Source organism: Halalkalibacter nanhaiisediminis (assembly GCF_007830185.1).
Lineage (GTDB): Bacteria > Bacillota > Bacilli > Bacillales > Bacillaceae_D > Halalkalibacter > Halalkalibacter nanhaiisediminis.
In genome coordinates this window covers 461,370-519,040 of the sequence record NZ_VLKZ01000001.1, presented here as the reverse complement: position 1 = coordinate 519,040, position 57,671 = coordinate 461,370, and the positions used below count along the sequence as shown (strand labels likewise).

62 protein-coding genes, 1 other RNA gene and 1 pseudogene (1 of these 64 only partly in view) are annotated in these 57,671 nt (G+C 38.5%); 11 read left to right on the top strand and 53 right to left on the bottom strand.

Translation table 11 applies throughout. The features are described 5' to 3' along the window. Both IQ10_RS02355 and katA read left to right on the top strand, forming a co-directional pair. Positions 1-216, top strand: partial view of a secondary thiamine-phosphate synthase enzyme YjbQ gene (locus IQ10_RS02355; protein WP_144448866.1) — the 3' portion only. 183 nt of this gene lie to the left of the window's left edge; the window shows 216 of its 399 coding nt (coding positions 184-399); its start codon lies off the left edge, out of view; its stop codon occupies positions 214-216. 474 nt (positions 217-690) lie between these two features. After that, positions 691-2,145, top strand: a complete 1,455-nt coding sequence (gene katA / locus IQ10_RS02350; RefSeq protein WP_144448865.1) for a catalase KatA — start codon at positions 691-693, stop codon at positions 2,143-2,145. 179 nt (positions 2,146-2,324) lie between these two features. Here katA and IQ10_RS02345 read toward each other — a convergent pair whose 3' ends face one another. The 3 genes and pseudogenes from IQ10_RS02345 to IQ10_RS02335 form a co-directional block, all read right to left on the bottom strand. Further along, positions 2,325-3,419 (bottom strand): BC_2427 family protein, encoded by a 1,095-nt coding sequence (locus IQ10_RS02345; protein ID WP_144448864.1) that lies wholly within the window; start codon positions 3,417-3,419, stop codon positions 2,325-2,327. Positions 3,420-3,717: 298 nt separating this feature from the next. Next, positions 3,718-4,440 (bottom strand): annotated as a pseudogene (locus IQ10_RS02340) (CsxC family protein); the annotation flags it as partial. 169 nt (positions 4,441-4,609) lie between these two features. Next, on the bottom strand, positions 4,610-4,873 hold the full coding sequence (locus tag IQ10_RS02335; protein WP_144448863.1) for a hypothetical protein: 264 nt from the start codon (positions 4,871-4,873) through the stop codon (positions 4,610-4,612). A 220-nt stretch (positions 4,874-5,093) separates the two neighbouring features. Between IQ10_RS02335 and IQ10_RS02330 the strand changes: the two genes are divergently transcribed. Both IQ10_RS02330 and IQ10_RS02325 read left to right on the top strand, forming a co-directional pair. Continuing rightward, positions 5,094-5,825 (top strand): DUF421 domain-containing protein, encoded by a 732-nt coding sequence (locus tag IQ10_RS02330; RefSeq protein ID WP_199757368.1) that lies wholly within the window; start codon positions 5,094-5,096, stop codon positions 5,823-5,825. Between the two features lie 14 nt (positions 5,826-5,839). Further along, positions 5,840-6,211, top strand: a complete 372-nt coding sequence (locus IQ10_RS02325) for a DUF4363 family protein (protein WP_144448862.1) — start codon at positions 5,840-5,842, stop codon at positions 6,209-6,211. Between the two features lie 50 nt (positions 6,212-6,261). Here IQ10_RS02325 and IQ10_RS02320 read toward each other — a convergent pair whose 3' ends face one another. The 12 genes from IQ10_RS02320 to IQ10_RS02265 all read right to left on the bottom strand — a co-directional run bounded on the left by IQ10_RS02320 (position 6,262) and on the right by IQ10_RS02265 (position 17,140). Further along, a complete protein-coding gene (locus IQ10_RS02320) occupies positions 6,262-7,080 on the bottom strand; it encodes an STAS domain-containing protein (protein WP_144448861.1) in 819 nt (272 codons plus the stop codon). A 168-nt stretch (positions 7,081-7,248) separates the two neighbouring features. Beyond that, complete coding sequence (locus IQ10_RS02315; protein WP_144448860.1) at positions 7,249-8,361, bottom strand: RNA-guided endonuclease TnpB family protein; 1,113 nt, start codon at positions 8,359-8,361, stop codon at positions 7,249-7,251. An 11-nt stretch (positions 8,362-8,372) separates the two neighbouring features. Further along, positions 8,373-8,771 carry an IS200/IS605 family transposase gene (tnpA, locus tag IQ10_RS02310; RefSeq protein WP_144448859.1) on the bottom strand — a complete coding sequence of 133 codons (399 nt, stop codon included), beginning with the start codon at positions 8,769-8,771 and terminating at the stop codon, positions 8,373-8,375. A gap of 406 nt (positions 8,772-9,177) precedes the next feature. Beyond that, positions 9,178-9,675 carry a GNAT family N-acetyltransferase gene (locus IQ10_RS02305; protein WP_242009663.1) on the bottom strand — a complete coding sequence of 166 codons (498 nt, stop codon included), beginning with the start codon at positions 9,673-9,675 and terminating at the stop codon, positions 9,178-9,180. A gap of 83 nt (positions 9,676-9,758) precedes the next feature. Next, positions 9,759-11,531 (bottom strand): arsenical pump-driving ATPase, encoded by a 1,773-nt coding sequence (arsA, locus tag IQ10_RS02300; RefSeq protein ID WP_199757367.1) that lies wholly within the window; start codon positions 11,529-11,531, stop codon positions 9,759-9,761. 14 nt (positions 11,532-11,545) lie between these two features. Then, entirely contained in the window at positions 11,546-11,905 is a 360-nt protein-coding gene (gene arsD, locus IQ10_RS02295; RefSeq protein WP_144448858.1) for an arsenite efflux transporter metallochaperone ArsD, read from the bottom strand. A 92-nt stretch (positions 11,906-11,997) separates the two neighbouring features. Then, a complete protein-coding gene (arsC, locus tag IQ10_RS02290) occupies positions 11,998-12,417 on the bottom strand; it encodes an arsenate reductase (thioredoxin) (RefSeq protein WP_144448857.1) in 420 nt (139 codons plus the stop codon). Positions 12,418-12,450: 33 nt separating this feature from the next. Continuing rightward, entirely contained in the window at positions 12,451-13,746 is a 1,296-nt protein-coding gene (locus IQ10_RS02285) for an arsenic transporter (protein ID WP_144448856.1), read from the bottom strand. Between the two features lie 12 nt (positions 13,747-13,758). Continuing rightward, a complete protein-coding gene (locus IQ10_RS02280) occupies positions 13,759-14,109 on the bottom strand; it encodes an ArsR/SmtB family transcription factor (RefSeq protein ID WP_144448855.1) in 351 nt (116 codons plus the stop codon). Positions 14,110-14,663: 554 nt separating this feature from the next. Then, a complete protein-coding gene (locus tag IQ10_RS02275; RefSeq protein WP_144448854.1) occupies positions 14,664-15,128 on the bottom strand; it encodes a helix-hairpin-helix domain-containing protein in 465 nt (154 codons plus the stop codon). Positions 15,129-15,487: 359 nt separating this feature from the next. Next, positions 15,488-16,405: a cupin domain-containing protein gene (locus tag IQ10_RS02270; RefSeq protein WP_144448853.1), complete on the bottom strand. Its 918-nt coding sequence runs from the start codon at positions 16,403-16,405 to the stop codon at positions 15,488-15,490. 327 nt (positions 16,406-16,732) lie between these two features. After that, positions 16,733-17,140 carry a carboxymuconolactone decarboxylase family protein gene (locus tag IQ10_RS02265; protein ID WP_144448852.1) on the bottom strand — a complete coding sequence of 136 codons (408 nt, stop codon included), beginning with the start codon at positions 17,138-17,140 and terminating at the stop codon, positions 16,733-16,735. Positions 17,141-17,263: 123 nt separating this feature from the next. Here IQ10_RS02265 and IQ10_RS02260 point away from each other — a divergent pair, with 123 nt between their 5' ends. Continuing rightward, positions 17,264-17,713: an Lrp/AsnC family transcriptional regulator gene (locus tag IQ10_RS02260; protein WP_144448851.1), complete on the top strand. Its 450-nt coding sequence runs from the start codon at positions 17,264-17,266 to the stop codon at positions 17,711-17,713. Positions 17,714-17,971: 258 nt separating this feature from the next. On the opposite strand, the gene IQ10_RS02255 is transcribed toward IQ10_RS02260, so the two are convergent. Beyond that, on the bottom strand, positions 17,972-18,973 hold the full coding sequence (locus IQ10_RS02255) for a tRNA dihydrouridine synthase (protein ID WP_144448850.1): 1,002 nt from the start codon (positions 18,971-18,973) through the stop codon (positions 17,972-17,974). 431 nt (positions 18,974-19,404) lie between these two features. Here IQ10_RS02255 and rpsN point away from each other — a divergent pair, with 431 nt between their 5' ends. Both rpsN and IQ10_RS02245 read left to right on the top strand, forming a co-directional pair. Next, on the top strand, positions 19,405-19,674 hold the full coding sequence (gene rpsN, locus IQ10_RS02250) for a 30S ribosomal protein S14 (RefSeq protein ID WP_144448849.1): 270 nt from the start codon (positions 19,405-19,407) through the stop codon (positions 19,672-19,674). A 27-nt stretch (positions 19,675-19,701) separates the two neighbouring features. Further along, on the top strand, positions 19,702-20,727 hold the full coding sequence (locus IQ10_RS02245; protein ID WP_144448848.1) for a GTP-binding protein: 1,026 nt from the start codon (positions 19,702-19,704) through the stop codon (positions 20,725-20,727). Here the strand turns inward: IQ10_RS02245 and IQ10_RS18680 are convergent. From IQ10_RS18680 to IQ10_RS02235, 3 genes are all read right to left on the bottom strand, one after another. Then, positions 20,724-20,882, bottom strand: coding sequence for a TIGR03943 family putative permease subunit (locus tag IQ10_RS18680; RefSeq protein ID WP_367613646.1), 159 nt, complete (start codon positions 20,880-20,882; stop codon positions 20,724-20,726). The two genes, IQ10_RS02245 and IQ10_RS18680, sit on opposite strands and share 4 nt — an antisense overlap. A gap of 68 nt (positions 20,883-20,950) precedes the next feature. Beyond that, on the bottom strand, positions 20,951-21,580 hold the full coding sequence (locus tag IQ10_RS02240) for a hypothetical protein (protein WP_144448847.1): 630 nt from the start codon (positions 21,578-21,580) through the stop codon (positions 20,951-20,953). Between the two features lie 1,219 nt (positions 21,581-22,799). Further along, on the bottom strand, positions 22,800-23,222 hold the full coding sequence (locus IQ10_RS02235; protein ID WP_158639965.1) for a winged helix-turn-helix domain-containing protein: 423 nt from the start codon (positions 23,220-23,222) through the stop codon (positions 22,800-22,802). A gap of 123 nt (positions 23,223-23,345) precedes the next feature. Here IQ10_RS02235 and IQ10_RS02230 point away from each other — a divergent pair, with 123 nt between their 5' ends. Together IQ10_RS02230 and IQ10_RS02225 are read left to right on the top strand one after the other, a co-directional pair. Then, positions 23,346-23,549, top strand: coding sequence for a hypothetical protein (locus IQ10_RS02230; protein WP_144448845.1), 204 nt, complete (start codon positions 23,346-23,348; stop codon positions 23,547-23,549). Then, positions 23,550-23,966, top strand: a complete 417-nt coding sequence (locus IQ10_RS02225) for an EamA family transporter (protein WP_144448844.1) — start codon at positions 23,550-23,552, stop codon at positions 23,964-23,966. It begins immediately after the preceding gene. 231 nt (positions 23,967-24,197) lie between these two features. On the opposite strand, the gene ssrA is transcribed toward IQ10_RS02225, so the two are convergent. The 14 genes from ssrA to rpoN form a co-directional block, all read right to left on the bottom strand. After that, positions 24,198-24,558, bottom strand: a transfer-messenger RNA (tmRNA) gene (ssrA, locus tag IQ10_RS02220). 121 nt (positions 24,559-24,679) lie between these two features. Further along, the gene (gene smpB, locus IQ10_RS02215; RefSeq protein ID WP_144448843.1) at positions 24,680-25,147 is read right to left on the bottom strand and encodes an SsrA-binding protein SmpB; all 468 of its coding nucleotides are present in this window, start codon (positions 25,145-25,147) and stop codon (positions 24,680-24,682) included. Positions 25,148-25,214: 67 nt separating this feature from the next. Beyond that, positions 25,215-27,536, bottom strand: coding sequence for a ribonuclease R (gene rnr / locus IQ10_RS02210; protein ID WP_144448842.1), 2,322 nt, complete (start codon positions 27,534-27,536; stop codon positions 25,215-25,217). A 51-nt stretch (positions 27,537-27,587) separates the two neighbouring features. Next, positions 27,588-28,334, bottom strand: a complete 747-nt coding sequence (locus IQ10_RS02205) for an alpha/beta hydrolase (RefSeq protein WP_144448841.1) — start codon at positions 28,332-28,334, stop codon at positions 27,588-27,590. Positions 28,335-28,484: 150 nt separating this feature from the next. After that, positions 28,485-29,207 (bottom strand): alpha/beta hydrolase, encoded by a 723-nt coding sequence (locus IQ10_RS02200; RefSeq protein WP_144448840.1) that lies wholly within the window; start codon positions 29,205-29,207, stop codon positions 28,485-28,487. A 223-nt stretch (positions 29,208-29,430) separates the two neighbouring features. Further along, positions 29,431-29,661, bottom strand: a complete 231-nt coding sequence (gene secG / locus IQ10_RS02195) for a preprotein translocase subunit SecG (RefSeq protein WP_144448839.1) — start codon at positions 29,659-29,661, stop codon at positions 29,431-29,433. A 127-nt stretch (positions 29,662-29,788) separates the two neighbouring features. Further along, positions 29,789-31,078, bottom strand: a complete 1,290-nt coding sequence (eno, locus tag IQ10_RS02190; protein WP_144448838.1) for a phosphopyruvate hydratase — start codon at positions 31,076-31,078, stop codon at positions 29,789-29,791. 59 nt (positions 31,079-31,137) lie between these two features. Continuing rightward, on the bottom strand, positions 31,138-32,667 hold the full coding sequence (gene gpmI / locus IQ10_RS02185) for a 2,3-bisphosphoglycerate-independent phosphoglycerate mutase (RefSeq protein WP_144448837.1): 1,530 nt from the start codon (positions 32,665-32,667) through the stop codon (positions 31,138-31,140). Then, entirely contained in the window at positions 32,664-33,419 is a 756-nt protein-coding gene (gene tpiA, locus IQ10_RS02180; RefSeq protein ID WP_144448836.1) for a triose-phosphate isomerase, read from the bottom strand. Before tpiA ends, gpmI begins: the two co-directional genes overlap by 4 nt. 45 nt (positions 33,420-33,464) lie before the next feature. Beyond that, positions 33,465-34,649, bottom strand: a complete 1,185-nt coding sequence (locus IQ10_RS02175; protein WP_144448835.1) for a phosphoglycerate kinase — start codon at positions 34,647-34,649, stop codon at positions 33,465-33,467. Positions 34,650-34,742: 93 nt separating this feature from the next. Further along, a complete protein-coding gene (gene gap / locus IQ10_RS02170) occupies positions 34,743-35,750 on the bottom strand; it encodes a type I glyceraldehyde-3-phosphate dehydrogenase (protein ID WP_144448834.1) in 1,008 nt (335 codons plus the stop codon). A 56-nt stretch (positions 35,751-35,806) separates the two neighbouring features. Then, positions 35,807-36,829 (bottom strand): sugar-binding transcriptional regulator, encoded by a 1,023-nt coding sequence (locus IQ10_RS02165; protein WP_144448833.1) that lies wholly within the window; start codon positions 36,827-36,829, stop codon positions 35,807-35,809. 124 nt (positions 36,830-36,953) lie between these two features. Then, positions 36,954-37,202: a glutaredoxin family protein gene (locus IQ10_RS02160; protein WP_437177653.1), complete on the bottom strand. Its 249-nt coding sequence runs from the start codon at positions 37,200-37,202 to the stop codon at positions 36,954-36,956. 31 nt (positions 37,203-37,233) lie between these two features. After that, complete coding sequence (rpoN, locus tag IQ10_RS02155; protein WP_144448832.1) at positions 37,234-38,580, bottom strand: RNA polymerase factor sigma-54; 1,347 nt, start codon at positions 38,578-38,580, stop codon at positions 37,234-37,236. Between the two features lie 324 nt (positions 38,581-38,904). On the opposite strand from rpoN, the gene clpP reads away from it, so the two are divergent. Beyond that, positions 38,905-39,489 (top strand): ATP-dependent Clp endopeptidase proteolytic subunit ClpP, encoded by a 585-nt coding sequence (gene clpP, locus IQ10_RS02150; RefSeq protein ID WP_144448831.1) that lies wholly within the window; start codon positions 38,905-38,907, stop codon positions 39,487-39,489. A 72-nt stretch (positions 39,490-39,561) separates the two neighbouring features. Here the strand turns inward: clpP and IQ10_RS02145 are convergent, their stop codons facing one another. From IQ10_RS02145 to IQ10_RS02075, 15 genes are all read right to left on the bottom strand, one after another. Further along, positions 39,562-39,816: an HPr family phosphocarrier protein gene (locus tag IQ10_RS02145; protein WP_144448830.1), complete on the bottom strand. Its 255-nt coding sequence runs from the start codon at positions 39,814-39,816 to the stop codon at positions 39,562-39,564. Between the two features lie 44 nt (positions 39,817-39,860). Continuing rightward, a complete protein-coding gene (gene whiA / locus IQ10_RS02140) occupies positions 39,861-40,811 on the bottom strand; it encodes a DNA-binding protein WhiA (protein WP_144448829.1) in 951 nt (316 codons plus the stop codon). Between the two features lie 77 nt (positions 40,812-40,888). Then, positions 40,889-41,836 carry a gluconeogenesis factor YvcK family protein gene (locus tag IQ10_RS02135; protein WP_144448828.1) on the bottom strand — a complete coding sequence of 316 codons (948 nt, stop codon included), beginning with the start codon at positions 41,834-41,836 and terminating at the stop codon, positions 40,889-40,891. Continuing rightward, positions 41,833-42,729 (bottom strand): RNase adapter RapZ, encoded by an 897-nt coding sequence (gene rapZ / locus IQ10_RS02130; protein WP_144448827.1) that lies wholly within the window; start codon positions 42,727-42,729, stop codon positions 41,833-41,835. Before rapZ ends, IQ10_RS02135 begins: the two co-directional genes overlap by 4 nt. A gap of 21 nt (positions 42,730-42,750) precedes the next feature. Continuing rightward, positions 42,751-43,224, bottom strand: coding sequence for an 8-oxo-dGTP diphosphatase (locus IQ10_RS02125; RefSeq protein WP_367613645.1), 474 nt, complete (start codon positions 43,222-43,224; stop codon positions 42,751-42,753). 312 nt (positions 43,225-43,536) lie between these two features. Further along, positions 43,537-44,481, bottom strand: coding sequence for a thioredoxin-disulfide reductase (gene trxB / locus IQ10_RS02120; protein ID WP_144448826.1), 945 nt, complete (start codon positions 44,479-44,481; stop codon positions 43,537-43,539). A gap of 125 nt (positions 44,482-44,606) precedes the next feature. Further along, positions 44,607-45,659, bottom strand: a complete 1,053-nt coding sequence (locus IQ10_RS02115; RefSeq protein ID WP_144448825.1) for a tetratricopeptide repeat protein — start codon at positions 45,657-45,659, stop codon at positions 44,607-44,609. A 230-nt stretch (positions 45,660-45,889) separates the two neighbouring features. After that, complete coding sequence (hisIE, locus tag IQ10_RS02110) at positions 45,890-46,516, bottom strand: bifunctional phosphoribosyl-AMP cyclohydrolase/phosphoribosyl-ATP diphosphatase HisIE (protein ID WP_144448824.1); 627 nt, start codon at positions 46,514-46,516, stop codon at positions 45,890-45,892. Continuing rightward, the gene (gene hisF / locus IQ10_RS02105; RefSeq protein WP_144448823.1) at positions 46,513-47,271 is read right to left on the bottom strand and encodes an imidazole glycerol phosphate synthase subunit HisF; all 759 of its coding nucleotides are present in this window, start codon (positions 47,269-47,271) and stop codon (positions 46,513-46,515) included. Before hisF ends, hisIE begins: the two co-directional genes overlap by 4 nt. A gap of 1 nt (position 47,272) precedes the next feature. Further along, positions 47,273-48,010 (bottom strand): 1-(5-phosphoribosyl)-5-[(5-phosphoribosylamino)methylideneamino]imidazole-4-carboxamide isomerase, encoded by a 738-nt coding sequence (hisA, locus tag IQ10_RS02100; RefSeq protein ID WP_144448822.1) that lies wholly within the window; start codon positions 48,008-48,010, stop codon positions 47,273-47,275. Beyond that, complete coding sequence (hisH, locus tag IQ10_RS02095) at positions 48,003-48,647, bottom strand: imidazole glycerol phosphate synthase subunit HisH (RefSeq protein WP_144448821.1); 645 nt, start codon at positions 48,645-48,647, stop codon at positions 48,003-48,005. Before hisH ends, hisA begins: the two co-directional genes overlap by 8 nt. Further along, positions 48,648-49,238, bottom strand: a complete 591-nt coding sequence (gene hisB / locus IQ10_RS02090; protein WP_144448820.1) for an imidazoleglycerol-phosphate dehydratase HisB — start codon at positions 49,236-49,238, stop codon at positions 48,648-48,650. Beyond that, complete coding sequence (gene hisD / locus IQ10_RS02085; protein ID WP_144448819.1) at positions 49,235-50,509, bottom strand: histidinol dehydrogenase; 1,275 nt, start codon at positions 50,507-50,509, stop codon at positions 49,235-49,237. The genes hisB and hisD overlap by 4 nt, the downstream gene beginning before the upstream one ends. Then, entirely contained in the window at positions 50,509-51,144 is a 636-nt protein-coding gene (hisG, locus tag IQ10_RS02080) for an ATP phosphoribosyltransferase (RefSeq protein ID WP_144448818.1), read from the bottom strand. Before hisG ends, hisD begins: the two co-directional genes overlap by 1 nt. A 1-nt stretch (position 51,145) precedes the next feature. Beyond that, complete coding sequence (locus IQ10_RS02075; RefSeq protein WP_144448817.1) at positions 51,146-52,327, bottom strand: ATP phosphoribosyltransferase regulatory subunit; 1,182 nt, start codon at positions 52,325-52,327, stop codon at positions 51,146-51,148. Between the two features lie 510 nt (positions 52,328-52,837). Between IQ10_RS02075 and IQ10_RS02070 the strand changes: the two genes are divergently transcribed. Continuing rightward, on the top strand, positions 52,838-53,074 hold the full coding sequence (locus IQ10_RS02070; protein WP_144448816.1) for a hypothetical protein: 237 nt from the start codon (positions 52,838-52,840) through the stop codon (positions 53,072-53,074). A 229-nt stretch (positions 53,075-53,303) separates the two neighbouring features. On the opposite strand, the gene IQ10_RS02065 is transcribed toward IQ10_RS02070, so the two are convergent. The 5 genes from IQ10_RS02065 to IQ10_RS17930 form a co-directional block, all read right to left on the bottom strand. Further along, on the bottom strand, positions 53,304-54,167 hold the full coding sequence (locus IQ10_RS02065; RefSeq protein ID WP_144448815.1) for an alpha/beta fold hydrolase: 864 nt from the start codon (positions 54,165-54,167) through the stop codon (positions 53,304-53,306). 4 nt (positions 54,168-54,171) lie between these two features. Further along, positions 54,172-54,570: an SCP2 sterol-binding domain-containing protein gene (locus tag IQ10_RS02060; RefSeq protein WP_144448814.1), complete on the bottom strand. Its 399-nt coding sequence runs from the start codon at positions 54,568-54,570 to the stop codon at positions 54,172-54,174. 183 nt (positions 54,571-54,753) lie between these two features. Next, positions 54,754-56,601, bottom strand: a complete 1,848-nt coding sequence (locus IQ10_RS02055) for a sigma-54-dependent Fis family transcriptional regulator (RefSeq protein ID WP_158639964.1) — start codon at positions 56,599-56,601, stop codon at positions 54,754-54,756. 196 nt (positions 56,602-56,797) lie between these two features. Next, positions 56,798-57,103: a putative quinol monooxygenase gene (locus IQ10_RS02050; protein WP_144448812.1), complete on the bottom strand. Its 306-nt coding sequence runs from the start codon at positions 57,101-57,103 to the stop codon at positions 56,798-56,800. 186 nt (positions 57,104-57,289) lie between these two features. Beyond that, entirely contained in the window at positions 57,290-57,466 is a 177-nt protein-coding gene (locus IQ10_RS17930; RefSeq protein ID WP_158639963.1) for a hypothetical protein, read from the bottom strand. Between the last annotated feature and the right edge of the window lie 205 nt (positions 57,467-57,671).

Sequence of the window (57,671 nt, the reverse complement as noted above, 5' to 3'; positions counted from 1 at the left end):
CTGATGCGACTAGATGAGGTTTACCCTTGGGCACATCCCAAGGACCGTCATGCTGAGGGAAACACTGCTGCTCATTTAAAAACGAGCACAGTTGGTCATTCCCAGACACTGATCATTTCAAATGGAAGACTCGTTTTAGGAACATGGCAAGGTGTTTATTTTTGCGAGTTTGACGGACCACGAAACCGAAAATTCGTCGTAGCTGTCCATGCCTAGATGTTTATATTTAAGCAAATCAAGACTCACCAAAAGAGTCTTGATTTTTTTATTCCAAATAGGAGGACATATAGACTTCTTTACGAGTTAAACATCCTTTCATACTCCCTACCTTTATCAATAAAACACATGATTTTCTCATTATCATTTCATTTCGTAAATCTAATCGATAATACCTTATATTCCTCCAACATTCATTTATTCTTCATAAACTTAAAATATTATTACTTATTCAAAAAGTGTCGAATAAGCATTAACCGTTGATCTATAAGGTATAAATAAGAACTAATCATATGACAAATTTCAATTCAAAACTAAGTTTACTAGCGGTTCTCCTTACACTTTGCTAGTCAATTACAATTAAATATATTCCCTCTTTATAATAATTATAAAAAAGTATTGATTTCTTCATGATAAGTGTTATCATTATAAACATAGTAAGCTTTACAAACTACTTAAGAGGTGATTCTATTTATGACAAAGAACAATCTTACTACTAGTTGGGGTGCTCCTGTTGGAGATAATCAAAACTCCATGACAGCTGGTTCACGTGGCCCAACATTAATCCAAGATGTTCACCTTCTAGAAAAACTAGCACATTTTAATAGAGAACGTATTCCAGAGCGTGTTGTTCATGCGAAAGGTGCTGGAGCACACGGATATTTTGAAGTAACAAATGATGTAACGAAATATACAAAGGCAGCATTTTTATCAGAAGTTGGTAAGCGCACACCTATGTTCGCTCGCTTCTCTACAGTAGCTGGTGAAGCTGGTTCTGCAGATACTGTACGTGACCCGCGTGGATTTGCTTTGAAATTCTACACAGAAGAAGGCAACTATGATTTAGTTGGTAACAACACGCCGATCTTCTTCATACGTGATGCGATTAAATTCCCTGACTTTATTCACACACAAAAGCGTCATCCACAAACTCACTTGAAAAATCCTAACGCAGTGTGGGATTTCTGGTCATTATCACCTGAATCATTGCATCAAGTAACCTATCTAATGGGGGACCGTGGTATTCCTGCAACACTTCGTCACATGCATGGTTTCGGAAGCCATACATTCAAATGGACAAATGCTGAAGGGGATGGCGTATGGATTAAGTATCACTTTAAGACAGAACAAGGCATCAAGAATCTTACACAAGAAGTTGCTGACAAGATCGCAGGTGAAAACCCTGATTATCATACAGAAGATCTTTTCAATGCTATTGAAAATGGTGACTTCCCTGCTTGGAAAATGTATGTACAAATCATGCCACTAGAGGATGCAAACACATATCGTTTCGATCCATTCGATGTAACAAAAACATGGTCGCAAAAAGACTATCCGTTAATCGAAGTAGGTCGCATGGTATTAGATCGTAATCCAGAAAACTACTTTGCAGAAGTAGAGCAAGCAACATTCTCTCCTGGAACATTAGTACCTGGTGTTGATGTTTCTCCAGATAAAATGCTTCAAGGTCGTTTATTTGCCTACCATGATGCACATCGTTACCGTGTAGGTGCAAACCACCAAGCACTACCGATCAACCGTGCACGTAATGAAGTGAAAAACTATCAACGGGATGGCGCCATGCGCTTTGATGATAACGGCGGATCTTCTGTTTACTACGAGCCAAACAGCTATGGTGGCCCAACAGAATCACCAGAAAATAAGCAAGCTGCTTATCCTGTTTCTGGGGTAGCTGACAGCGTCGCTTATGATCATAACGATCACTACACTCAACCTGGTGATTTATATCGCTTGCAAAGTGAAGAAGAGCGTGAACGCCTTGTTCAAACGTTCGTTAATGCAATGAAGCCAGTGGAAAAAGACGAAATTAAGCTTCGTCAAATTGGTCACTTATATAAAGCAGATCCAGAGTTTGGTACACGCGTTGCAGAGGGTCTTGGCTTACAAGTACCAGAAGAAGTGAAGTAATCAACAATAAGTTTTTAAGTATCGTTAATCTCAACATCTATTCTCAATTACGTCTCATTTTGTAGGTATCCGTTATCAGGATACCTCCTTTTTTCTGAAAATGATCCCCTCACCCTCTTTAGATAGTCTATTCACAAATCTTGATCTCTCTTTAAAAGTCTTTAAACTTGATAATTAATTCAAATCTTTTGTATCTGCAGTAACTGAATGATTAGTTCTAAAACCGTTTTTTGATGGAGGCGTTTGTCCTCCTCTTTTAGTGTGGATTCATATGTAGCAACATACTCAATTATCTGTTCGATATAGCCATCAAGAAACAATTTCCCCTTTAATGCTGAACGGAATCCCATCTCTGAGTGATCTGTGAATTTGGTTGGTACAAATTGTCCACTTATAAGGGTAACCTCTTTGGAGATGTTTTTCACAATATCAATATCCTCTTTTAGCCCAATCTCTTCCTCCAAACAAAGTTCAATTTTGTATTCTCCTGCTACAACCGGCACTTTCAGATTGAGCCAATTAGTAAATCTTTCGCTTGATTTAGGTTCAGGTATTGGAGTGAGAACAGCTGGCTCAATTCCTTTTTTCATTCTAATATTCATAGCATAAGGATCTTTTGTTTTCGTCATATATAGAATATCGTGTGAAGAAAAGCTAACTAAGTGACAATATGGACCTTCATGATAACACGCAATTGTGTGAAATAATTTGGTATCAAATGCTGGGATTTGTTTATTGTTTGGATCAATAAATTCAAAAGTATCTTGAGAGGAACTTCCAAAGATAAGTGGATGTAAAAAGTGATCGACTTCAACAAAAGTTGAGAAGGGTATTTTCCCCTTCCATAAATGGATTTGTGCTATTTCGTTAGGCTTCTCGGAGTTCTCAATGACTGTTAATTGGTCTAAACCATCATTACCATCACTTTCTACGAATTTACTTTCCGATAATTCCTCATAGTGTAAATAATTATCATCATTAAAAGAATGATCGGTTTCAAGGCTTTCATCATAATCGTCGTCAATACCCTCATGGATGATATCTAATTTTTCTAAAACTGTATCTTTCACTGTATGATCACTTTCTATTACATTTATAACCTCCACCAATTCAACGGGTTCTTCTTCTAGCTCTAGCTCAATTGTTCTCTTTATACTCTCTTCCTCTTTCATGTTATCGTTTGTTTCTTTCTGAGCTTGAGACCGCTTATAAACACTTTTTTGTTCAGAATTTATTTCCCACATATTATCATAATTGATCCATGGAGTATTCATTTCTTTTCACCCCTTACTAAGGCTCATTATTACTTTATTTATGTATGGGATATGTTTATTTATGCTTATTTTTCACTTTCTTATCATTAAAAAATCCCCTTTCCGACCATTAGTCAGATAAGGGGAATTAAAACATTTATTGCTTCTATCACCAAAGAATGAAGAAATGATTCATCAATCGTTGATACTTTATATTTTACTTTTAGTCATTCTTGTATCCGTCATGCTTTTTATCGTCATTCTTGTAGCCGTCATGCTTGTAGTCATCATGCTTGTGATGATGGAAGCCTAGTGCATCAACTTTTACTTGTCTTAGTTGTAATACTTTCACAGTAAGATCGAGAACAATTTTTTCTCTTAGCTTTTTAAACGGTTCATTCGGCTCTACAGGAGATGGAGAGAAATCCAATTCAAAGAAGTCAGCTTCGACTAATTCACAATACGGCTGTTCATTATAGAAAACACTATTTTCAAAGAAATATTTATCTAAACGAGGGATATCACTGTTTTTCGGATTAATAAAACGAGCATTTCGCTCTTTTGTTTCACCTAAAATAGGGTTTAAGAAAAAGTCCTCATCTTTTAGATCTGCAAACCCTGAAAAATGTACATTGGCAATTCGATCATGGATTACTCCGTTACAATCAGCAGCAGCATATTCAATATTTTTACGGATAAAGCCTTCTACGAATAATTTCGCTCTTTTTACTTCTCGAACGCCATAATGATCGCCATATTTGTCATTAAACTTAACAGGTACAAGTTTACATTGTGTTAAAAATACATCTTTTAATACTCGCTTAATTTCAACAGCTGGCGGATTAAGAGGGATATCAGCTTCTACTACAATTTGAATTTTTGGTTCTGCTAAAAGAGCCGGAACTTTAATAATCGGTTTTTCATGCTTTTTAACAAGAATTGGTTTTGTTTTTTCATCCTTAAATGGGATTTGTGTCTCTGCATCTACTTTACATGGAATGTTGATCTCAGTACCTTTTCCATCGTGTTGTTTCTCACTCATAAAAAATTCCTCCATTCAGTAATTTGCGAATTGTGTTATCAAATCACATTACTACTGTATTCAGTTCGCAAATTAATGTATGGGCTTATACTATTAGTGAAATATATCATTTTTTCCATTTTATAAATTCATTTAAGCAGTTAGAATAGATAAACATTTTTTATGGTTATTAATGATACAATCGCCTTATTTTATCTAAATCACTTATGAAATCATTTATTTCCTTTTGGCTTAAAAGCACAGGCATTTGATCATACAAAGTAAGCACTTGTCCATTACCTTCAAGTTTGTGTTTATTCAAGTAATCGTAAATAGTGTTTAATTGATTTTCATTAAGTATTGATTCAGTGGAAAAATGCTTAACTTGTTGCAAGACAAATTCGTTTTTTTGCTCATCAAATTCTCCAGAGATCATGCTTCCTTCTAGCTTCATGCTTTCACCCTTATATGTTTATACGGTTGAATTTCTTAAATAGTTACTATCATTCTTCCTTCTCCTTGTTTCTATCCTGTTTAAAAATTTTTTTCTGCGCCTCGCTCAAAATACTAGCCAGTCTTTCCACACTTACATAAAATTCATTTCTCTTCTTATACTATATATGCTTAATCTTAATATCTTGGACACTTAGTGAGCATGAAGGAGACAGCACACGATGATGGATGAATCACTCGTTGTTATTGTACGTGCCTTAATTTCTTTTTTCACATTACTACTTTACACACGCCTTTTAGGAAAACAACAAATGGGTAATTTAACTTATTTTGATTATATTAACGGAATTACGATTGGATCAATGGCAGGTACCTTGGCAACTGACCTTTCTTCTAAAGCATGGATTCATTGGCTCGGTCTGACAGTTTATGTTGTCATCGTATTTGGGATTCAGTTTACAGATTTAAAAAATCGTTACTTTTCTAAAATCATTGACGGAGAGCCTGCAATTGTTATGCAAAACGCAAAATTTTTAGAGAAAAATTTAAAAAAATCAAAGCTAACAAAAGACGAACTGATGATGCTGCTCAGGGAAAAAAATATTTTTGATCCAACCCAAGTCGAATTTGCCATTATGGAGCCAAATGGCGTTCTTTCCGTCCTCCCCAAATCTGAATACCAACCAGCCACTCCAAAAGATTTACATATTCCAGTTCAGCCTGCTGGACTTACAACAGAACTTATCATTGACGGGGTTTTATTAGAGAAAAATTTAACACAACGACAAAAAGATAGACAGTGGCTTGACCTTCAGCTAAAAGCGAAAGGTATTAAGAATATAAAAGAGATTTCCTTTTCAGCTATATTACCGAATGGACAGTTATATGTAGATACGTTTGAAGATCATATTGGTAAAGAATCAGATATAAATGATTACGATAACCAATTTTAAATGAGGTGAATAACTTGAACATAAGAAAATGGCTCATTTATGTAATTCCTATCGCCTTTCTTCTATTAAGTGTTGGAATGATGACAAGTGGAGGTTGGTTAAAACAATCGTTTGGCGAGGATGATCGTTTATTAACATCGATAAACAATTTAGAAATGGACATTCAACATAAACATTGGGAAGCAGCTAAAGAAGAGATCACGTATGCACATACAGCATGGAACAAGATTGTCGATCGTATTCAATTTAGTGTCGAACGAGATTACATAATTGATATCAGTGGAGCATTGGCTCGAATAAAAGGTGGGATTGAGATAAAGGATGATCAAGCCGTAATGGAGGAAATCTATTTTTTTTATGAATTGTGGGATGATTTAGGGAAATAACGACTAAATTGAAAAAGCACCACTTCTTCAAAAAGTGATGCTATCTCACATTACTGAATCCTCTCTAATGCATGCTTCACATTTGCAAACGTCTTAAAAAAGGTCATATCAATGCCACTATTTACAACTGTTTGAGCTAATTCAGGGCGTAGACCTGTTACAACGACATCTATTCCTAGTAACCGAAGCATATTTCCTATTTGATGCAAGTAACGTGCAATTTCGATATCAAGATTCAGTATTCCTGAAAAGTCAGCAATAAGATATCTTAACTGTAGTTCAACCGTTTTGGGCACAACGTTCTCTAAGATAAATGTTGCCCGATAAGAATCGATCTCACCAATCAAAGGAAGAACAGCAATTCCTTCTTTAATCGGTACAAGAGGAGCTGACAGTTCAGCCATTTCCCTTTTCGCCTCATCTTTAAATTTATCTGAAAGGCGTTCGAATGCGAACACTGTTTCATTGAGACTAATGTCCAGTATTGCGTTTATCCTTTTGATAAGAAAGGCATTTTCTTCTAAAGAAAGCCCAAGCTCGATACTAATTCTCGTTAAAAGGTCAGTAAGGATGTCCCTCGTTGTTGGATAACGAACAACAATTTCTGAAATGTTCCCTCCTGATGAAACTTGTCCTTCCGCGTTCTTTTTACTCCATTCAATCAAACTTTCGGGCACTCTTTCTTGATCTCCATCAAGAAGTGATTTCCCTAAACTTTTCATCAGTTCTATATACATCGTAATTGCTTGTTCTTTTTCACGTTCAGGAATGTCTATTTTCATTGTGTAAAGGACACCTTCAACAATTTCAACAGCCAGAGATTCTGCATGTTCGCTTAAGTAGTGAGCAGAGTTGAAAATCGACGTCATCTATAGTCCACACCTTTTTTCTATATTTTTAAGTTATTATAACGTGAACTACTCCCACCACTTACCCCCTTGCGGGTTGCTTGAAGTGGGGGCTTCTTGGGTAGTCACCACTTTTACTAGCTGACGAAATCGACCAAGCTAACCCTCTTGTTCCAAGAGTTTATTTTGTTAGGCAATCGCTAATAAGCGTATGCCTTCTTTCTTGATGTTGATTGCAGAGTTATAATCTCTATCAAGTTTTAGACTACAAGAGCATTGGTAAGTACGTTCTGATAACGTTACTTCTCTAACTAAACCACAATACGAGCAAGTTTTTGTTGATGGAAACCATTTATCTATTTTGACAAGTTGTTTCCCTTGTTCTTTTAGTTTGTACAGTAAGAAAGAAGTGAACATTCCCCATCCGTTATCAGCGACACTTTTGCCAAACTTTAGCGCTTGTGACATACCTTTCATATCTAAATCTTCAATCGCAACAGCATCATAATTCGTTGCTAATTCTTTCGATTTATGGTGAAGAAAGTTTTTGCGTTGATAAGCAACTTTCTCTTGAATTTTCGCTACTCGAATACGTTGTTTATTCCAATTCGAAGAACCTTTCTTTTTACGAGAAAGTTTACGTTGTTCTTTTGCTAATTTCTCAAGCATTTGTCGATAAAACTTAGGGTAATTGGCTTTCTCACCCTCGCTATCAACAAACAGCCCATCCATTGCAAAATCTAACCCAACTACTTTTTTGATTGCTTTGGTTTCAATCTCCTTCTCATACTCTGCCAAAATAGAAAGATAGTATTTTCCTGATGCAGTCATAGACAGGGTACACGATTTGATTTTTTGTTCAGAAGGGATTGTTCTATGTTGCTTGATTTTTACCATTTTCAATTTAGGTAATTTGATATGACCATCTAACAACTGAATATTCCCGTTTACGACATTTGTTGTGTAGCTTTGTTTATGGCGTTTGCTTTTGAATTTTGGGAATTTGGCATTCCTTTTGAAGAATGCTTGATAAGCCTTATCCAAGTTTAGTTGTGCGTTTGCTAACGCTAAAGAATCTACTTCTTTTAGCCATTCATACTCTTTTTTGTACTTGGCAGGAGTCGGATGTTTTACCTTTTTCAGTGCATCTTTATCATCTTTCAGTAATTCATACGTTTCTTTTCGTTCTGCTAACATTTTGTTATAGACAAAGCGAACGCACCCAAAGGTTTTGTGTATCATTAATTTCTGTTCATCTGTTGGATACAACCTGAACTTGTACGCTTTATTTTGTTTAGTCATATCAAATCACCTCACTTTATCCCTTGATTTTCGATATATTTTTTCACCACTTCAATAGGCGAACCACCAGTCGTCAACAAACAAAAACTTCTTGACCAAAACATTTCTTTCCATAACTTTTTACGCACATGAGGAAAATCCTTCTTGATAAGTCTTGAACTGGCACTTTTATAGGCATTGATGAATTTCGATAATTCACTATTTGGTTGTGCTTTGAACAAAATATGAACATGGTCAACATCGTGATTCCATTCAACTAATGCAATATTATATTTCTCACTCAACGATACAAATTTATCTTTGGCAAAGTCTGAAATAGTATCATCTATCACTTTCCTTCTATACTTCACTACCAACACAAGATGGTAATACATCAAGAACACTGAATGATTATTACTATCTAATTTCACTGTTATATCAGTCCTTATACTTTATAATACTGATTATACCACTTTGAGAAAAAAAGACAAAACTAAAATCCTTTGGGCTGTTGCCCTTCGCACGCTTGAAGAGGGAGTCTTCTTTCGGAAATACGTTAAAATGAAGAACAGGACATGGAAATAAATTACTAATGAGTCACAAAAAAGATTATGTCTGTTAGGCTACTAACCGAAACATAATCTTTTTTTAATCCTTATTTCACAATCAACGTCTTTCCTTATTTTTATCACTTCCTGTATCTGTCATATCGTCGTTTATTTCAAAAGACTTTAAAAATGAAAAAATGAGATAAAGAAACATTCGATCTCACATAAATAAAGCCCTTTTCATTCAAAGAAAAAGGGCTTTTCGATTCTGCCGGATTTGTTTAAAATTTTAATCAATTCCAATCATATTACTTCGTCTTTCAAAAAAAAGAGTATCACGCCACACTCCATTCATTTTCCCAATTCGCTCACGGCGACCAACTTCTCTAAATCCATTCTTTTTATGTAAATGGATACTGGATATATTCTCTGGAAATATCCCTGATTGCAAGGTCCAATATCCTTGTTGTTCCGAAACCACAATTAATGCCTTAAGAAGGCTATCTCCTACCCCTTTCCCTTTGGCCTCGGGATGGACATAGACACTAACTTCACCAACACCAGCGTATACGGCTCGATCAGATACTGGAGAAATTTTGCTCCATCCGAGTATAGTAGATCCATCGTCAGCAACGATGCAACACTTTGCATGTGTCCGTTTCATCCAATCTGCATATGTAGGTACTTTGGTTTCAAATGTAGCATTTTGTGTAGCAATGCCCGCCTTGTAAATACATGCAACTTGCTCCCAATCCTCTTCTTTCATTTCTCGAATCGAATACTCCACTCTGTCCACTCCCTTAACAGTTACTCCTCAAGATAATCCTATTATTTATTATATTACAGGTGATTTCAATTCACCTAAAAGGGTTATAAAATCAATTCTTTCATTTTTTTATAGCCAAGCGTTTCTTCTGGTTGCCATGGAATAATCGTGGTATGACCAGCAAGTTCCTCACTAACTTTTTTTATCCATACCTTTTCGCTCTTTGCTTTTACGCTTAATATTTGATCTTCCGTATTTGTTCCATACAAGCTTTGATTGATAATCCATGATTTTGGATCAATTCCTGCTCGTTTTAAATCCTCTTGCAGTCTTGTTGCTTCATAGACTGGCGTTGCCTCGGCAAGAGTGACAATTAAGACACTTGTCTCCTCTGAATTACGGAGACGCGGAAGTAAATTGCGAACACTTTCAGGCACTTCTCCTGTCGACCTCGTTAATTCTTTTTGATACGATTGGGCCGCATCAAGCAATAATAGTGTATGACCCGTAGGAGCTGTGTCGATCACAACTACTTCTTCTTTTGATCGTTCCACTACTTCAGCAAATGCACGGAAAACAGCAATTTCTTCAGTACAAGGGGAATTTAAGTCTTCTTCCAAATACACAAGAGCATCTTCATCTAATTCTCCACGAGCATTTGAAAGAACTTCTTCTTTGTACTTAGCAACTTCAGCCGTTGGATCAATTCGACTAATCGTTAATTGACCTTCAACTTGCTCATCTTGAAAAAGAAGCTCTAAGTGAGCAGCTGGGTCTGTTGTCGTTAAATGTACTTTTTGCCCTTTTTCTACTAATCCCACAGCAATAAGAGAAGCAATCGTTGTTTTGCCAACTCCACCTTTGCCCATCGTAAAAATAACGCGTGTGTTTTGTTCATACAAATCATCAATCGTTTCCTTCATGTTCAATAATTCGTTATCATGCAACTCAACTGTTTCTTCGAATGCAATCGGTAACGTTTTTGACTTAAAGAGATAGCGAAGACTCTCAGCACCAACCAGAGAATACGATACATATGGCAATGTATACGTCTCTAACTGCTTTAAACTAGAAGGTAACTCTTTTAATGCATTTTGTTGGCGACAATAAAAAGCATCTGAAATCGTGTCTTTGTTTGAACCCTTTTGAAGGACTCCATTAATAATCAGACATTGATTTTCAATGCCTATTTCTTTAAGTTCATTTGCAGCTCTCTTTGCTTCATAAAAAGTGGCAGTGTCTGGTCTCGCAACAAGAATCACCTTTGTTTGACTAGGATCAGAAAGAGCTTCCACTGTCTTCGCATACAATTCTTTCTTTGCGCCAAGCCCTGATAATGGACCCAAACAAGATGCACCGTGCGAGCTTTCTTCTAAAAATCCAGTCCAAGCACTTGGCAGTTGTAATAGGCGCAATGTATGGCCTGTTGGAGCCGTATCAAAAATAATGTGATCAAAATCATTTATAAGCTCTTTGTTCGCTAATAAATTTGTGAACTCATCAAACGCTGCAATTTCTACTGTACAAGCTCCAGATAGTTGCTCTTCCATTTGATCCACAACTGTATCTGGCAACTTCCCACGATAAGGTCCGATCACTTTGTCGCGGTACGATTTTGCCGCTTGTTCAGGATCTAAATTACACGCATACAATCCATCGATTTTTTTAACAAGTAGAGGTTGATTTCTAAATTCCATATCGAATACATCTTGAAGATTGGAAGCTGGATCGGTACTGACCAACAGCACTTTTTTTCCTTCATCTGCAAGAGTAACGGCCGTTGCACAAGCTGTTGATGTTTTCCCTACGCCTCCTTTTCCTGTAAAGAATAGATAAGGCGTCGTTTGGACCAATTTGGGGTTAAAACGTTGCATCATGCTGATCCTCCTATTTATTTAAATTCGACATCTAATCGGTTTTTAGACTTCTCTGCTTTTAAGCTTTCTTCTTCCATTCCAAACCATGTTGCAAACTCAGCATTTGTTGGATATTCACCAATCTTGACCACTTCCCCATTCACCATAATGATAGGTAGAGCCTCTGTTCCTTTTTCGTGAAGAAGTTGATTGACCTTTTCATTCTCAACGAACATACTAGGTTCGGTCCCCAGGTTATACCGTTTAATATCAAGTCCCTTTTTTTCAATGAAAAATATAGATGAAGCAACTCTTGTTAATTCTGGATCAACGCTCGGCCCACATACACCCGTTGGACAACATAATGCAGGATCAAATATTTCTACTTTCGTCATGTGTATCATCCCCTTTAAATTAAATCATCATATGCTTATATACTAAATATAAGATAAGTCGAGAGGATCTTCTCTCGACTTATCTGTGTATGTTACTCTCCTGTTTCTGCAAAACGTTTAATACGTTCTCCAATTTCATCACGAACGCGTTGAAAGAAAGCCCATTTTTCTTCTTCTGTTCCTTCCGCTTTAGCAGGATCATCAAAACCCCAATGCTCACGTTTCACGTGTGGAGGCGTCATTGGACATTTATCAGCTGCATCACCGCATAACGTCACAACTAAATCAGCATTATTCAAAATGTCTGGATCAATCATATCAGATGTTTGTTTTGATATATCAATTCCTGCTTCTTTCATTGCTTTTACTGCATTCGGGTTTAACCCATGTGCTTCGATACCAGCACTATATACTTGCCAGTCATCACCTAAATGCTTTTTCGCCCAACCTTCAGCCATTTGACTTCTACATGAGTTACCCGTACATAAGAAATAAAGTGTTTTTTTAGACATTGTTGTGATCTCCTTTTGCTGTAAAGTAATAGATTATATAATTAAAAGCCATACATAAAGGCCAATTAATGTAATGAGTAGGGTTGGAATCGTTAAAATAATTCCTGTTTTAAAGTAGGTACCCCACGATATTTTGACACCCTTTTGACTTAACACATGGAGCCATAATAATGTAGCAAGAGACCCAATTGGTGTGATCTTCGGACCCAAATCAGCGCCAATCACGTTTGCATAGATTAACGCTTCTCGGATACTTCCAGAAGTGCTTGTCTCGGCAATCGCAAGGGCATTAATCATAACAGTCGGCATATTATTCATAACTGAAGAAAGGATAGCAGCAATGAATCCCATTGAAATCGTTGCAACAAATAACCCTTGATCGGCCGCCGCTTGAATGAGATCTCCTAAAACAGCTGTTAAGCCTACATTTTGCAAACCATAGACGACGACATACATCCCAATTGAAAAGAAAACAATCGCCCAAGGTGCCCCTTTTATGACTTGTTTCGTTTCAACGGCTGTACTTCTTTGAGCCATGATTAAAAAGAAAATTGCTACGACTCCTGCAACAACTGATACTGGGAGGTGTAAGGATTCACTGACCAAATAACCTATTAAAAGAAAAGCTAGTACAACCCATGATAAACGAAACATTTTCTGATCTTTAATCGCTTCTCTAGGCGCTTTCAGATCGGCCATCTCATAATTCTTTGGAATGCTTTTACGAAAGAAAAGATATAAAACCAAGATACTCGCTCCCAAAGAAAAGAAGTTTGGAACGATCATTCTAGACGCATATTCAACAAACCCAATACCGAAAAAGTCAGCTGATACAATATTAACTAAGTTACTGACTACTAAGGGTAAGGAAGTCGTATCAGCGATAAATCCACTCGCAATAATAAATGGGAAAACCATCTTTTCTTCAAAATTTAAGTTTCGAACCATCGCAAGGACGATCGGGGTTAGGATTAATGCAGCTCCATCATTTGCGAAAAAGGCAGCAACTAATGCTCCTAAAATACTCACATACACAAACATGCGTAACCCGTTGCCTTTAGCTGCTCGTGCCATATGAAGAGCAGACCATTCAAAGAACCCGATTTCATCTAAAATTAAAGAAATGATAATAATAGCAATGAACGCGAGTGTCGCATTCCATACGATTCCTGTTACTGTTATTACATCTTGAAAATCAACCACACCGACTAGCAATGCTAGTATTGCACCACCAATAGCAGACCATCCAATCGATAGAGTTTTAGGTTGCCAAATAACGAAAATCAGCGTGATAAGGAAAATCAAAGATGCCAAAACTACTGATGTCATATAATTTCCTCACTATTCACAAATAATTCTTAATCCTTGTTTCTCTAACTCGGTAATTCGCTCATCCTGATTAGGAATAAATTCAAGGATGTTTTGGACCATTTCATACACATCACTATTCTGATTTAACGAATAAAAAATCCACTGTCCTTTTCGATTTTCTCTGACCAAACCAACATCCCTTAGCTTGCGAAGATGCTGACTAATAGCCGATTGGCTAATGTTGAAAATTGCAACAAACTCACACACACAGCATTCATTTTTCTGTAAAAGCTTCAGCATAGACAATCTCGTTTTGTCGCCTAATAATTTTAGAACCATACTTGCTTTTTCAAGCTCAACTTGTGTTGTTTGTACCGTCATTTTTTATCTCACCCCTATCTGATGATAATAAACTATATTATTATTTACTTATATAGATTCTCAACTGTCAGAATCATATCATCATATGCTTATATGGTCAATTGATTATCATTCTTTTTTCATTCCTCGTACCTAGTCTATTATGATATCCGTTTTCGATTTTTAAAATTGTTTTTGTTAACGCTCCGTCATTATTCCAATCTTAAATCTTACGTCCACAAGATTTTTGAACTTAACATACATTCAACTTTTCTTTCAACATAAACAGTGGTATACTACTCTAGCGATGAGCATTTGCATAAGACGAGATTGACGCGCCTTTGGGCAATGCACTATGTGGAGTGCTGTCTCTCGCCGCAATACGCATAAAAAGACGTCCTATTGGGCGTCTTTTTTCTATGATATGAGCTCTTTACACCATTTAAATATGTTCGATTAGTTTAGTACAATTCTTCACAATCTACACGTCATCGATATACATTTGACTATACAAGAATGACAAAATAAAAAAGAGCTACATTCAGCTCTTTCTGAAAATGACCTTACTATCCCATTCATTCATACCAAGCTTTCGTCGGTCTTGACTTGGGATAGCCTTTCTTTTTACGATATTCTTTTCGTTCTTCGGTAAAATCAAACCACTGTTTATCACCATTTGAAGAATGAGCAAAACTAATGACACACCGTATTTGGTCTTCTACAGATCCATCTATCCAAACACCAAGAGTCTCCTCTAACTGATCGAACAGTTCTGCTCCATCTTTACCCTTTATATCATCTAAAGAATAAATTTGAAGATGATAAACTAATTTTTCAGCTAACTTTTGTCCAATTGATGGTACATATTGGAAAATCGCTAAACCTCTTATGATATTTGCTCTTTCTAGTGTTACATCTAAAATTTCCGATAAATATTCTAGATCTAAATGATAGATATCCCGAATTTTAATTTTGAACTTTCTTAAGGAATCTCTTTCTGCTTTTGTTAATGGTAACTTTGGATTATAACTTGAACTCAAAAATACATCTCCGTCCTATTTATGATATCAACTTAAAGTATAAACAACTATACGTTCGCAAGTAAATGAATGATCGAACATTTTTCACATATTCTCATCATACTGCATAACAAAAAAGCTGACATTAACTGTTTGCTTTAATCAGTCATTCAGCTTTTTTAATTTATTAGCAAACAAAACGAGCCTGCAATATGCTTGCGACTCGTTTTGAGAGAATCCTCTCAAAATTTCCGACTAATTTCTGAGAGGAACATACAATTGAATGATTTAGAAATTCCAAAATAGTTAAACCTGCAAAAAAGAGGTTACATAAAACCATATGCTCTTCTTCAATTTTATATCATTATTAATTTGATTCATTAGTCATGGTGAGCTCCTTCAGCAGCCATAGCCATTGCTTTTGTTTTATGAACTGTTCCAAATGGATGCTCAGGCGGGGCATAGATCGAGTAAAGTTTAAGTGGTTTATTACCCGTATTGGTTACGTTATGCCATGTTCCAGCAGGTACCATGATCGCATAGTCATCATAGACATTTGCTTCAAAATCTAATCTATCTTTACGATCACCCATTTGAACAAGTCCTTGCCCTTCCTCAATACGGAGGAATTGATCAACTGTCGGATGAATTTCTAAGCCGATGTCTTCTCCAACATTGATACTCATTAAGGTCACTTGCAAATGACTTCCTGTCCATAAAGCAGTACGGTACGTATTGTTTTGTTTAGTAGCTTCATTAATATTAACGACAAACGGTTGTGATCCATAGTCCCTTAATCGATTTAACACTTCCTCATTTAAGAAGCCAAATCGTGCAGCATTCTCTTGTTCACCTGTTAAGGCCCATAAAAAGACATTCCGAATTTGCGGGTGCTGAGTAAGTACACTACTCTTTTGATAGTGTTCATATCCCTCTACTTCTGCTTCATAAGCTTTTTGCAATCCCTCACTATAACGATAAAAAGGAATATGATCGATTTCATACTTGGGCTCGCTTCCAGTAAGGTTCATATAAAGATTCGTAAATTGTGTCAGATGAGCTTGTTTTTGTTCTAAAGCATGATGAATGTCATTTCTATGCTTTTGATTTGGCGCTGCATTTGCTAATCGCCGATAAAGTTCAATCGCTGACGCCTCTCTTTTTATTCCTTCAAGGATCGCTTCCAATATTTGTTGATCCTGTCCGTGGTGATTTCTTGCCATAATGTCTTGGTGATAATATATTGGTGTGCTACCATTAGCGTAATAAGGATATGGATACGTTTGAGAATAATACATGCTGCTCATTCCCTTCAGAGGTTTATCACATTTATCATATGCCTATGTGTAGAGAATGTACTTCGAATGTATTATTCATTAAACCCGAATGCTACCTCGTTAACGTTAACACCTCAAGTTAATTACTCAAAAAGTTCAGGAGAATTATTTGAAATGAAAAATATGAAACCAATTATCATTAATTTAAAATGAAAAACAGTATATCCATTTCATGTCATTCTTTCTGTTATTAACATTTTTTCACTAACGCGCCCTTTACTTGAACAAGAAGAATTGAAATTCCCACTCACTTGCATAAAAACGTTTATAAACCTATTGTTAATTCCTTCACCTTTCTAATTTCATCATTGCTCCAAAGTATTGTGAAGCGGTAGTGAAAGAAATAAATGCACAAAGTTCACTAACTTCTTCCTCAGTCATGTATTCCTGCAAAATTTCAAAAGATGAGTCTGATATTTCACCCTTTTGTTTTAAGAAGACCTCCGCAAACGCAACTGCAATAGAGGTTTTTTCGTCGAATTTATTAAATTCAGGTTTACCTTTCGCTTTACAGTACTCACAACCATTACTTTGAGCTAACGTTCTTCTAACTTGCTCTTTCAATTCAGGAGAGAGGAAACCTTCTCTTTCTAATACAGTTCCCAAATAGGACCATCCTTGCATTACTTCTACATTGTGTCCTAAAAGTCGTTGAAAGGGTGTATCTCCAAAAATAGATTCCTTAATTCTTGCCATTTTAAATCCCCCTTTTGTATATTTAATTATAGATAACAAAATATAGAAATCACATAATGAAAATAACAAAAAAATCACTAAAACATTAAATAATTAATGTATAAAAGGAGAAATCATTTAAAAATGAAAATTGATGATATTGATAGAATGATATTAGATGAATTACATATTAATAGTCGTCTATCCATGAGTGAGATTGGGAGGAGGGTTAATTTATCTTCTCCTTCTGTAACAGAACGAGTAAGGCAAATGGAGTCCTTTGGCATTATCAAGAAATACACATTGGAAATTGATTATGAGAAGTTAGGGCTGCCTATTCAATGTATAATAGAGGCTACCGTTAAAAACGGTGATTACAAGGCTTTTAAAAATTTTATTCAAAAGTTCCCAAACGTGCAATTTTGTTATCGTGTAGCAGGTAATGCATGTTATATGCTTAAAATGCACTTTGATACCTTTTCAAAAGCGGAGCAATTTATAGAAGAGGTAAACCCCTACGCACAAACGGTCACACATTTTATTTTTTCACAAGTACCCATAGAGCCACAAATTAACGGAGCTATCTTCTCATGAAAATATAGAGAGATTGTTACACTAAACTGTCCTCTATTTTAATATTAATTTCCTTTTCAATATCCCCAAAAAGTTGCGTTTCTTATGTAAGGAACGCCCCATTACTTTAAGTGTATCTGTTCACACACTTAACCTATGCAACGGTTTTTAATCCTTTAACGGCATGAGAATCCACTCTATTAATTTGGCGGATCCTCATTCCGTTATTTGCTCTAAATTTGAGGGCACACCCGTTTAACGTTCTACTTCGCTTTTACCTTACATTGGGACACTTCTACTGTTCCCCATTCCATCAAGATTCTTTGCTTCAAAGTTATCGAGCAATTCACGCACTTGATCTGGTGACTCTGTGATCATTAGTTGATTTCTCAATTCACTTGCCCCTCGAAATCCTTTAACATATATCTTAAAAAAGCGATGAAGAGCAGTCTTAAACGGACGTAGCTCTAATTCTGCATATTTATCATGGAGATCTAAATGCAATCGTAAAAGATCAAGTAATTCCTTACTGCTATGATCTTTCGGCTCTTTTTCGAAGGCAAATGGATTATGGAAAATACCACGACCGATCATAACCCCATCAACACCATATTGATCAACAAGCTTCAAGCCAGTTTGACGATCAGGAATGTCCCCGTTGATTGTCAAGAGTGTATCTGGTGCCACACGATCACGAAGTTTCTTAATCTCTGGGATCAGCTCCCAATGAGCATCTACTTTACTCATCTCCTCTCTTGTCCGCAGATGAATGGAAAGATTCGCAACATCTTGTTCCAATATGTGCGTCAGCCATTCGTGCCATTCATCTACATCCGTGTAACCAAGCCTTGTCTTTACACTTACGGGCAATCCGCCTGCTTTTGCTGCTTGTATTAAATCTGCTGCAACTTCCGGACGACGGATAAGGCCACTTCCCTTCCCTTGCTGTGCCACATTGGGTACAGGACAGCCCATATTGATATCCACACCCCTAAACCCAAGTTTCTCCATACCAATACTCATTTGCCGAAAGTTTTCAGGCCTATCTCCCCATATATGGGCTACAATTGGTTGTTCATCCTCTGTAAAAGTCAAGCGCCCGCGAACACTTTGCTTTCCCTCTGGGTGACAATAACTCTCACTGTTTGTAAACTCTGTAAAAAACACATCGGGTCTGGCTGCCTCACTCACTACATGGCGAAAAACAACATCCGTCACATCTTCCATTGGTGCGAGTATAAAAAAAGGTCGTGGTAAATCACGCCAAAAATTATCTATCATATTCAAATTCAAATCCTTTCATGATGGGACACCAGTCAAACCCTTATCCCAAAATTAAAACCAAAATGTTTCTGTTTCTTTTTACACTTATACCATGCCTAAGCCCTTTTTATCAAACTGATCAGAAATGTTTATTTTAACTAGCAAGAGTATGTTTAGTTAGACATCTTTCATTCCAAATCCATCACTCAGTCAACATGTGCCAAGCGTATGTGGCAACCTGTCGTTTCAATTGATGAACTTCTACAATCACTTCTAATTTCAACACCTTTACACCTAATCTATTTTAACTCCACAGAGAAAACGTGGTCAATTCAGTTTTACTATCATATAAACCATCGCCGTCTTATCTCTTCCTTTACTTCACTCTTGATTTGTTTTATGATATAAATCGTAATGATTACGTTTATCTAACTTGAGGAGGGTTAAACATGGCAAAAAAATCAAAAGTGGCAAAAGAAAAAAAACGTCAAGAGCTTGTCGCTCGCTATGCTGAAAAAAGAAGAGAACTAAAAGCGAAGGGTGATTACATAGGATTAAGTAAGCTTCCTAGAGATTCTGCCCCTGCCCGGTTAACGCGAAGATGCGAACATACTGGCAGACCTCGCGGTGTTCTGCGTAAATTTAGGCTTTCACGAATTGCCTTTAGAGAAATGGCTCACAAAGGGCAGATCCCAGGCGTAAAAAAATCAAGCTGGTAAGAAAGTAACGGAAAGGATGTGGAAAGATTGGAAAAGCAAATACCTTTAACGATAGTGACAGGTTTTTCTTTAAAAGGTAAAAATGAATTACTAAAGAAAGTGTACTCAAATGATGGTAATAAACGACTAAAGGTTCTTTATCATGATACCTCGTTTACATTTATTAAAAACGAAGAAGAACCCCTTCCAATGACAAGCTTTATTGGAACAGCTGTTCATGATGCAGAGGTCACGCTTTCCAATCTGGACACATGGATAGAGCAACAACCGCAGTGTGATATTGACGAAATCGTACTAGATATTTATCCATTTACAGATGTATCGTATCTGCTTGATTCTCTTGTATCGAATACAAGCATGTATCTTCACTCACATATTCACGTCATCGGTGCAGATGAATTTTGGTCTGCGTACTTTTCAGAACACGAAATACAATTTACATGCTCTGAGACTAAAGAAAGAATAATATACACACTCGGGGAAACGCTCATGAGCCAACTAGAGATGGCTCAAACAGTCGTACTTTCTAATAGCGATAGCCTCTCATTTGAAGAGCAAGGTGAGCTCACTACTTTTATTCAAACGCTCGTTCCAACATCAACGATAAAAAGAATCGATGATTTTTGTTGGGAACATGAAAAAAGAGAGACCACCTTTGAATTAAAAGGAGCCTCCTATCTCTATACACAGCAGGTAGATTTGTTTGAGTCGAGAAATGATATTCCGATTATTGGCCATTATGGTATTGACACGTATGTGTTCAAAAGCATATATCCAGTTGATTTTCCTAAGTTGGAACAATTTTTTTCCAAACTTCCTAATGAAGTCTTCCGGATGAAAGGAACATGTTATAACCCATCGTTAAAAGAGAGCTATATTATCTCGCAAGTTGGTTCTTCCGTTCAAGTTAATACCTATGAGGTTGATTTATTGCCCTTAGACGGCGTTTTATCCGAGTTTCTTTTTATTGGTGCAGAACTTGACCGCGTACATCTTAAGAATTGTTTAGATTTCTGCCTTCATATACCGGAAAACACTCGGTATCTAGGTTAAAGATAAATATAAGGGTCTAGTGGGGGTTGAATTCTTTCCCCGCTTTCAAGCTGAATAGTCGGTATTTTAAAACCGTCTGACTTTTTGACATTCAACTTCCCTTTTACTTTGACCCATTCATTTTCCTTCATGCCATGAGCGGCACCGTCTTCTATATTTAAAAAATAAATTGAATTTGTGATATTGTGAAAGTTTCATCTCAGTTACTACATTCATCTTATTTTTAGTACTTATAACTAGCATATAGTATCTGTTCATATAAATCGGTTAACCTTTCAGACTCATCTTCGGATAATACCATTGCACCATAAATAATAATTCCCTCTTCTGCATCTAGGGATACGTATACGATATCTTCATCCTTTCTACTTTCCCCCATTTCAGCCATTTCAGCGGGGATTTCCTTATTTTCTATCCATTTCATTAATTTCTCTATTGAGAATGGTTCTCTCTCGAAAAAAACACTAGTTCCGCTTTCTACTAGTTCTAATACATCTGAATTATCTAAATGCTGCAATTGATCAGACATAAAAAAAATAGCAAGGTAATCTTCGGATGTTATGTTTTCAATATCGATATTTTCTACAGAGTTTTGAAATTTTGAAGGAGGATTATATTTTTCTGAATCTCCAACTAAAGCAATTTTATGTCCATCCTCAATGATTTTATTTATTAGCTCATGGAAAGGAAGGTCATGTGAAGGATGAGATGACAAGTCTTGTTCATTTTGTTCTGGCGTTTCAGAATTTATGTCCTGTTCACTTCCATTTGGAGAAGCTCCCATACCACAGCCAGTTACATGCAATGAAATAATTGTAAAAATAAAAGCTAAGAAAAGTTTTTTAAATATCATTATATTTATCCTCCTAAAATATGAATCTCCAACTTAAATAAATTACAACCTATTTACTATGTATTTAAGTTAATAAGAAAAATCATACTACATCAACTGAAACTAAAGTCAAAACTTTTAGAAGTCTATGGAAAGGAACCTTATCCTCACAGCTGGACCGAACAAGATATTCAGAAAGGTTCAAGAAGAACAATCATGGAGTATTTCAAGAATAACTTAAAGTAACAAACTGTTTATCAAGATAGACTCTACGGATAATAAATATAATATTGAAAGCAAATAAAAGCTAGGTAAGGTATAAAATAAACTGAAATGTCGAAAACAAACTCTGATATCTGATTTTCTATTAATAAATTAAAAAATACCCAAACTATTATAAAACTTAATAACCATGATGCACATAAACTTAAAACAAACTTAACTAATTTTATAAATTGTTCATCCTTCGATAATAGTACAAAAATAATTGAGATAGAAATGTAAGCAATCATGGTATAAGTAATAATTTTTGGTAAATCCATAATCATTCTACCCCCTCCTTTTCTCATGATTAAAGCTATGGGCTCCCGTTATGTGAATGCAAATAAGAGTGGTGCTCCTTGCATGTTTTCACTGATGACAGTTTTTTCGAATGTTTCGGCGTGTTGTGCTTCTTCTGTTTCCCAAACTTCCCAGCCAACTGCTTAACAGTATGAAATGTTATACTTAAACTATTGAAGCATTTTGTAAAGAGTGATAAAAGAAATACTTTTTTAGTGTTTGAATTTATAAACAATGGGGTGAATTCATTTGGATTATCTTTTATAAATTCTATTGGGGTTAATTTTCTTTAGTGTATTAGTAATTGTTCTTCAAAACTTAATTGATCGTTCAATAAAGCATTTTAAAGAAATAGAATATGAAACGAAAATTAAGGAACTTGAAAATCGAATTGAAAGATTGGAAAAACAAAATAAGTGAATATTGCCACTCAAAAAGATCCACTCAGGATTTAGTAATCGATCCTTTGCAGCGAGTTGTTCTCAGCTCAAATGGCAAGTGCCTTATCGAGTTCCACCCTTTTATTAACTTCTGAAACGAATAAAATCTTTTTAGTTTCCTAACAAAGATCTATTAACTTTCCTTCATTTAGAAATCATCATTTATTATATTTAGAGATTCTATTATCAAAGCTGTCTCATCAAAATCATTTTATATTATTAAACTCTAAAAGGTAGGACTAGACACTAAATTTTGAATATGCTTCGCTAAGATACTTACTCCTTTTTCTAAAATTCTCTTTCCCTTCAAAAACAAATGAAAATCTAATTGAATTATTAGAGTTTGTTTCCAAATCATTAATTTTTCTTACGAGTTTTTTATCACTGGAAAAGAAAGACCACTTACTAATATTTTCCCATTCGATTGTCGCTTGTTTTAGCCTCAAATCAATTATTTCTGAAGATACAAATGTTCCACTACCTTGAATCCCCTTTAAGTAACCTAGAGATTTTAATTCATCAATCGCTTTGACGATTGTACTACGATTAACATTATACTTTTTAGAAAGCTCATTTTGAGTAGGGATTTTTAGATAAGGTGGCCATTCTCCAGATGTAATCTTTTCTTTTATATCTAAAACAATTAAATGATAGTTAATCAAAATTGGTACCCCCTTACTATTTGTTTGTTCTTTTTCTCCGAAATTTGTTGATTTCTATAACAAAATTCTATTATAGAATGATTTTAGATTTAATACAAAATATTTACAAAAGGTGGAGTAGAAATGAACAATTTTAAAGAGAATGGTTATAATGTATTTGATTTAAACGACAAATTATCTCCAACATTTTTAGAAAAAGAGCTTAAAATAATCCAAGAATCCTTCACACTAGGAATTAGATCCGTAATTCTTATCGATTTTCAACCAACTATTGTACCTGAAGCTCAAGAACAAAAAATGAATGAAAGTATACTTGTAGCGGTTTAAATGAAGGTAAGAATATTTATTGCTTATGCTCTTGCTGTTATTTTGTGGGCATCTGCCTTTCCTGGTATACGAGTTGGACTAGAACATTATTCACCAGAACACCTTTCATTATTACGACTATTATTAGGGTCTGTTGGTTTAATAATCTTTGGATTTATAGAAACAATTGGATTACCTCACTTAAAGGATGTTCCCATCATATTGTTACTTGGATTTCTCGGTTTTTCAGTCTACCATACAGCCTTAAGTATTGGAGAGCAAACTGTAAGTGCAGGAGTAGCATCTTTGCTGGTATCCACAACACCTATTTTTTCAGCCATACTCGCTACTATTTTCTTAAGAGAGAAGATGACGCAGGTTCATTTCACAAAAAATAGTTTTCATAGCGTCTCACAAGCCTTGTATCAAAAGTGTTAGCGTTGTAAATCCGCATTTTCCTAACGCTACCCCTTTCTAAGTCAATTATTCTCCCATCTGGATCATAGACAAAATAAAATTAGTTAACGTAGAGAAATTCAATTAACCCAATTACAACCAATACAACCAACCAACAAATAAATTAAATAAATGAATTCCATATTGTATGGCTCAAAAGTAAAAAAGAACCGCATGACCTTTGCAGTCACGCGGTTCTCAGTATGGATGATTTGATGGAGACGGTGGGAATCGAACCCACGTCCAGAAATAACGACACTTACGCTTCTACGAGCGTAGTCATTGTATTAGCATTTCGCCAACACTTCGGCCCAATGACAGGCTTTAGTGAGGCTAGTCTGATTGTTCTCTTCCTTCACCCTCAGACGGAGGGTAACCGGCGTAGCCCACTTAGAGTGAGTCCCAGATCCTACCACATGGGCGATGGAGGGTGGAACCGCAAAGCGCTATTAAGCTGCTAGTGCGAAGTTATTGTTTTCTTTGCCAGTTAATTGGCTTTGGCGTTTTAACGAGGCCGACCCCCTCGACTCGCCACGTAAGCACGAACTATCCCTGTCGAATCCTAAACGTCCCCAAATTAGAAACTACAAACACTCTTATTCAGAAGTGATGTAGGTAAAAACGTTGTCCAGAACAATGACCTGCTCTGGACTTCTAATTATAGCATATCAGCAAATAGATGCAACTGGTAGGTTTTACCCCTTCTGACGCTCTCTAAGTGCACGGTCGATATCACGCTTTGCGTCTTGACGCTTAAGTGTCTCACGCTTGTCATAATTCTTTTTACCCTTAGCTACACCAATCAAAACTTTCGCAAAGCCATTTTTCAAGTAAACCTTCAATGGCACGATAGAATACCCTTTTTGCTGAGTCTGTCCGATTAATTGGTTAATTTCCTTTTTGTGAAGGAGTAGTTTACGCGCACGAACTGGGTCATGATTATAACGATTGCCTTGCTCATATTCACTAATATGCGCATTATGAAGATATGCTTCTCCATTTGAGATGCGGGCAAATGAATCTTTTAAATTCATTCTACCTGCCCGCATTGATTTAATTTCTGTTCCTTTTAGTACAATACCTGCTTCAAATGTTTCTTCGATAAAATAATCATGACTAGCTCGTTTATTTTGAGCGATCACATTACTTTCCTTTTTAGCCATCTACGACACCCTCTTGCCTCAAGTCATTACTTTATGATAGCAAATAGAAAAGAAGGGCGTCAAACTCCTATTTGCGACGCTTCTTTCCTTTTTTGCGTTTTACACTTGGTGCATTTTCATAAAAAGCTTTCTTCTTGTTTTTCTTACGACTAGACCCTGACTTTTCCCCTTGTTTAGAGCTCGCTCCATCACGCTGTTTACGTTTACCACCTTCAATAACCTTTGGACGACTTTGTGATTCGCGTTTCTTACGAGGCTTCATCCCGACGATTTCAAAATCGACAGACGCTTCATCAACATTGACGCTAACCACACGCACTTCAATTTCATCGCCAATTCTAAATACCTGTCCCGTTCTTTCACCGATCATCGCATAATGCTTTTCATCATAGCGATAATAGTCATCCGTTAAATAGCTGACATGGACGAGACCTTCAATCGTGTTCTCAAGCTCAACAAACAAGCCAAAGTTTGTCACACCACTGATCATTCCTACAAATGTCTCACCGATTTTGTCTTCCATATATTGAGCCTTTTTGATGCTATCTGTATCACGTTCAGCATCAACGGCACGACGCTCTCGCTCTGAGGCGTGACGGGTAAGCTCAGGTAATATTTCATTCATACGAGCTTGCGTATTTTCATCCGTCTTGCCATTGATTAAATACGTACGAATCAAACGATGAACAAGCAAATCTGGATAACGACGGATTGGTGATGTGAAATGGGTATAGAATTCCGTTGATAAGCCAAAGTGACCAAGGCTATTCGTATCATACTTTGCTTGTTGCATCGAACGAAGCATGACCGTACTAATAACCGTCTCCTCAGGCTCTCCTCGTACTTCCTCAAGAAGCTTTTGAAGCGCTCTTGGATGAACCGTATTGGCATTCCCGCGAACGACGTATCCAAAATTTGTAATAAACTCAAGGAACTTGTTTAGCTTATCAGGATTTGGATCTTCATGAATACGATACACAAATGGAAGCTTCAACCAATGGAAATGCTCAGCAACTGTTTCATTTGCACAAAGCATAAATTCTTCAATAAGCTTCTCTGCAACAGAACGTTCACGTAACACAACATCTATCGGTTTGCCTTCTTCATCGACAAGTACTTTTGCTTCTTTGAAATCAAAGTCAATAGCACCGCGGTCAAAACGTTTCTTTCTTAATATCGCAGCTAAAGTCTCCATTTCCTCAAAGAAAGGAACGAGTGACTCATAACGCTTAATCGTCTCTTCATCTTTGTCTACCAAAATCTTGTTTACATCTGAATACGTCATTCGTTCAGTCGTACGAATTACACTTTGGAAAATTTCGTGCTTCACAACTTGACCAGAATGATCAATTTCCATTTCGCAAGATAGAGTCAGACGATTCACTTTTGGATTCAAACTACAAATACCGTTTGATAAACGATGTGGAATCATCGGAATAACTCGGTCCACTAAATACACACTCGTCGCTCGGTCTGCTGCTTCCTCATCAATTGGTGATCCTTCTGTCACATAGTGCGTCACATCAGCAATATGAACACCTAAGAGATAGTTCCCATTCTCGAGTTGTTTTACATGGACAGCATCATCTAAATCCTTAGCATCTGCCCCGTCAATGGTCACAATCGTTTCATCCCGTAAATCCCGCCGATTCTTCAAATCATTCGGATCAATCTCATCAGGAACCGCATTCGCTTGTGCTAGTACTTCATCTGGGAACTCAATTTGAATACCGTGTTTGTAAATGATCGAGAGAATATCCATACCTGGGTCGTTTTTATGCCCAAGAATTTTCACAACTTCACCCTCAGCACTCATTCGGCCATCTGGGTATTTTGTGATTTTCACGACTACTTTATGGCCATCTACAGCACCCTTGTCATTCCCTTTTGGAATAAAAAGATCATTTGGAATTCTCTTATCATCAGCAACAACAAAGCCGTACTTTACCTGATCGACATACGTACCGACAACCTCAGTTGTCCCTCTTTCAAGGATGCGTATGACTTTTCCTTCAGGGCGAGACCCAGATGATTTTTGATGAAGACGAACTAAGACTGTGTCACCATTCATCGCACTTTCTAAATCAGATTGTGTAACATACACATCATCTACGCCTTCTTGTTCTGGAATAATGAAAGCGAAGCCCTTCGCATGTCCTTGAACACGACCACGGACTAGATTCATTTTCTCAGGTACGCCGTAACGATTACTACGTGTTCGTACAATCAGCCCTCTATTTTCCATTTCATTCAGTGTTTTGACCAGCTCTTTAAACTCTGTACTTCCTTCAACCTCTAACGCTTCTTCAATCTCAGTCATAGAAAGAGGTTTCTCCGCTCTATCGCGAAAGTACGTCAATAATTGCTGGATTTGATCTTCATTTATCATTTTAAACTCCTTTCGTTTTCGAACAGCTTCTTTCTATTCTAAGTTTTATGATTAAACGGTCCAATCAAGTCCCTCTAGGAACTGATAGACGTCCTCATGAAGCTGCTCCTTTTCCTTACCTAGTGTAATAACATGTGTTGATTCCTCATACCATTTTAACGATTTCTCATCCGCTTCAACATTGTCATGAATAATATCTGCACTATTTACATCAATCATTTCATCATGACGAGCCTGCACAACAAAGACTGGTGAATAAATATGGTCTAAGTGCGCTCTGACATCCTCAATGAGCTCTTGAAGCGCTTTTAACGTTCCCATCGGTGTTTCTTTAAATGCTTCCATCTCTTTTTTAATTTGCTCTGAAGATTTCTGTTCGTATTTTTTATATTCTTCTGCATAAGCTAAAACACCTTTATACATCGCATCCTCTGTTTTCGGACGCATTGGTGCACACATTGGCACAATTCCCTTTATAGGTAAAGTGTAACCGATTTTTAATGAGAATACCCCTCCAAGTGAAAGACCTGCCACTGCGATCTCATCATATCCTTGGTCCTTTAAAAATTGATAGCCTTCTTCAACATTTTTCCACCAATCATTAGGTCCTGTATGAACAAGCTCTTCTGGCGGTACACCATGCCCTTTATAAAGCGGGGCATGACATGTATAACCTTTCTTTTGTAAGTGTCGACCAAGCATTCTTACATCTGCTGTCGTTCCTGTAAAGCCATGTAATAATAAAACTGCTCGTTTCCCACCTTCAAATGTAAATGGTTTAGGAGCAACCACTTTCATGCTCATCTTCCTTTCAATGTAAAAAGTTGGTTAGTTCCTAGTTAGAAAAAAATTAGGCTTTTTTCATCCTAGGTTGAGAGCATAGACTCATGCAAGCTTTCTTCAAATAAAGTGTAAACGTTCCACTACCGCTGAAGTGACTTCTATTGGCTAGACGTTGGTGTTTGTTATCTTTGAATTTTGCGATTGATCACACAAAAATGTTTCGATTCTCTTTATTAATTGATCACGCTCGAAGCCATGACAGATCATATGCTTCGTCTCAGGCAAAAACTGAATCTCCTTCACCTTTGATCCTATCGTTTCATATAAATAAGTTGCGCTTTTCCGTGGAACAATCCCGTCCAATTCACCTTGTAAAATAAGCGTCGGAATTTGAACACGACTCAAATATGGCTTAATTCGCTTCACCGCCTGCATAAATTGAAAAACAGCAGACATTGGCGTTTCAATCACTTTCTTACGATATAGCTGGTAATGTTCATCACGGTCAAGTTCCCCACGTATACGGAGCCTGACAACATCTTTTAATTCTTGTAATAGCTGCAATGGATTCACATAATAAGCCGCAGCACTCAAAAGCACTAATTTCGAGACTGGATATTTTGAAGCGATATAACCAGCAAGCATGCCACCCATTGAAAACCCAATGACATACACCTCATCACAACGCTTGAGCAATTCTAATGCTGCCACCTCGGCAGTATAAACCCATTCTTGATAAGTGATATCCTTTAAATTACCATCAGGGCCATGACCAGGCAGTGTCGGCGTATAAACAAGCCAACCTTTCTGCTCTAGAAAATAGGTCGCTACAGGCTCAACTTCCCACGGCTCTCCAGTAAAACCATGCAGACAAAGACAACCAATCATGCTCCTTCACCTTTTTCCTCGTAATACTACGATTGTACCCGAAAACAAGTGAACTAAATCATTTAGAAGAACTAGAATCGGATTGAGGGTTCTTCATGTAGCACTACTTACTCACTCTCTCCTCTATTCTCAACGAAGCCATAGATGACCAAGTCGATTCCAAGTTCTTCTTAACCCAATATACTAAAGAAAGCAGTAGGTATCACACCTACTGCCCTCGAGATTACATAAAATATGCCACCGTAATGGTAAGAATAAAAAACAATACGGCAAGAACAATTGTAGCTTTACTAAGCACCGCATCAATTCCGCGTGCTTTTTGCTTTCCCATAAGCTGTTCAGCTCCACCTGAAATCGCTCCTGAAAGACCAGCACTTCGGCCTGATTGCAGTAATACTACCGTAATTAATGCAATTGAAACGATAATCAGTAAAACCATAGCAAGCGTTTGCACCTTTATTACACCTCCAAGCACAGTATGTGCTTCTACTACTGTAACACAAATCGATAAGCTTTCTCAACATAAAAATAAAGGGGCTGACCCCGAATGAATCAGAATCAACCCTTTACTTTGCATTTTATTACTTCTTCAAGTTATAGAATGCGTCAAGACCACCGTATGTTGCTACGTTTTGAAGCTCGTCCTCGATGCGAAGAAGTTGGTTATACTTCGCAACACGATCTGTACGAGACGGAGCACCAGTCTTAATTTGACCTGCATTTGTTGCAACAGCGATATCAGCAATTGTCGCATCTTCCGTTTCACCAGAACGGTGAGAGATAACTGCTGTGTAACCAGCACGCTTCGCCATTTCGATTGCTTCAAATGTTTCTGTAAGTGTACCGATTTGGTTTACTTTGATAAGGATTGAGTTACTAATACCTTTTTCAATACCTTCAGCAAGCTTCGTTGTGTTTGTAACGAACAAGTCATCACCCACAAGCTGAACTTTTGTGCCAAGACGCTCAGTTAAAAGCTTGTGACCATCCCAGTCATTTTCATCTAAGCCATCTTCAATTGAGATGATTGGATATTTAGAAACAAGCTCTTCATAGAATCCAACCATTTCTTCTGAAGTAAATACTTTGCCTTCACCAGAAAGATGGTATTTTCCATCTTCTTTGTTATATAGCTCAGAAGATGCAACGTCCATTGCAAGCATAACTTCTTCACCAGGCTTGTAGCCAGCTTTTTCAATTGCTTCGATGATAGTTGAAAGAGCTTCTTCATTTGAAGAAAGGTTCGGTGCGAATCCACCTTCATCACCAACTGCAGTGTTGTAACCTTTGCTCTTAAGAACTGATTTAAGGTTGTGGAAAATTTCCGCACCCATACGAAGTGCTTCACGGAAGTTTTCTGCACCAACAGGCATAACCATGAATTCTTGAATATCAACGTTATTGTCAGCATGTTCCCCGCCATTGATGATATTCATCATTGGTACTGGAAGTTGCTTTGCGTTGAATCCGCCAAGGTATACATACAATGGTAAACCAAGCGCTTCAGCAGCAGCATGTGCAACAGCCATTGATACACCAAGAATCGCATTAGCACCTAACTTGCCTTTGTTATCCGTGCCATCAAGCTCGATCATTAACTTGTCAACGCCAAGTTGGTCAAGAGCATCCATACCGATTAATTCTGGTGCGATAATTTCGTTTACATTATCAACCGCTTTAAGAACACCTTTACCCATGTAACGGTCTCCGCCATCACGTAATTCAACTGCTTCATATTCCCCAGTTGATGCACCACTTGGTACAAGTGCGCGACCCATTGCACCCGACTCAAGGTATACCTCTACCTCAACTGTTGGATTACCACGAGAATCTAATACTTCGCGAGCATAAACATCTGTAATCATTGTCATGATAAAATCACTCCTTCATATTTTTTCGAATGTTAGTATTTCCTGTTTTTCATTTAAATCTAAAATAACGATTTTCCTGTCATTTCAACTGGCTGCTTGCCACCTAATAACTTCAACACGGTTGGGGCAAGATCAGCAAGAATGCCATCTTGTCGTAAAGTCAGGCCATCCTCTGTTACGATAACTGGAACTCGGTTCGTTGTGTGAGCTGTCATCGGCTGTTCATCAAGCGTTACAACCTCATCAGCGTTACCATGGTCAGCTGTTATAACCGCGGCCCCGCCCTTAGCAATAATCGCATCGACGACTTTTCCCAGACACTCATCTACAGCTTCAACCGCTTTAATCGTCGGTTCAAGCATACCTGAATGACCGACCATATCAGGGTTTGCAAAGTTTAAAATAATCGCATCATGATGATCAGCTGCAATGTCTGCTAGTAACGCGTCCGTTACTTCATATGCACTCATTTCAGGCTTCAAATCATACGTTGCAACCTTTGGTGAATTGATGAGAATTCTGTCTTCACCTGGAAACGGCTCCTCACGACCTCCACTAAAGAAGAAGGTAACATGTGGATATTTCTCTGTTTCGGCAATTCTAAGCTGTTTAAAGTTTTGTTGAGAAAGAACTTCTCCTAATGTGTTATCAAGATTCGTCGGCTTAAATGCCACAAATCCATTAACACTTTCACTAAATTTCGTTAAGCATACATAGTGAACATGCTTAGGGTGCTTCGGTCCTCGGTCAAATCCGCGGAAATCATCGTTTGTAAATACTTGAGACATTTGAATCGCACGGTCTGGTCGGAAATTAAAGAAAATAACGGCATCGTCATCTTTGACAGTCGCCACAGGCGTTCCATCAGCTTGCGTAATCACAGAAGGAATCACGAATTCATCAAAGATTCCATTCTTGTAATTATCCGTAATGACTTCAATTGGATCTGTATACGTTGGACCTTCACCGTAAACCATTGCTCGGTATGACTTTTCAACACGTTCCCAGCGCTGGTCACGGTCCATTGCATAATAGCGACCATGCAGTGAGGCAATCTCTCCAAGTCCAAGCTTAGTAAGCTTTTCTTGAAGACCACGGACATAAACTTCTGCCGATGTTTGTCCAACATCACGTCCATCTAAAAAGCCGTGGATATAGACTTTCTCGACATTCTCTCTTTTTGCTAAATCAAGTAAAGCAAAAAGATGATTGATATGACTATGAATGCCTCCGTCAGAAAGAAGACCATAGACATGCAAAGCACTATTTTTTGCCTTTACATGATTCATCGCATCAAGAAACGTTTGATTTTCAAAGAAATCTCCTTCACGAATCGACAAATTCACACGAGTCAAACTTTGGTACACGATACGTCCTGCGCCAATATTAAGATGCCCTACTTCAGAATTCCCCATTTGGCCTTCTGGTAATCCAACGGCTTCCCCTTGCGCTTCAAGTGTAGCATGTGGATACTGCTCCCAGTAACGATCAAAGTTCGGCTTTTTTGCTTGAGCAACTGCGTTTCCTTTGATTTCGTCTCTTATCGCAAATCCATCTAGGATGATAAGAGCGACTGGCTTCTTACTCATTTGCTTTCCTCCAACAATGCTAAGAATGAAGCTGGCTCAAGACTAGCTCCGCCTACAAGTGCACCATCAATATCCGATTGTGCCATGTACTCTTTTATATTAGCAGGTTTTACGCTACCGCCATACTGAATTCTTACTGCATCTGCAGCTTCTGTTGAAAAAGCTTCAGCCACGACTTTACGAATATAAGCACAAACTTCATTTGCATCACTCGCAGAAGATGATTTACCTGTACCGATTGCCCAAATTGGCTCATAAGCGATGACTGTATTTTTCACTTGCTCATCTGTTAAACCAGCAAGACCAGCTTCCACTTGAACTTTAACAACATCATTTGTTTTACCAGCTTCACGCTCTTCATCTGTCTCACCGCAGCACATGATTGGAACTAAGTTGTGCTTAAATGCAGCATGAACTTTTTTGTTTACCGTTTCATCCGTTTCAGCAAACATTTCACGACGCTCAGAGTGACCGATAATCACATAGTCAACCTTCATATCAGCTAACGCTACAGGGCTAATTTCACCTGTGAATGCGCCGTTTTCTTCGAAGTGAACATTTTGAGCACCAATTTTTAAATCCGTGCCGCTTGTTTCACTTACTAAGCTTTCTAAAAATAGGGCTGGTGAACAAACAACTGCGTCCACTTCGCTATTTGCTGGAATGCTTCCTTTTACTTCTTGAACAAATTGCTTCGCTTCGCCAAGCGTTTTGTTCATTTTCCAGTTACCTGCAATAATTGGCTTACGCAAATTTCTCACCTCATAGTAAAATTTAACCTGATCTAACTCAGATTATTACTTATCACTTAAAGCTACGACACCTGGAAGCTCTTTCCCTTCCATGAATTCAAGAGAAGCGCCTCCACCAGTAGAAATGTGACTCATTTTATCAGCAATACCAAATTTCTCAACAGCTGCTGCAGAGTCTCCTCCACCAATGACAGAGTATGTGTTTTCACTATCAGCAAGCGCTTCGCCAACGCCTTTTGTTCCTTTTGAGAATGCATCTAATTCAAACACACCCATTGGTCCGTTCCAAATCACAAGCTTTGAATCCATAATGACCTTACGATATGTATCAATCGTTTTCGGTCCAATATCTAACGCTTCCCAATCAGCTGGGATCGAATCGATATTTACCACTTTAATGTTGGCATCATTTGAAAAATCATCAGCAACTGTGACATCCACCGGTAAATAGAAATTCACACCATTTGCCTTTGCTTTTTCCATAAATGATTTTGCAAGGTCAATCTTGTCTTCTTCAAGCAGTGACTTACCGATTTCATGACCAAGTGCTTTTATGAATGTATAGCCAAGACCACCACCGATGATTAAGTTATCTACTTTATCTAATAGATTATCAATAACACCGATCTTATCCTTCACCTTCGCACCGCCGATAATCGCTGTAAACGGACGTTCAGGATTTGATAAAGCTTTACCTAATACATCAAGTTCTTTTTCCATCAAAAAGCCTGCCGCAGCTGGTAAGTGGTGTGCGATCCCTTCCGTAGAAGCATGTGCACGGTGAGCAGCACCAAACGCATCGTTTACATACACATCTGCAAGTTGTGCAAATGCTTTTGCAAGCTCAGGATCATTTTTCTCTTCACCAGGATAGAAGCGGACGTTTTCAAGCAATAAAATGTCACCATCATTAAGAGCATTAGCAGCAGCTTCTGCCGCAGAACCATGTGCTTCATCACTCTTTTTAACGTCTTTACCAAGCAATTCGCTAAGACGAGCAGCAACTGGCGTTAAACGAAGCTCCTCTACTACTTCACCTTTTGGACGACCAAGATGTGATGCAAGAATGACGCGTGCACCTTGTTCTACCAAATATTCAATCGTTGGAAGGGCTGCGCGAATACGTGTTTCATCCGTAATGCTTCCATCTTTCATTGGTACATTGAAATCAACGCGACAAAATACTTTTTTTCCTTTTAAATCAAGATCACGGATCGTTTTTTTGTTCATATCGATCGACCTCCTTTTGTATGGTAAAAGCAGACAGCTAAAAAGAGGAGGCAGAATTTATGTTCTCCTCCTCCTCTGCAACTGTCTTCTTAATTATAGTCCTTGCTTAGCAATATATTCAACAAGATCTACAACACGGTTTGAGTAACCAGACTCGTTATCATACCAAGAGATTACTTTTACCATGCTACCTTCCATAACCATTGTTGAAAGAGCATCGATTGAAGAAGAATAAGAAGTTCCGTTGTAGTCACTAGAAACTAGTGGCTCTTCACTGTAATTAAGGATTCCTTTTAATGGACCTTCAGCTGCTTCTTTAAGAACTGCATTTACTTCTTCAGCCGTAACGTCTTGATTTAACTCAGCTACTAAGTCAACTAAAGAAACGTTAGGTGTTGGAACACGCATAGCTCCACCATTTAATTTACCTTTAAGTTCAGGAAGAACAAGCGCAACTGCTTTTGCAGCACCTGTAGAAGTTGGGATGATATTTTCAGCAGCTGCACGAGCACGACGGTAGTCCTTGTGTGGAAGGTCAAGGATTTGTTGGTCATTTGTGTAAGAGTGAACAGTTGTCATCATACCACGCTTGATACCGAACTTATCGTTAAGAACTTTTGCAAATGGTGCAAGACAGTTTGTCGTACAAGATGCGTTAGAGATAACGTGGTGACTTCCAGCATCGTACTTATCTTCGTTAACACCCATTACAACTGTAATATCTTCATCAGATGCAGGAGCAGAAATGATAACTTTCTTCGCGCCAGCTTCTAAATGTTTTGCAGCATCTTCACGCTTAGTGAAGAAACCAGTTGATTCTACAACAACCTCTACTCCACGATCAGCCCAAGCAAGCTTAGCTGGGTCACGCTCAGCAGAAATGTTAATTTCTTGTCCGTTTACTACTAGTGCATTTCCGTTTACTGATACTTCAGCATCGATTCTGCCGTGTACAGTGTCATATTTAAGAAGGTGAGCAAGCATGTTAGCATCAGTTAAATCATTGATTGCTACTACCTCTACATTTGGGTTATTTAGTGCCGCGCGGAATACGTTACGTCCAATACGTCCAAAACCATTAATACCAATTTTCGTTGCCATTTGATATTTCCTCCTAGTAATTGATTAGATTTATCTAAAAGGGCAGGCCCTTTTATCTACATATGAAGCTTAAGTAATGACTCAGCTGCTGCTTCGTCTGTGATCAACACATCGCTTGGGCGATATTTCATATAAGCTGCAATCGCTTCTGCTTTTGAATGCCCTCCAGCAACAGAGATGACATACTTATCACCTAAGTCATCTAACTGAAGGCCGATCGTACGTTGCTTATGAATCGGCTCACCGCTTCGGTTAAAGTAATAACCAAATGCTTCTGCTACAGCTTCTTCCCGTTTAATCTTTTCAATAAACGAGTCAGCGGAATCTCTTCGTAATGCCATTGTGCTCGCATCACCAATTCCATGAATAACTGTGCTAGCAGACTTTATCAGTTTTAGGATATCCTTTACCGACGGTTCTAATACAAGAGATGAATAAGCTTCTTCGCTAATTTGATCTGGAACATGAAGCAAACGATACTGCGCTTTTGCTCGGCTTGCCAATTCGGCGCTGATTGTGTTCGCTTGGTTTTCTACTTTCTCACCAAGACCACCTCGTGCTGGTACAAACACAACTTCGCTTGTTTTTGCATCTGGTGTCATCATTTCAGCAACAGCCGCGAGCGTTGTCCCACCCATAACAGCGACAACATCCTTTGGGACAAGTCTTTCCTTCAGCTCACTAATGCAAGCTCGGCCCATCTCTCTTTTCACCCAGTCATCTTGGTCACTGTTCCCAGCGACAACCAGCACTTGCTTAACACCCAGCTTCTGTTCAAGGCTTACTTCTAGTTCTCTGAGCCCAAGCAATTCTTTCATCACGTCTTCTAGCTTTAAGAAAAGTTGTTCCCCTTCTTCAGTGACACTCATCCCCGCAGAAGCAAAATGAACGAGACCTTGTTCTTTTAAAAACGTGACTTCGCCTCTTAAAACACGTTCGGATATCTGCAAATTAGCGGATAAACTTCGTCTTCCAATCGGCTGCATTAACTTAATGTAGTGAAGGATACGATATCGCTTAACCATGATATCTAGCACATCGGGCAATAATTTTTTTTGAATGTCTAATAATAATAGCATTGAAATAACTCCCTTGGACTCATTTTGTCCCTCTTAGACGTTTTATGTCCCTATCAAGGTAAAAAAAAGACCAAATCCTTATCTACAGATTCATTCTATCAAGGATAAGGTCCTTTCACAAGTATTAAGAATCAGTTTTTTCAAGTAAACGCTTTCTGACTTTCTCCATAGAAACTTGACCATAATCAACTTCCTCACCATCAATAACTACGACAGGAATCATGAGCTGATACTTCTCTAATAACGAATCATCTTGATAAATATCCACTACCGTTATACGAAACTCAACTTCATCCTGCAATAGTCTCATGACTGCGATCGCCTCGTCACAAAGTGGACAATCCACTTTTGAAAACACTTGTACATCTATCATTTCTTGAACCTACCTCGTTTATACTTTTTTCTTATTCAAATCGTTTTCTTTTAGAAGAAGAAGGAATACCTAGCTCATCTCGGTACTTAGCTATTGCTCGTCTTGACACAACAATTCCTTTCTCTTCTTGCAAGCTCTTTACAATTTTTGCATCAGAGAGCGGTTTTTGCTTATTTTCTCGAGCAATTAGTTCCTTCATCCAGTCTTTTATCGTTTGACTTGATGTTGTCTCACCAATATCATTTCGGACAGATGACGAGAATAATGACTTTAATTCGAGCAGCCCTCTAGGTGTTTCAGCATATTTATTCGTTGTGGCTCGACTCACTGTTGACTCATGCACACCAATTTCTTCTGCAACCTCTTTTAACGTTAAAGGCTTCAATACGCCATTCTTAGTCAGAAAGTACTCACGTTGATGCCTAGCAATCGCTTCTCCAACTTTAATAATCGTCTGCTTACGCTGGGCAATGCTACGAATTAACCATTGAACTTGCTGTGCTTTTTGCTTAGCATAGTGTGTTGCTTCCACTTCACGTTCATTACGTAAAAGCTGTTCATAGTGACGATTTAAACGAATGGTCGGAATAATATCATCGACCAATTGTACAAAAAGCTCGCTGCCATCTGCAATAATTCTTAGCTCTGGTGTCACAAATTGAATCGGCTCTACACCGAACTGTGTACCTGGACGAGGGTCTAGCGTCTGAATTAAGTCATTTACTTCTTGAATGTCCTGAAGTGTTACACCTAATTCAGTCGAAATATCCCTCCATTTTCGTTTTGCTAAATCATCCATATAAAGCATCACAACCTGTTCAGCTAATGGATGACGTGTTTCTAATCGCTGTAATTGAAGTAACAAGCATTCTTGCAAATTCCTTGCCCCAACACCAGCTGGCTCTAATCGCTGCAAGATGTGAAGAATTTCCTCTCCTTCAAAGCGTGAGATCGTTAAATCATCACATACATCTTCGAGCGAACGAGATAAATAACCATCATCTCTTAAGCTATAAATAAAATAAGTGACTTTCTCTCTTTCAGACCTTGAAAGGCTTATTTCTTGTAATTGTTGTAGAAGGTGATCATTTAAGCTGATTCGATCAACCAATGCATAATCAATAGGGGATTGACGTTCTTCTTGATCAGACTGAGAATAAGAAATAGACGTATAAGAATGCAGTTCAATCCGCTCTCTTTTACCTAATTCCACTGCTTTTGGTGGTTCTTGAACATCTAATAAAGGGTTTTCAAGCGCCTGCTCATGAATAAAAGTGGACAAATCTGTTGCCGAAAACTGCAACAGATGAATAGCTTGACGTAGTTCTTGGGTCATAATTAAACTCGTTGACTGTTGTTGAAAAAGGCCAAATTCCATCATTATCCCCCTTCCTTTATCTATTATCTATTTTATCATACTATTTAACTGTAAGCGTTTTCTTAATGATATGATCAATCGGCTTATCTCATGCTTGCGCGCATAATTCAATTATACACATTCGATAAAGAATCTCTAGGTTCACTTAATTAGTTTGAGAAATTTAAAAAACGGATATCATGTAAGAAGGTTTTAAAGTATGTGATAGGGAATTATATTTATAGTGAAGGTTTATAATTTGACCTTCTTTGACCTATTAGGTATGATGTACATAACTTATCGTCGAACATGTATTTGTTCGCAACACTAAAGGAGGAATTACGAATGAATTTAATCCCTACAGTTATTGAACAAACAAATCGCGGAGAACGCGCATACGACATTTACTCTCGTTTATTAAAAGACCGCATCATTATGCTTGGTAGTGGAATTGATGACAATGTCGCAAACTCAATCGTTGCTCAGCTTTTATTCTTGCAAGCAGAAGATCCAGAGAAAGACATCTCGCTTTACATTAATAGCCCTGGTGGTTCGATTACGGCTGGTATGGCTATCTATGATACAATGCAGTACATAAAGCCTAATGTATCAACTATTTGTATTGGTATGGCTGCTTCAATGGGTGCATTCTTATTAGCTGCTGGTGAAAAAGGTAAACGTTTCGCCCTTCCTAATAGTGAAATTATGATTCACCAACCACTTGGCGGAACGCAAGGCCAAGCATCTGATATCGAAATTCACGCTCGTCGCATTATTGAAATGCGCGAAAAACTAAACTCTATTCTTTCTGAGCGTACTGGACAACCAATGGATGTGATTGCACGAGATACAGATCGTGATAACTTCATGGTTGCAGAAAAAGCAAAAGAATACGGTCTAATCGACAAAGTTATTCCTGCATCAAAATAACATTTTAATCATTTTGCACTAAATAAAGAGACACCGATTATCGCTTCCACGATTTCGGTGTCTCTTTTCTATTTACTCTTTTTCAATAAAAGTCACAAGTGCATCAAGGGCTTCTTGTTCATCTTTACCATCTGTCACAAGTGTAATGGTTGCACCGTTCGCAACTGCAAGACTCATAAGGCCCATAATACTTTTCGCATTTACTTTCTTATTGTCTTTTTCAATGAACACCTCAGATGTAAAACGATTAGCCTCTTGTACAAACAAAGCAGCAGGTCTTGCTTGCAATCCTGTCTTCTTTTTCACGGTTACGTCTTTTTTTACCATTTTTCCCTTCTCCTCCTTAGCTTAATTAAATGAACTGGCCGTAATTACACTTCAAAAGGCTGACCATTTCTTAGTTTGTCTGCAATTTGATCAATTTTACGAAGGCGATGATTCACTCCAGATTTACTCACCTTACCACTCTCTACCATTTCCCCTAGTTCCTTTAACGTGACATCCTGATGCAATACACGTAGTTCAGCAATCTCTTTTAGCTTAGGTGGTAACTGATCTAATCCAAGTTCCCGTTCAACTAAGCGGATATTCTCCACTTGTCTAAGCGCAGCACCAACTGTCTTATTTAAATTAGCTGTCTCACAGTTAACGAGACGATTAACTGAATTTCGCATATCCTTCATGATACGCACATCTTCAAAATAAAGCAGAGCCTGATGAGCACCAATAATATTGAGAAACTCAGTGATTTTTTCGCTCTCTTTCATATACGTAATGAAACCCTTCTTACGTTCCAATGTTTTTGCATTTAATTGATATTCGTTCATTAATTCACATAATGAGCGATTATGTTCCTCATACAGCGAGAAGATCTCTAAGTGATAAGAAGAAGTCTCTGGATGATTAATGGAGCCACCAGCTAAAAAGGCACCGCGCAAATAAGCACGTTTGCAGCAAGATGCTTTCGTTAATTCCTTTGATATTGTTCGAATGAAGACAAAACCATCAGCCAAAATCCCTAAATCTTCAAGCAGCATTTTCGCTTCATGCTTCATTCGCACGAGGTAGACATTGTTCTTCTTTAATCTCATTTTCTTACGGACAAGAAGTTCAACAAATATATTCGGATATAATCGTTTAATATGAGTATAGATTCTTCTAGCAATGGCTGCATTCTCTGTTGTGACATCCAAGACTAGTTTCATTTGATTGAACGAAATGGATCCGTTCATCCGAATGAGAGCAGCAAGCTCAGCCTTAGCACAACAATCATCTTGCTCCAGCTGTGTCAATTCTTTCTTTGTTGTGGCTGCAAAGGACAAGGTCCTCACTCCTTTCAGCCGTGTAGCACTTACCCATATAGTATAGTAAGCCACATCCCTACACGTGCATCTAACCGTTATTCACTAACTCGCAAAAGTGCGTTTGATACCTTTATTGCATCATGGCGTATCATATGCTGCCTTTCCAAAACAAATTGATCTTGGATAATCCCAATGTTCATTTGTTTCAGGCGCTCATGATCGACGATAACAGGAACAGAGCCTTCCTCCGCATATCTTTCTCTTAGTTGCGTTGACACTGGTGAACCATTCACAAGAATTTCTTTAACCAATCCATGACCACAATGATCAATAATCGCTTGCAGGTGATCAGCAGCTGAATAGCCATCCGTCTCCCCGCCTTGGGTCATAACATTACAAATATATACTTTTCTAGCGTTTGAATTACGAATGGTATCAGCAATTCCTGGCACAAGCAAATTGGGGAGAACACTCGTATATAAGCTACCAGGACCAAGCACAATCAAGTCAGCTTCTTCAATGGCACGTATACTTTCTTGCAGCGGGTGAATCTCTGACGGTGTCAAAAACACACGTTTAATCTGCTTTTTGGCATGTGGAATTCTCGACTCTCCTGAAACAATACTTCCATCCTCCATTTCAGCATGCAAAACAATGCTTCGATTAGTAGCTGGATAAACATTTCCTCTTACATTTAATACTTTGCTTAATTCAGCGATACCACGTGCAAAATCCCCTGTTATCGATGTCATTCCTGCAAGCAATAAGTTGCCTAGCGAATGGCCCGATAAACCGTTTCCATTTGCAAACCGATGTTGAAACATTTCCTCAACAAGTGGCTCAACCTCAGCTAATGCGATCAGCACATTTCGTACGTCCCCAGGAGGTGGAATATCTAATTCTTTTCGTAGGCGCCCTGAACTTCCGCCATCATCTGCAACGGTTACAATAGCTGAAATGGAAACAGGAAACGTTTTTAATCCTCTTAATAAGACAGATAACCCTGTCCCTCCACCAATGACGACAATTTTCTTATTTCTCACTTTGTCTTTTCCTTCCCTTTTTCAATATCACGATGACTCACATGAAGAGAATATTCATCAGCGAAAGCTTTCCCAAAGTACTCTGCCAATGTAACCGAACGATGCTTCCCTCCTGTGCAACCAATTCCAATAACAACTTGGCTCTTTCCTTCACGTTTGTATTGAGGAAGCATAAACAAAAGCAAATCAGTGAGTTTTTCAATAAACTGCTGAGTCTCCGTCCACTTTAAAACATAAGAGGATACTTCTTGATCAAGTCCAGTTTTCGGACGCATATGATCGACATAATGAGGGTTAGGAAGGAAACGTACGTCAAACACGAGATCTGCATCAATCGGTATGCCATATTTAAAGCCAAACGACATCACATTCACTGAAAACGGGTGACGTTCCGTTGAAGAAAAACGTTGAATAATACGTTCACGCAATTGAATAGGCTTCATATCAGTCGTATCAATAATTTGCTGGCTACGACCCTTCATTTCTTCTAGCATTTCACGTTCTAATTGAATTCCCTCAAGTGGAAGACCATTCGGAGCAAGTGGATGGGAACGTCTCGTCTCCTTATAACGCTGTACAAGCTTCGCATCCTTTGCATCAAGAAAAAGAATCTGCAATTTAAAATTTAAATTCGGCGAAAGACTGATGGAATCAATCGCTTCAAAAAGATGGTCAAAGAACTTTCTTCCTCTTAAATCAATGACCAGGGCAACCTTATTCATTTTCCCATTAGCCCCGTCAATTAGCTCAATAAATTTCGGAATGAGCGCTGGAGGAAGATTATCGACGCAAAAATAACCTAAATCCTCGAAGCTCTGCACCGCTACTGTCTTACCTGCCCCCGACATACCCGTTATAATAACAATTTGAATTTCCTCATGTTCAACCTTCATCCTCATCACCCTTATCATTGCTTATGTATAATTTGGCTCTAAACGGTAAGAAAGCAAGTCAAAATCTGGTGTATAGTAAAATGTTCCGTACATAATGCCTTTACCACTTAATACATGGCGAAACATATGCTTATCGCCTTCTGCCATCGGTAATTGCACTAGTTCATCAAATGGTTGCCATTTGAGCTTACCCTCTGGAGACTCTTTCATCATTTCTCCGTGATAGCTCTTTGCTTGAAACGTGAACATCATCCATTCCTTAATCGGCTGATTATGTTCCATCATGACAATGGTAAAAACAGCACGCAATTCCGTACCTTCAAGCTTTAGCCCTGTTTCTTCCCAAAATTCACGTTCAGCTGATTCTTTAATTGACTCACCTGGTTCCATTTTCCCTCCAGGGGCAACCCACCAGCCACGACTAGGCTTTTGTAATAGTAATGCTTTATCTTCAAAAGTTAGGACACAATTCGTAACTCTTTGCAAAAACCTCACCTCAGTTCTCCTATCATCTCATTATACAATTAATTGAAACTTTAATTCAATTAGAAGTACAGAACGAATACGAGAACAAAACATGAGAAATGATCGATATATTATTCAGCTATAAAGGGAGGTAGAAACGTTATAATTTCTACACAAAATCATTAACATTGGAATATAAAAGATACGTGGGTAAAAAAAGGGCACGGACATTTGTCCGTGCAAATTATATAAAAAAGGGGGTCAATTACTTATTTATATCATACGCTTTTAATGTTTCATATGTGTTACAAAAGCATTAAAACCGAGTGACGTTTTGCCCCTTTATGCCTGTACTTTCTCTTCAAGACTTTCAAGATAATGCTGCACATTTTGTGCCGCTAAACTACCGTCACCTGTAGCTGTAACAATTTGACGAAGTGATTTTTCACGAATGTCACCAGCAGCAAAAATCCCTGGAATCGTTGTCTCCATTTCTTCATTCGTTACAATGTACCCTTCTTCGTTTGTAATACCTAGGTTCAGTACACTGTTGTTTAGCGGAAGCATACCAATATAGATGAACGCTCCATCTGCTTTAAACTCTTTTTGTTCACCCGTTTCAGTATTCTCGATCGTCACGCTACCAACTTTTCCATTTTCATCATTGATCTCTGTGACAACATGGTTCCAGATGAAATCAATTTTCTCATTTTTAAAAGCACGATCCTGAAGAATCTTCTGCGCACGAAGCTGATCACGTCTATGGATAATCGTTACTTTGGAAGCAAAGCGAGTTAAATAAACAGCTTCCTCAACAGCAGAATCACCACCACCGACGACAACTAGCTCTTTCCCTTTAAAGAATGCCCCATCACATACTGCACAATAAGAAACTCCACGACCACCTAATTCTTTCTCACCAGGAACGCCTAGCTTCTTATATTCCGCACCAGTTGTGACAATAACAGCACGCGCTTTATATTCTTTACTACCTGTTTTGACAATTTTAAGTTCGCCTTCATCGATGATTTCTTTTACATCACCGTATCCGTACTCAGCACCAAATTTCTTTGCATGCTCGAACATTTTTGTTGAAAGCTCTGGACCAAGAATATGGTCAAAGCCAGGATAGTTTTCAACCTCTTCTGTGTTTGCCATTTGTCCACCTGGCACACCACGTTCAAGCATAATTGTTGAAAGATTTGCACGAGATGTATAAACAGCCGCTGTCATTCCAGCAGGGCCAGCACCAGCGATGACAACATCATAGATTTTTTCTTCACTCATCATTCTTCCACTCCTTTACATATACCACTTACTCCGTTGGCCATTAACCAATTTACTAAAATTTGATGATTGTATATTTTACATCGTAGCGAATTTCGCAAAAGTTGTCTAATATCCTGCTCAAATTAGTCTATCCATATATGATAGCCAATATCTTCCGTTCCACTCTTATGATTTCTCTGTCTACTCACAAAATTCTCTGCTTGCTCAGAACCTAGATTAGCAGCACGCTCAATATAGGTCTGGGCCTTTGTTTGCTCTCCTAGATGAGATAAGGAAACCCCTAGGCAGAATAATAAATCAGGGCGAAGCTCTAACTCAAAGCGATTTAGCTCTCGCAAACGCTCATAGGCAAGTCGATACTCTCCAACCGCACATAGCGTTTCGGCTACTTTCACATAATGGTCACCGTCAATTGGATACACCGTCTTTAAAGCTTGAATAAAAGGTTCTGCCTGCTTAGTTTCCCCTTTTTTTGAATAAAACAAAGCCAAATTACAAATCGCAAATAAATTTCCTTTATCTTGCTCCAAAATGGCTTCAGATATCTCAAATGCAGAATCATCACCTAAACGAAAGTACGCTTCAGCTAAATGATTTCGCGCTGCCCAACACGTAGGGTGCTCTTTAATAATTGCTTCAAGAATCGGGATTGACGCTTTCACTTCACCGTTGCGCAGCAAATAGTGCGCGCGTTCATGCCGAGCGATCAGTTCATCCTCTTGTGCATCAATCTCTTCCCAATCGTCAGCTTCTTCACGTTCAAAGCGAAGCAACTCTAGCAGCTCTTCTGCATCCTCAGTAAAACGTTCATTCGGACTTAATTCCAAATAACGTAGTGTCGCTCGTTCTGCTTTTTCAAATAAACCTAAATAAGCATAGTTATTAGCCATGAAAAAATAGCATTCCGCTATCGCATCTCCATTTTCAGCTAACACTTGCTGTAATATATCAATGGAGCGTTCATACTCTCCAATTTCCGAAAGAACGGCTGCCAATTGAACATGGAAAACCGGTTCTTGATTTGTTAATTTCACCGCTCGTTCAAATAATTTGATAGCGCGATGGAGATGATTCTTACGATACGCTTCTAAACCACGATGAAAGAAGTAATCACCGCTTTGAAACAAAGGGACGACCTTACGTTTTTGGTGTTCGTTATTTGGTGTTAATTCCATGAAGTTCCGTTCCCTCCAGCTTCTTAAATCTTCAATTTAGTATACAACATTTTAGCATACGTGAATGCTTCTTTTTAATGAAAGAGTTAAATATTCAATTAAGTGGAACACTCATGATATCATATGCCTTTCCTATAAATAAACACCAGCACTAACCTCATCCACCAAATTTTTTTGAAGAAAAAAAGCCTGAGTTCTCCTATTCAGAAAAACGTCAGACCTTTTTGACTTTAAGCTTTATGTCTTTCTTTTAAAACTGCCAAAACATCATCAAGCGGTAGCTTCTGTTCTCTTAAGAGGACGAGAAGGTGATAGAGCAAGTCAGACACTTCCCACTTCAACTCTTCAGGATCACGATTTTTCGCTGCGATAATAACTTCTCCAGCTTCCTCGCCGACCTTCTTTAAAATCTTATCGACACCTTTTTCAAATAAATAGGTCGTATAAGCTCCTTCTGGAAGTTCAGCTTCTCTTTTTGCGATAACTTGTTCAAGCTCTTCGATAATCGCAAATCGGTTTAGAGTTGTTCGCACTTCATCCTTCATTAGAGAATCACTAAAGCAAGTGTATTCTCCTTTATGGCAAGCAGGTCCTGCTGGAACGACAAGCACGACAAGAGAATCAGCATCACAATCATAACGCATATCGACGATCTTCTGAGTATTTCCAGACGTTGCCCCTTTATGCCATAGCTCCTGGCGCGAACGCGAATAGAACCATGTCTCTTTTGTCTCAAGTGATTTCTCGAGTGACTCCTTATTCATGTAAGCAAGCGTCAGAACCTCTTTACTTGCTGCATCCTGAACGATTGCGGGAACAAGACCATTTTGATCAAATTTAATTTTATCGATTGTCATCGTACGCTCACTCCCTTCTCTTTTAAATACGATTTCACTTCTGCTACAGATGTTTCTTTATAGTGGAAAATAGACGCAGCTAGAGCAGCATCGGCTTTTGCCTCTTCAAATACATCTGCAAAATCTTCTTTCTTACCAGCACCACCTGAAGCAATAACTGGAACCGTCACAGCTTCGCTCACTGCTTTTGTTAATGCCTTATCAAAGCCTGTTTTCGCACCGTCTTGATCCATACTCGTTAGCAAAATTTCACCAGCACCGAGACGTACGGCTTCCTTCGCCCATTCAATCACTTCCCACTCCGTCGCAACGCGGCCACCGTGCGTATAAATCCGCCATGAACCTAGCTCTTGATCGTACTTTGCATCAATTGCCACAACAATACATTGCGAACCGAAAAAGTCAGCACCTTCTCGAATCAATTCGGGTCGTTTAACGGCTGCTGTGTTAAGCGATACTTTATCCGCTCCTGCACGCAAAACACGCTTCATGTCTTCAAGTGTATTAATTCCACCACCAACAGTAAACGGAATCGCAAGTGTACCAGCTACTTGCTCAACCACTTCGACCATCGTCTCGCGCCCTTCATGTGAAGCAGAAATATCTAAAAAGACAAGCTCATCTGCACCTTGTTCATCATAAAAAGCCGCAAGCTCAACTGGGTCACCTGCATCTCTAAGATCAACGAATTGAATGCCTTTAACGACTCGTCCTTCTTTTACATCCAAACAAGGAATAATGCGTTTTGTCAGCATCCTATTCTTCGCCTCCTAAAAGCGCTTCTCTTAACGTAAATTGATTCGTGTAAAGGGCTTTACCGACAATTGCACCGCTCACACCACGATCTTTACGCTCACGAAGCTCTGTTAAATCAGCTAATGAGCTAACACCACCTGAGGCAATCACTTGCTTACCTGTTGCTTCTGCTAAGTTTGTAATTGCTTCTGTATTCGGACCGGATAGCATTCCATCTCTTGAAATATCTGTGAAAATAAATACCTCAGCACCAAAACGAGCAAGCTCTTGCGCCAACGTTTCCGCTTTTACAGAAGATGTTTCAAGCCAGCCTTCTGTTGCGACATAACCATCACGAGCATCTAGACCAATCGCAATTCGCTCTCCACCATATGTAGCAAGCATTTCTTTCGTAAATTCAGGATTGTTTACTGCCACACTACCAAGAATAACTCGGTCAACCCCTTGATCGAGGTAGAATGCGACGTCTTCCGCTGTACGAATTCCACCACCAACTTGAACCTTTGCATCAAGCTCTTTCGCCACACGGAGGACATGCTCATGATTGACTCGCTTTTTCGCCTTCGCACCGTCTAAATCAACCATATGAATCCACTTTGCGCCAGCTTCGGCAAATTCCTTGGCCATATCAAACGGTGAATCCCCGTAAACCGTCTCTTGATCATAATCACCTTGAACGAGACGAACACATTTCCCGTCTCTCATATCAATCGCTGGGTAAATAACAAAATTACTCATGCACTTTTCCTCCTTGTGCGACTAGTTCACCGAAATTACGAAGAATCGCCATTCCGACATGACTACTTTTTTCTGGGTGGAATTGCGTACCAAGAACATTGTCACGCCCAACAACTGCAGGAACCGTGCCATCATAGTCGCTTGTCGCAATTAACACGTCATCATCACTTTGCTTCACGACATGCGAGTGAACAAAATAAACATGACCTTCTTCTACATCTTTTAGTAAGCTGTGCTTTGGCTTTTGGAACGTTAAATTATTCCAACCCATATGCGGAACTTTATACGTGGAGCCATCCTCAAACTGTCCACGGAAACGCTCCACACGACCTGGAAGTAGCTTCAGTCCTTCTGTGTGCCCGTGTTCATCACTTTCTTCAAATAACAGCTGCATACCAAGGCAAATACCGAGAAGCGGCTTACCTTGTGCAGCCCATTCCTGCAAAAAGTCAGTCAATCCCATTTTATTTAATGTAACCATTGCATCAGGGAACGCCCCTACGCCTGGAAGCAAGAGGCCATCCGTTTTCTTTAATTCGTTGATATCGTCTGTTAAAATGTAGTCAAGCTCCAAGCGTTCTAGCGCTTTACTAACACTGTGCAAATTCCCCATTCCATAATCAACAATGCCGATCATTTACAACAATCCCTTCGTAGACGGGACGCCCTTCACCCGATCATCAATACTCGTTGCTTCATCTAACGCACGCGCCAATGCCTTGAATACAGCTTCAATCATATGGTGCGTGTTATGTCCGTAGTGAACGATAATGTGTAGGTTCATACGAGCTTCAAGAGCGAGCTTCCACATAAATTCATGAACAAGCTCCGTATCAAATGTCCCTACTTTTTCTTTCGGGAACTCAGCACGGAATTCTAAATGTGGACGGTTGCTTAGGTCAACAACGACTTGTGCGAGCGTATCATCCATTGGAACGAATGCATTTCCGTAACGACGAATACCCTTTTTATCGCCAAGAGCTTCCTTAATCGCTTGTCCAAGAACAATTCCAATATCCTCTGTCGTATGGTGATCATCCACTTCCGTATCGCCATTTGCATCGACCGTTAAGTTATAGTGACCATGCTTTGTAAAAAGGTCAAGCATATGAGTCAGAAAAGGAACGCCTGTTTCAAGCTCAGACTTTCCTTCTCCGTCGATTGTAAAATCAAGTTTAATCTGTGTTTCACCTGTATTACGTTCAATTTTTGCGCGACGCTCTGTCATTGTTTTCCCTCCAACCTAATATCAATCGCTCGTGCATGGGCTTCTAAGCCTTCTAGGCGAGCAAGTGCTGAAATTTGTGCTCCATTTGCTTGTAGTGCTGCTTTGCTATAAGCAATGATGCTTGATTTTTTCGTGAAATCATCGACGTTTAATGGACTTGAAAAACGCGCTGTTCCGTTCGTTGGCAACACGTGATTTGGTCCTGCAAAATAATCACCAACAGGTTCTGAGCTATACGGTCCTACAAAAATGGCCCCAGCATGACGAATTTTTCCGATTAAATTCATTGGCTCTTCTGTTAATATTTCAAGGTGCTCTGGCGCAAGCTCATTAACAACTTCAATAGCTTCCACTAAATCACGCGCCACATAAATAACACCATAATCACGAATCGATGCTTGGGCAATTGCTTTTTTCGGCAAAGTCTCAAGCTGCTTTTCGACTTCTGCAGCAACCTCTTCTGCTAGCTTCGTTGATGTTGTCACAAGTACGGCAGATGCTCGTTCATCATGCTCTGCTTGCGACAAAAGATCAGCTGCAATGAAGCTTGCGTTCGCATATTCATCTGCTAATACAACAATTTCACTTGGTCCTGCAATCATATCAATATCCACTTTTCCAAAGACAGCACGCTTTGCTAAAGCCACATAGATGTTTCCTGGTCCAGTAATTTTATCGACAGACGGTACACTCTCTGTTCCATAAGCAAGAGCCGCAATCGCTTGTGCACCACCAATTTTATAAATTTCTTCGACGCCAAGCTCGCTCGCTGTGACAAGTACACCAGCAGGAAGCGTTCCGTCAGCTTGCGGAGGAGAAACCATTACAATTCGTTTTACTCCAGCAACTTGGGCTGGAATGACATTCATCATAATCGATGACGGATAAGCGGCTTTCCCGCCTGGTACATAGACACCAACAGAATCAAGCGGCGTTACTTTTTGGCCAAGAATCGTGCCATCTTCCTTCGTCGTCATCCAAGACTGTCTTTTTTGACGTTGATGGAAATCCTTAATATTTTCAATCGCTTGGCGAATCGCTATAATGATATCTTGATCAACATGTGCATAGGCAGCTTCCATTTCCTCTTTTGACACTCTCAGTTCCTTCAAGTCAGCACCGTCGAGCGTTTTTGTTAATGTAAAGAGGGCGTGATCACCCTGCTCGACCACTTGGGTAATAATATTATCGACTGCATCACGCTGCATTTCCGTTCCTGTATCAATGTCGCGCCTAATGCTGACATTTGCATCAATGCTTACGATTTTCATTATTCTTCCCCCTCAATCAAACGAGACAGGCGCTCCACCATTTCATCAATACGTTCATCTTGCATCCGGTAACTAACTGGATTCACAATGAGGCGAGATGTGATCGGTACAATCGTCTCAAGCTCAACTAAACCATTTTCCTTTAACGTTTGCCCTGTTGAAACGATATCCACAATGCGATCAGCAAGGCCGATAAGTGGTGCTAATTCGATCGAACCGTTCAATTTAATAATTTCAACCTGTTCGCCTTGCTCTTTAAAATATTGTGTTGCTAAATTCGGATATTTTGAGGCAACTTTTGGATTAATATCTTTCTTTTCATAACCTGGGAGACCCGCAACGGCCAAGTAGCATGCACTAATACGAAGATCGAGCACTTCATACACGTCACGTTCCTCTTCAATCATCACGTCTTTGCCTGCCACACCAACATCCGCCACACCGTGCTCGACATACGTCGGAACATCCATTGGCTTCGCAAGAATAAAACGCATCTTTTCTTCTGGAACATCGACAATAAGCTTGCGCGAATCATCGAATTCAGCTGGGAGATTGTAGCCTGCCCTGCGCAGCAATTCAACTGCTTCTTCGAAAATACGCCCCTTCGGCATCGCAACCGTTAACCAATCTGACATCTTACGCCTCTCCTTTCTTTACTTTACCAATGTAATACAACACATCTGAAAATTGCTCTGACATACTATCAACATCCGCTACGCCCGCAATATCTTGAAGAACAACCGCAAGACCAGCTTCACGCAAGCTAGCTGCTTGTTGGAACGCCTCCGCGCGACGCTCTTTACTAAAAATAATACAAGTTTGCTTGCGCTTTTCAGCTGTCTCCCCAAGCGCTTCTAATAATAGATCAAGACGAACACCAAAACCTGTCGCTTGACCAGGTCGCTTAAATTTATCGAGTAGTTCATCATAACGACCACCACTACATAACGGCACACCAAGATTATTTCCGTATCCCTCAAACACCGCACCCGTGTAATAGCTCATGTGAAGAACGAGGTTAAGATCAAGCTTCACGTAATCTTCAATTCCGTAGCTCTCAAGCACACTCCATAGCTCTTCTAACTCAGCTAAAGCTGCTGTTCCTTGCTCTGTTTGCACAAGCTCAGCCGCTGCCACAAGCGTATCCTTACCACCACGAAGCTTCAATAAGCCAAGCAGTCTGCGTTGATCAATGGATGATAGCGGCAAGTTTTTGACATGTTCACGGAAGCCAACATAATTCTTTTCATATAAGAAGCGTCTTAGCGCATCTGCTCGTTCTGCATTTCCGACAATATCAAGTAACAGTGCATTCACATAGCCAATATGTCCAATCGCCACTTTAAAATCAGACAATCCAGCACGCTTTAATGCCGCAACCATTAAAGCAATCACTTCTCCGTCCGCACTCACTGTTCCGTCACCAATCAATTCAACACCAATTTGTTCAAACTCAGCTGGCTTTCCACCTTCATGCTGCTGAGCACGGTAAACATTCGATTGATAAGATAGTCTTAACGGATACGATTCACCTTTCAAACTTGATGCCACAAGTCTTGCAATCGGTGCTGTCATATCTGGACGTAGCACAAGCGTATTCCCTTGCTGATCAAGCAATTTAAACAATTGTTGATCCAAAATAGCTGACGCCACCCCTACTGTCTCATAATATTCAAGCGTCGGTGTTTCAATCATTTGATAACCCCATCCGCTCATTTCAGCTTCCAATTGCTCTCGAACCTGCTTTTTCATCTCATACATCGCAGGTAATGTATCCCGCATTCCAAGCGGCTTCTCAAACATAAACGGCTTTGACATAAACAAACCCTCCATTTATTTCTTACTCATCTATTATTCATTCTTCCCTTACTCGCATCTATATTTATTTCATTCGCTTTAGTTCGCTAATATACTACCAAGATAAAGTATAGACTTAGTTTACCTTGCTTAAGTAAGAGCGTCAACCAAAAGATGCTCATGATGCTTTGTTGATAAAAGCTTTATATAAAATAAAAAAGGGACTCTCAATCAACAAGAGAGCCACCACCATATTTCTTAATTTATTATAAATTGCCCCACTTGCAGGACGGTCATACCAATTCCAATAATCAACCTCGCCCGCATTTTCTTCGTAGAAAATGGTTACTAATCTTACAGTATAATCATCGTAACAGGTTTAATTGCGGATAAAAACACATTAAATCATATAATTTTTAGCACATCTGAATGTTTAGTGTACAAAATGAACTAGTATACATTCATGACATCTGTTTTTATTTCAACCCAAACTGTGTTACACTAATAAGATACATGAAAGGGTGATGGGAATTGAAAAAAGGCTATGCTGCCCAACTGTTTACAATTGTCAAAAATTCTAAACGAGCTGTCTCATATGAACAGGCTGCAAAGACATTGAAAGCTGCAAACCCTAATCTAGAAGATACGGAAAAAAACACAGTCGGGATTAAGAACATTTTAGATCGCTTCGTCGTAAATGGTAAGATGAAAAAAACACAAACAGGAAATTACAAGATAGCCAAGATCTCTCGTGTCCCTGTGAATTAATGGCTTCCTGTCAATTGTGGCGGAGGGCCTATACTCCCGATTTTCTCTTTTAAAAAACCAAGCTGACTAGCTTGGTTTTTTTACCTTTTTGTTGCCATTGTCAGAGATTTTCAAAGTCATTTCCCCGATATAATGACCACAACATTCCGTATACAGCCTTAAAAAAGACCGTGATTACACAAAATCACGGTTCTTTTTAGAAGCATATATGATTTGAAATACTTTTTATCTACGCTAATGACTTTTCTCTAAGGAGAATATCTTGAAGCACTTCTTCTAAGTATTTTCCAAATACTTCATGATTCTCACTCATTGGGAAATGACCGATGTCTTTCATCTCGATAAAATTAGCTCCAGGGATTTGGTCAGCAGTGCGTTTCGAGTCTTCTGGTGTAGAAAGATAGTCGTATTCTCCAGTCAGCAAATACACAGGGCATTTATTTGTATCGATTTGATGAAGCTTGCCACGTAAATCATGATCAACACTGTAAAAATAAAGGTCACCTTTAAATACACCTGGAGCTCCTTGGCTATAGTACCACCATGTTAAACGACGATCTCTTTCAGGACTTTGGGGTGCCATTAACCCCCAAACTCCTGATGCACAAACTTCCCCACCATGAGTATGTGGATGATGCCATAATTCTTGGTAAAAACCAGGGGTATGATCCGCCGCTTCAACAGGAATCGTAGCTCGGAAATAATCAGGATACTCAAGTGCTAATTGTAGTGCAGCATTACCACCAAATGAGCTGCCCATGAAAATTGGATTTTCCAACTCAAGTGCTTCACAGAAATTACGAACAAATTGAATATAAAATTCTGTTCTGAGCTTATATTCGTCTTTCCACCACTCAACATCATGAGGAGGATCAGATTTACCATGTCTTGGTAAATCGTAAGCGATGACTCTAAACTCTTTCGTAATGTTTGCATCTTCAAGCAAGCCGCGCCATTGTCTACTATCGCATCCAGCGGTATGCTGACATACTAGCGGAATACCCTGTCCGTTTTCTTCGAAGTACACCTTGTATTCAATATTATCAACGTTCACATACACATATCGACCTGTAACAGGAGAGATTTTTCCCATGGCTTTACGCTCCTTTAACTAATGTATTGTTTACTTCTCTAGTAACATCGAGAAAACGGGTTATATACCTTAAATTGGCCATTAATACTTGAATGTCGCCTTCAATGTGCATATTTCCTTGGAAAAAGGCTGCGAACAACTCATGATACATTGGAGGTGGTGTTGGTTGAGTAAATTTAGTCCACGCATCCAAAGTCCCTCTAATAGCAAAACTATATCCATCTAGTGGTCCTTTTTCAGAGAAATTCGTTAGTTTCCCTTGCTGCAACTCGACTACATACTCCTTTGAACCAATTTGTAAAAGAAAATCAATTGAACAATACTTCCCAATGACATTCAGTTCTTGATCTGCATTAACAGTCTCCTGAAACTGCTCCATCCATTCTTTTGATCCTACTTGCATGTTTAAACCTCCTCTTAATCACTTTAGTATGAAAGGCCTTACACTTTGTTATAATGCAAGACTCATGCCAATTTAGAGAAAGGTTTAAATACTAGTAAAACTAAGGTTTCTATCAGCAGTTAAATGATTGAACTTGTCCAATTGTTCGGTCAGCGTTCGAACAATTGGACAGTCATATAACCCTTATTCAATTTTATATTTTTGTAGTTTTCGATACAACGCACTTCTCGATATTCCGATCTCCCTCGCAGCTTGAGCGCGATTTCCATTGGATTTGCGAAGAATATAGGAGAGATACTCCTGTTCATCCAACTTTTCATTTGAGGGATAAAGATTAATATATTCCTGCACATCATTCTCAGTAAAATGATCTTCATCATGAAGATATACAATTCTTTCAATGACATTTCTCAATTCTCTCAAATTACCAGACCAAGAATATTGCTGTAATAGATGAATGGCTTCTGGAGTGAACTCAATCATTTTTCTTTCTGCTTTTTTACAACTTGTCGCTATTATTGAAGTGAAAATAGTTTCAAAGTCTTCCATTCTATCTCGTAGCGCAGGTATTTTTACATGAAACACATTTAACCGATAATAAAGATCCTCTCGAAATTCCCCTTTTTCAACAAGCTCTTTCAAATTTTTATTAGTCGCCGCTAAAAACCGCACATCAACTGGAATAGCAGTAGTACCCCCAACTCTGACCACATGCTTTTCCTCTAAAGTCCGAAGTAGAGTTGCCTGTAAATCGAGTGGTAGATCAGCGATTTCATCTAAAAATATCGTCCCGTGGTTTGATGCTTCTATTTTCCCTTGACTACCTTTAGGTTTAGCACCAGTAAATGCACCACCTTCATAGCCAAATAACTCGGATGTGATAAGATCTCGAGAAATAGCAGCACAATTAATCGCTGTATAAGGATTGTTCCTTCTATTACTTTGCTTGTGAATAAAGCGAGCCATAAAATCTTTTCCGACTCCGCTTTCTCCTTGAATCAATATGCAAGCATCACTTTTGGCTGCTTTTATCGCTGTTTTGATCGTTTTTTGGAAAGCTAGATTTTTGCTATCAAATACAGGCTCATCTTGATTATTAACAATTTTGGATACGGTTACAATATTTTGTGGTTTAATAAAAATAACTGTTGCTAACTCTTCATCCATGTTCCTAACTTCTTCTCGATTAAGTAAATACCGCTTCCCTTCTACTTCAATTTCCATAGGTTCTTTTTTGATAAAATTCACTAGAGATTCGTTACCTGCTTCCAGCTTTAATATTTTAAAGAAGTCATTCGCATACTCGTTTTTATATAACTCTATCCCCTGTTTATTGAATGTAATAATACCTGTGTTCTTAGTGAACTTGTGAGTATATTCAGATAGGAGATGTGATAAAACTTGTTCCTTACTTTTCATAAGATTAAATTTGTATCTTTCGCTAACAGCATGAGCGCCAGCAACGGCGAGTGTAGATAACTCTCGCAGATCATTTCCTGGACCCATTCGGCAAACATCAAATGCACCGACAAACTTTCCATCCACAAAAATTGGGCAAGCTGAACAATCCCAAGTACGTAAAGCTAGGCAAAAATGTTCATTTCCTGAGGTCGCCATAGCCGTTTTTGTTTGAATCGCAATCGATAATCCAGTTGATCCTACATTTTCTTCCTTCCATCTTGCACCAATGGAAATACCACTTCGATCAGCAATTGTTTGCGACTTACGATCAGCCACCATTTCAACCAAATAGCCCTCCGCATCTGCAAGTAAAAGGAGATAGCCTCCACCTTTTAATCGTTTATATAAATCTTGCATAACGGGTAAGGCAGCATGAATAAGTTCAGAATTTTGCTGACGTCTTTGTACAAAATCAAGTTGTGAAACACGCGAAAAAACTTCTTCTCTATCATGAGATACACCTAGCTGCTTACATCTCTTCCATGAATCTAGAACGTTCTTTCTTATATCTATATCCGTTCTACCCTCAAGAACAAATTGCTTCCACTTCTTATCAGCTATTATACTCATACTCATTCTCCTCCTAAAAAGGATTATTAAAGCAATGGACGAAACATTCATTTCGAGATGATGACTTCTTACTCTTTTTCGAGGAAAACATCAATAATCCTTTTAAAATCAAGAAAATTCAACAAATAATCCCCCACCTGCTTCATAGGTGAGGGATATAAAAAAACAAATCTTCATTTAATTAACATAAAACCATTTATCTACCAGGTAATTTCACCGCAAGTATATCAACATTTTCAATCGTCGGTGGTTGCGAGAAAAGGTCAGGTGCGTTGTTCATCAATTCCTCTGCGACAAGTCCTGCTAAATGGGCTTGTCTACCTTCATCATCTGGAAAAGCATCAAATATACCATATGTTGTCGGTCCAAGACGAAGCGCAAACCATGCGACCGTTTCTTCCTCCGCCTGAACAACTGGCAAGCTTCCACGGAGAAAGCTTTCTATTTCCCCTTCTTTCCCAGGCTTTGCTTCTAGTCGAACATATAATCCTACATTAACCATTGTTCTTCCTCCTCTAATGTGAGTATGACCAATTCATTATTGAGCGTGAAATAACTAGAAAAGATCAGAGCATATTGCTTTTATACCCACAATTTTGCGAAGGCAAACCTTAATTTTCCCTTTATTAAAAGCTAGATAAAAGCTGTTCACACTAGCATTTATCTAGCTTTTTTTACTTGGATTCTTTTAAATGAGCGGATAATTCTGCACATAACGTGGGTTACAGTAGTATGGTGGTCTTGGTCCTATATCAGGCATCGACCAAGTAAAAGGATTCGAATTATACAACATCTGCACCGTTTCTTCTGAATGGTTTTTTAATAATAATCTCACCTCTGGACTGTACTGATAGTATTGCAACATGATAACCTCCTTTCAGTTTTCCTCCCCTTTACCTTATTCAGCACAATTTATTATGAGCCCGTACTCCTTTTTCTTTTTAACAGCATTTACCCTCAATCCCTACGCCCCTTCTACAAACTCCTTAAAACAGGCACGACAATCACCTAAATAACATACAGTAATTCGAAATTTGTTTTTATAGGAGGCCTTAAAATGGAACATTATT

Excerpts from the sequence above, each read along its gene's own strand:
- katA (WP_144448865.1), top strand. The coding sequence starts at position 691 with ATGACAAAGAACAATCTTACTACTAGTTGGGGTGCTCCTGTTGGAGAT.
- IQ10_RS02345 (WP_144448864.1), bottom strand. The coding sequence starts at position 3,419 with ATGAATACTCCATGGATCAATTATGATAATATGTGGGAAATAAATTCT.
- IQ10_RS02335 (WP_144448863.1), bottom strand. The coding sequence starts at position 4,873 with ATGAAGCTAGAAGGAAGCATGATCTCTGGAGAATTTGATGAGCAAAAA.
- IQ10_RS02330 (WP_199757368.1), top strand. The coding sequence starts at position 5,094 with ATGATGGATGAATCACTCGTTGTTATTGTACGTGCCTTAATTTCTTTT.
- IQ10_RS02320 (WP_144448861.1), bottom strand. The coding sequence starts at position 7,080 with ATGACGTCGATTTTCAACTCTGCTCACTACTTAAGCGAACATGCAGAA.
- IQ10_RS02315 (WP_144448860.1), bottom strand. The coding sequence starts at position 8,361 with ATGACTAAACAAAATAAAGCGTACAAGTTCAGGTTGTATCCAACAGAT.
- arsA (WP_199757367.1), bottom strand. The coding sequence starts at position 11,531 with ATGATGCAACGTTTTAACCCCAAATTGGTCCAAACGACGCCTTATCTA.
- arsD (WP_144448858.1), bottom strand. The coding sequence starts at position 11,905 with ATGACGAAAGTAGAAATATTTGATCCTGCATTATGTTGTCCAACGGGT.
- arsC (WP_144448857.1), bottom strand. The coding sequence starts at position 12,417 with ATGTCTAAAAAAACACTTTATTTCTTATGTACGGGTAACTCATGTAGA.
- IQ10_RS02285 (WP_144448856.1), bottom strand. The coding sequence starts at position 13,746 with ATGACATCAGTAGTTTTGGCATCTTTGATTTTCCTTATCACGCTGATT.
- IQ10_RS02280 (WP_144448855.1), bottom strand. The coding sequence starts at position 14,109 with ATGACGGTACAAACAACACAAGTTGAGCTTGAAAAAGCAAGTATGGTT.
- IQ10_RS02270 (WP_144448853.1), bottom strand. The coding sequence starts at position 16,405 with ATGTATTATTCTCAAACGTATCCATATCCTTATTACGCTAATGGTAGC.
- IQ10_RS02265 (WP_144448852.1), bottom strand. The coding sequence starts at position 17,140 with ATGGCAAGAATTAAGGAATCTATTTTTGGAGATACACCCTTTCAACGA.
- IQ10_RS02260 (WP_144448851.1), top strand. The coding sequence starts at position 17,264 with ATGAAAATTGATGATATTGATAGAATGATATTAGATGAATTACATATT.
- IQ10_RS02255 (WP_144448850.1), bottom strand. The coding sequence starts at position 18,973 with ATGATAGATAATTTTTGGCGTGATTTACCACGACCTTTTTTTATACTC.
- rpsN (WP_144448849.1), top strand. The coding sequence starts at position 19,405 with ATGGCAAAAAAATCAAAAGTGGCAAAAGAAAAAAAACGTCAAGAGCTT.
- IQ10_RS02240 (WP_144448847.1), bottom strand. The coding sequence starts at position 21,580 with ATGATATTTAAAAAACTTTTCTTAGCTTTTATTTTTACAATTATTTCA.
- IQ10_RS02230 (WP_144448845.1), top strand. The coding sequence starts at position 23,346 with ATGAACAATTTTAAAGAGAATGGTTATAATGTATTTGATTTAAACGAC.
- IQ10_RS02225 (WP_144448844.1), top strand. The coding sequence starts at position 23,550 with ATGAAGGTAAGAATATTTATTGCTTATGCTCTTGCTGTTATTTTGTGG.
- smpB (WP_144448843.1), bottom strand. The coding sequence starts at position 25,147 with ATGGCTAAAAAGGAAAGTAATGTGATCGCTCAAAATAAACGAGCTAGT.
- rnr (WP_144448842.1), bottom strand. The coding sequence starts at position 27,536 with ATGATAAATGAAGATCAAATCCAGCAATTATTGACGTACTTTCGCGAT.
- IQ10_RS02205 (WP_144448841.1), bottom strand. The coding sequence starts at position 28,334 with ATGAAAGTGGTTGCTCCTAAACCATTTACATTTGAAGGTGGGAAACGA.
- IQ10_RS02200 (WP_144448840.1), bottom strand. The coding sequence starts at position 29,207 with ATGATTGGTTGTCTTTGTCTGCATGGTTTTACTGGAGAGCCGTGGGAA.
- eno (WP_144448838.1), bottom strand. The coding sequence starts at position 31,078 with ATGACAATGATTACAGATGTTTATGCTCGCGAAGTATTAGATTCTCGT.
- gpmI (WP_144448837.1), bottom strand. The coding sequence starts at position 32,667 with ATGAGTAAGAAGCCAGTCGCTCTTATCATCCTAGATGGATTTGCGATA.
- IQ10_RS02175 (WP_144448835.1), bottom strand. The coding sequence starts at position 34,649 with ATGAACAAAAAAACGATCCGTGATCTTGATTTAAAAGGAAAAAAAGTA.
- gap (WP_144448834.1), bottom strand. The coding sequence starts at position 35,750 with ATGGCAACGAAAATTGGTATTAATGGTTTTGGACGTATTGGACGTAAC.
- IQ10_RS02165 (WP_144448833.1), bottom strand. The coding sequence starts at position 36,829 with ATGCTATTATTATTAGACATTCAAAAAAAATTATTGCCCGATGTGCTA.
- IQ10_RS02160 (WP_437177653.1), bottom strand. The coding sequence starts at position 37,202 with ATGATAGATGTACAAGTGTTTTCAAAAGTGGATTGTCCACTTTGTGAC.
- rpoN (WP_144448832.1), bottom strand. The coding sequence starts at position 38,580 with ATGGAATTTGGCCTTTTTCAACAACAGTCAACGAGTTTAATTATGACC.
- clpP (WP_144448831.1), top strand. The coding sequence starts at position 38,905 with ATGAATTTAATCCCTACAGTTATTGAACAAACAAATCGCGGAGAACGC.
- IQ10_RS02145 (WP_144448830.1), bottom strand. The coding sequence starts at position 39,816 with ATGGTAAAAAAAGACGTAACCGTGAAAAAGAAGACAGGATTGCAAGCA.
- rapZ (WP_144448827.1), bottom strand. The coding sequence starts at position 42,729 with ATGAAGGTTGAACATGAGGAAATTCAAATTGTTATTATAACGGGTATG.
- trxB (WP_144448826.1), bottom strand. The coding sequence starts at position 44,481 with ATGAGTGAAGAAAAAATCTATGATGTTGTCATCGCTGGTGCTGGCCCT.
- IQ10_RS02115 (WP_144448825.1), bottom strand. The coding sequence starts at position 45,659 with ATGGAATTAACACCAAATAACGAACACCAAAAACGTAAGGTCGTCCCT.
- hisIE (WP_144448824.1), bottom strand. The coding sequence starts at position 46,516 with ATGACAATCGATAAAATTAAATTTGATCAAAATGGTCTTGTTCCCGCA.
- hisF (WP_144448823.1), bottom strand. The coding sequence starts at position 47,271 with ATGCTGACAAAACGCATTATTCCTTGTTTGGATGTAAAAGAAGGACGA.
- hisA (WP_144448822.1), bottom strand. The coding sequence starts at position 48,010 with ATGAGTAATTTTGTTATTTACCCAGCGATTGATATGAGAGACGGGAAA.
- hisH (WP_144448821.1), bottom strand. The coding sequence starts at position 48,647 with ATGATCGGCATTGTTGATTATGGAATGGGGAATTTGCACAGTGTTAGT.
- hisB (WP_144448820.1), bottom strand. The coding sequence starts at position 49,238 with ATGACAGAGCGTCGCGCAAAAATTGAACGTAATACAGGTGAAACACAG.
- hisD (WP_144448819.1), bottom strand. The coding sequence starts at position 50,509 with ATGAAAATCGTAAGCATTGATGCAAATGTCAGCATTAGGCGCGACATT.
- hisG (WP_144448818.1), bottom strand. The coding sequence starts at position 51,144 with ATGTCAGATTGGTTAACGGTTGCGATGCCGAAGGGGCGTATTTTCGAA.
- IQ10_RS02075 (WP_144448817.1), bottom strand. The coding sequence starts at position 52,327 with ATGTCAAAGCCGTTTATGTTTGAGAAGCCGCTTGGAATGCGGGATACA.
- IQ10_RS02065 (WP_144448815.1), bottom strand. The coding sequence starts at position 54,167 with ATGGGAAAAATCTCTCCTGTTACAGGTCGATATGTGTATGTGAACGTT.
- IQ10_RS02060 (WP_144448814.1), bottom strand. The coding sequence starts at position 54,570 with ATGCAAGTAGGATCAAAAGAATGGATGGAGCAGTTTCAGGAGACTGTT.
- IQ10_RS02055 (WP_158639964.1), bottom strand. The coding sequence starts at position 56,601 with ATGAGTATAATAGCTGATAAGAAGTGGAAGCAATTTGTTCTTGAGGGT.
- IQ10_RS02050 (WP_144448812.1), bottom strand. The coding sequence starts at position 57,103 with ATGGTTAATGTAGGATTATATGTTCGACTAGAAGCAAAGCCTGGGAAA.
- IQ10_RS17930 (WP_158639963.1), bottom strand. The coding sequence starts at position 57,466 with ATGTTGCAATACTATCAGTACAGTCCAGAGGTGAGATTATTATTAAAA.